This window comes from Microbacterium petrolearium, from assembly GCF_054782875.1.
The window spans coordinates 57,385-114,053 of sequence record NZ_BAAGRQ010000008.1; the positions used below are offsets into that span (position 1 = coordinate 57,385).

Here is a 56,669-nt window from a genome sequence, read left to right on the forward strand (position 1 = left end):
GAAGGGCCTCGACCCGAAGGAGACCCCGGAGGAGTACGAGGCGGAGTGGGACGCCGTCTTCGCCGAGACCAAGGCCGAGGTCGAGGAGGAGGCCGCCAAGGTCCGCGAGGCGGGCGGCCTGTACGTGCTCGGCACCGAGCGCCACGAGTCGCGCCGCATCGACAACCAGCTCCGCGGTCGCTCCGGCCGCCAGGGAGACCCGGGCGAGAGCCGCTTCTACCTGTCGCTGCAGGACGACCTGATGCGCCGCTTCGGGCGCGGCTCCACCGACGCGCTGCTGGCGCGCGGCGTGGACGAGGACGTCGCGATCGACTGGAAGATCGTGGGCCGGCTCATCAAGAGCGCCCAGTCGCAGATCGAGTCGCGCAACGCCGAGTCGCGCAAGAACGTGCTCAAGTACGACGACGTGCTCAACCGCCAGCGCGAGGCGATCTACCGCGACCGCCGGCGGATCCTCGAGGGCGACGACATCAAGGACCGGGTGCAGCACTTCCTCGAGGACGCCATCACGTCGGTGGTGGACGAGCACACGGCGGGCGGGCACAGCGAGAGCTGGGACTTCGACGCCCTGTGGGCCGAGCTGAAGACGATGTACCCCGTGGGTGTCACGATCGAGGAGGTCGTGGCGGAGGCCGCGGGGCGCAAGGGCGGCATCACCGCCGAGGGGCTCAAGCGCGAGCTCATCAGCGACGCGCGGATCGCCTACGCCAAGCGCGAGGAGCAGCTCGGCGAGGCCGCGATGCGCGAGCTCGAGCGCCGCGTCGTGCTGCAGGTGCTCGACCGCCGCTGGCGCGACCACCTCTACGAGATGGACTACCTCAAGGACGGCATCGGCCTGCGGGCCATGGCCCAGCGCGACCCGCTCATCGAGTACCAGCGCGAGGGCTACACGATGTTCCAATCGATGATGGGCCAGATCAAGGAGGAGTCGATCGGCTACCTCTTCAACCTCGAGGTCGAGGTGCGCCGCGCGGGCGACGGCGAGCAGGCCGAGGTCGAGGCGAAGGGCCTGTCGGAGGAGCACGGGCCGCAGCAGCTCGAGTACTCGGCACCCAGCGAGGACGGCGACATCGAGGTGCGCAACGACCGCGGCCAGGTGCAGACCGCGCCCAAGGCCAAGACGCCCCGCACGGCGGCCACCGCGAAGGCCGCCCCGCAGAGCGCGTTCGGCCAGGCGGCCGACCAGGCCGCGCAGCAGCCCGCGGGCAACCGCGCCGCGCGCCGCGCCGGCCGCAAGAAGTAGCCGGGGCGCCGGCTCCCCGAGCGGTCCACGGGGTGCGGATCGGCCCGGTCCCGTCGCGGGGACCGGGCCGACCGCGCGCGTATCCTGATGCGATGAGCCTTCGCCCCCTCGACCAGTCCTCCAAGCTGAAGAACGTCCTGTACGAGATCCGGGGCGCGGCACTGGCGGAGGCGGCGCGGCTCGAGGCCGAGGGCCACACGATCCTCAAGCTGAACACGGGCAACCCGGCGATCTTCGGCTTCGAGGCGCCGCATCAGATCGTGCGCGACATGATCCGCGCCGTCCCGAACGCGCACGGCTACAGCGACAGCCGCGGCATCGTCGAGGCGCGCCGCGCCATCGTGAGCCGCTACGAGAACGTGGCGGGATTCCCCGCGTTCGACGTGGACGACGTGTACCTCGGCAACGGCGTGTCCGAGCTCATCACCATGACCATGCAGGCGCTGCTCGACCAGGGCGACGAGGTGCTGATCCCCGCGCCGGACTACCCGCTGTGGACGGCCATGACGAGCCTGTCGGGCGGCACGCCCGTGCACTACCTGTGCGACGAGGAGAACGGCTGGCAGCCGGACCTCGACGACATCCGCGCCAAGATCACGCCGCAGACGAAGGCCCTCGTCGTCATCAACCCGAACAACCCGACCGGCGCCGTGTACAGTCGCGAGCTGCTGGAGGGGATCGCCCAGATCGCGCGCGAGCACTCGCTGCTGCTGCTGTCGGACGAGATCTACGACCGCATCCTGTTCGACGAGGCCGAGCACATCCCCACCGCCTCGGTGGCGCCCGACCTGCTGTGCCTGACGTTCAACGGCCTGTCGAAGACGTACCGCGTGGCCGGCTACCGCTCCGGCTGGGTCGTGATCACGGGGCCCAAGAAGCACGCGGCCGGGTTCCTCGAGGGCATCCAGCTGCTCGCCTCCACGCGGCTGTGCGCGAACGTGCCCGCCCAGCACGCCGTGCTCGCGGCGCTCACCGGGGTGCAGTCGATCGACGCCCTCATCGCGCCGGACGGGCGCCTGCACGAGCAGCGCGACGTGGCCTGGGAGGGCCTGAACGCCATTCCGGGCGTCTCGTGCGTGAAGCCGCGCGGCGCGCTGTACGCCTTCCCCCGCCTCGACCCCGAGGTGCACGAGATCCACGACGACAAGAAGCTCGTCTACGACCTGCTCGTGCGCGAGCACATCCTGCTCGTCGAGGGCACGGGGTTCAACTGGCACACCACCGACCACCTGCGCGTCGTCACGCTGCCCGAGCCCCGCGTGCTCGCCGAGGCGATCGAGCGCCTGGGCAACTTCCTCGCGAGCTACAGGCAGTGACCGGCGCTCAGTCGGCGAGCCCCAGCACGTCGAGCATCCAGGCGAGCTGGAAGGCGCGCTCGCGCCACGAGTTGTAGCGGCCGCTCACGCCGCCGTGCCCGGCGACCATCTCGCACTTCAGGAGCACGTCGGCGCCCGCCTCGCGCAGGCGCTGCACCCACTTGGCCGGCTCCACGTACAGCACGCGGGTGTCGTTGAGGCTCGTCATCGCGAGGATGCGCGGGTACGTCACACCCTCGCGCACGTTCTCGTAGGGCGTGTACGACTTCATGTACGCGTAGACCTCGGGGTCGTGCAGCGGGTCGCCCCACTCGTCCCACTCGATCACCGTGAGCGGCAGCGAGGGATCGAGGATCGTCGTCAGCGCGTCGACGAACGGCACGTCGGCGAGGATGCCCGCGAACGCGTCGGGGGCGAGGTTCGCCACCGCGCCCATGAGCAGGCCGCCCGCCGATCCGCCCTCCGCCACGATCCGGTCGGGCGACGTGTAGCCGTTGTCGGCGAGGTGGCGGGCCACGTCGACGAAGTCGGTGAAGGTGTTGCGCTTGGCGCGCAGCTTGCCGTCCTCGTACCACTGGCGGCCCAGCTCGCCGCCGCCGCGCACATGGGCGACGGCGAAGAGCACGCCGCGGTCGAGCTCGCTCAGCCGCGCCACTGAGAAGCCGGGGTCGATCGAGTGCTCGTACGAGCCGTAGCCGTACAGGTGCACGGGGCGCGGCGCCGCACCCGGCTCGCCGAAGGAGCGCTTCCACACGAGCGAGACGGGGATGCGCGTGCCGTCGGCCGCGGGCACCCACAGGCGGGCCTGATCGTAGTCGGACGGATCGTAGCCGCCCAGCACCTCGGCCTGCTTGCGCAGGTGCAGCTCGCCCGTGGCGACCTCGTACTCGTACACCGTGCCCGGCGTCGTGAACGATCCGTAGCCCAGGCGGATCACGGGCGGCGCCCACTCGGCGTTGCCCGAGGCGCCCACGGCGTAGAGCGGATCGGCGAACTCCAGCTCGGTGAGCACGCCCGTGGGGTAGTCGAGCAGCGCGACGCGCGGCAGCCCCTCGCGCCGGTACTCCACGACGGCGAAGTCGCGGAAGCAGTCGATGTCGAGCAGGCGACGGCCCGGCTCGTGGGCCAGCACCACCTCGGTGTCGGTGGGGTCGGACAGCGGCGCGCGCACGAGCTCGAAGTCGAGGGCGCCGTCGTTGTGCAGGATGTAGAGCCAGTCCTGGTCGTCGACCACCGCGTGGTCCACGCCGTACTCGACGCCCTCGCGGCGCGGCCACACGACGCGCGCGCCGGCGGTGGGGTCGGCGGCGTCGAGGATCGACACCTCGCTCGTGATGCTCGATCCCGACTCCACGAGCAGGAAGCGCTCGCTGCGCGTCACGCCCGCGCCCACCCAGAACCGCTCGTCGTCGTCGCCGTACAGCTCGATGTCGCCGCTGCCGTCCGGCTCGCCCACGCGGTGCAGCCACACCCGGTTCGGGCGCCACGCGTCGTCGACCGTCGTGTAGATGAGGTGCCGGCCGTCGGGCAGGAAGTGCGCGCCGCCGAAGGCGCCCTCGATGACGTCGGGCAGCGTCTCGCCCGTCACGAGGTCGCGCACGCGGATCGTGTAGCGCTCGTCGCCGGTCACGTCGACGGCCCACAGCATGCGCGTGCCGTCGTTCGTCACGTCGAACGATCCGAGCGAGAAGAAGGAGTGGCCCTCGGCCTCGACGTTCGAGTCGAGCAGCACCTGCTCGCCCGGCACGTCCACGTCGGGGGAGAGGACGGGCGGCGTCCAGTCGTCCGGCGAGGCGATCGGCGCGCGGCACTGGATGCCGTACTGCTTGCCCTCCACGGTGCGGCCGTAGTACCACCACTCGCCCCGGCGGCTCGGCACGCTCAGGTCGGTCTCGCGCACGCGTCCCTTGATCTCCTGGAAGAGCCGCTCGCGCAACGGCTCGAGCCGCGCGAGGGCGGCATCGGCATGGGCGTTCTCGGCCTCGAGCAGCGCGATCACCTCGGCGTCGTCCTTGGCGCGCAGCCACTCCCACGGATCCTCGAACGTGTCGCCGTGGTGCGTGCGGGCGACGGGGCGCTTCGGCGCGATCGGGGCGGACGGGACGGGCACGGGGACGGCTTCGGAGGTCACCCGATCCACGGTAGTTGGTGTTCTTTCCGGCGGTGTCATCCGCCCGGTCTACGATGCCCCCATGCAGTTCGGCCGGCACGCTCCCGCGATGCGCACCATCGTCCACCTCAGCGACACGCATCTGCTCGCCGGGGGAGCGGCGCTCGGCGGCCGCTACGCCGTCGAGGAGCACCTGCGCGAGACCCTGGCCCGCGTCGAGCAGCTCGAGCAGCGGCCCGACGCGCTCGTGTTCACCGGGGATCTCACCGACCTCGGCGAGCCCGACGCGTACGCGCGGCTGCGCGGCATCGTCGAGCCGGTGGCCGAGCGGATGGGCGCGCCCGTCGTGTGGGTCGCGGGCAACCACGACGAGCGGCCCGAGTTGCGCCGCGACCTGCTGGGGCTCGAGCCCACCGAGGAGCCCGTGACCGGCGTGTGGGACCTCGGCGGCCTGCGGCTCATCGCGCTCGACTCCACGGTGCCGGGCTGGCACCACGGCGAGGTCGACGCGGCGCAGCTCGAGTGGCTGCGCGACGAGCTCGCGACGCCGGCGCCGCTCGGGACGATCCTCGCCCTGCACCACCCGCCGCTGCCCAGCCACGTGCCGCTGTTCGACATCCTCGAGCTGCGCGAGCAGGACGCCCTCGCCGACGTCATCCGCGGCACGGATGTGCGGGGCATCCTGGCCGGGCACCTGCACTACTCCATGAGCGGCACGTTCGCCGGTGTTCCCGTGAGCGTCGCGGCGGCCACGTGCTACACGATGGACGTCGCCCGCGCCGGCCGGCGCGTGAACGGCATGGACGCCGGGCAGTCGTTCCACCTCGTGCACGTGTACGACGACGTCGTGACCCACACGGTCGTGCCGGTGGCGGCGGCCGAGTCCGGCGACTACTTCACGCCCGAGTGGTACGAGCGCATGGCCGCGCTCACCCCGCAGGAGCGACTGGAGCGCTTCTCGCGCAAGCCGCCGCGGGGCTGATCGCCCGCCGCGCCGGCGCTCACGGAGTTCCCGGGCTGCGCGGATAGGCTCGCCGTGTGGCAGCACAGACGCGCACCGAAACCGACTCCCTGGGCTCCCTCGAGGTCCCGGCCGACGCCTACTGGGGCATCCACACCGCCCGCGCGATGGACAACTTCGACATCTCGCGCCGCCCCATCTCGGTGTATCCGGAGCTGATCGTCGCCCTGGCGATGGTGAAGCAGGCGGCCGCGCGGGCGAACCGCGACATCGGGGTGCTCGACGCCGAACGCGCCGATCTCATCGACCGCGCCGCGCAGCGCGTGATCGACGGCGAGTTCCACGATCAGTTCCGCGTGGGGGTGATCCAGGGCGGGGCCGGCACCTCGACGAACATGAACGCCAACGAGGTCATCACGAACATCGCCCTGGAGCTGGCGGGGCGCGAGAAGGGCGACTACGCCTGGCTCTCGCCGAACGACCACACCAACCGCAGCCAGTCCACGAACGACGTGTACCCCACGGCCATCAAGCTCGCCGTCTCGTTCGTGCACGTCGCCCTTCTCGAGGAGCTCGACCTGCTGCGCCGGTCGTTCCTGGCCAAGTCGGTGGAGTTCCGCGACGTGCTCAAGGTGGGGCGCACGCAGCTGCAGGACGCCGTGCCGATGACGCTCGGGCAGGAGTTCCACGGCTTCGCGACGACGATGGGCGAGGATCTGCAGCGGCTGCGCGAGAACGCCGCCCTGCTCACCGAGATCAGCATGGGCGCGACGGCCATCGGCACGGGCGTGACGGCACAGGCAGGCTACGCCGAGGCCGTGCGGCGTCACCTCGCCGAGATCAGCGGCCTGCCGCTCACGACGGCGACCGACCTGGTCGAGGCGACGAGCGACATGGGCGCGTTCATGTCGTTCTCGTCCTCGCTCAAGCGCAACGCCATGAAGCTGTCGAAGATCTGCAACGACCTGCGGCTGCTCTCCTCGGGCCCGCAGGCGGGCCTCGGAGAGATCAACCTGCCGGCCAAGCAGGCCGGCTCCAGCATCATGCCGGGCAAGGTCAACCCGGTCATCCCCGAGGTCGTGAACCAGGTGGCGTTCTCGGTCGTCGGCGCCGACATCACCGTGACGATGGCCGCCGAGGCGGGGCAGCTGCAGCTGAACGCCTTCGAGCCCGTCATCGCGCACTCGATCCTGCAGTCGATCACGTGGATGCGCCAGGCCATGCGCATGCTCCGCATCCACTGCGTCGACGGCATCACCGCCAACCGCGGCCGGCTCGGGGCGATGGTCGGATCGTCGGTGGGGGTCATCACGGCGCTCACGCCGTTCATCGGCTACTCCGCCGCCGCGGCCCTCGCCAAGACCGCGCTGCTCACGGGCCGCAACGTGGCCGACCTCGTCGTGGAGGCCGGGCTCATGACCCGCGAGGAGGTCATCAAGCAGCTGCGCCCCGAGCGGCTGTCGGGCATCGAGCCCATCACGAGCGCGATCCCCGTCATCTCCCCGGAGGACCTGCCCTAACCGGTAGATCCCCGCTGCCCGCGAACCCGCCCTCGATCCGCGAACCCGCGCCGGATGGAGCGCGGGTTCGGCGAGCGAGCGCGGGTTCGGCGGGAGGGCGCAGGGTCAGTCGACGATGCGGCAGTGGGTGGTCAGCTCGCCGATGCCGTCGACGCCGACCGTGACCGTCGTGCCGTCCTGCAGCAGCACCTGGGGCGTGCGCGAGAAGCCGGATCCGCCCGGGCTGCCCGTCGAGATGAGCGTGCCGGGCAGCAGCGTGATGCCCTGCGAGAGGTGCGCGATGAGCGTGGCGACCGACCGGACCATCTGCCCCGTCGATCCGTCCTGCAGCAGCTCGTCGCTGATCCGGGTCCAGATGTGCAGGTCCTGCGGATCGGCGATCTCGTCGGCCGTCACCACGTCGGGGCCCACGGGCGTGAAGCCGTCGAGCGACTTGCAGCGGCTCCACTGCGCCTCGGAGTACTGGATGTCGCGCGCCGAGATGTCGTTGACCACCGTGTAGCCGAACACGAAGTCCAGGGCCTCGTCCTCGCTCACATCCCTGGCGGGGCGGCCGATGATGACGCCGAGCTCCGCCTCGTAGTCGACCGCGCCCGTGAGGCCGCGCGACCACGTCGTGGTGCCGTCGTGCCCGGCGAGCGAGTTCGGCCACAGCGTGAACACCGTCGGCGTGGCATCGGTCTTGAGGTTCAGCTCGCCCGAGTGGGCGGCGTAGTTGAGGCCGACCGCCATGATCGCCGGCGGGCGCAGCAGCGCGGGGGCGTATCCGGCGTCGGCGAACGCGACGCGCTGGCCGCGCCCCGCCGCGAGCGCCTCGCGGATGCCCGTCAGCGCGTCGGGGCCGGCCGCGACGAGCTCGTCCAGCGAGCGCGGCGCATCGTCCACGAGCGTGGCGACCGGGACCGCCTCGTCACCCTCCTTGACGACGAGGGTGGGCGCGGAGCCGCCGGGCAGCACGAGGTGGGAAAAGCGCATCGCTCCATTCTAGGAGGGGCGTCCGCCGGGCCATGGCGCGCGAGTGAACGCGCGGTGACGGCGCCCGGCGGGTGGGCAGAAGTGCCCCTGCGGGCGCGCCGGCGTCGCCCATAGAGTGAGACGCATGACATTCGCGGGCGGGGACACCGGGACGCCGCTGCAGGCGCCCATGCACGCATGGCCGTCGCCCCTGGCGCAGCCCCCGCACGCGCTCCCGGCGACGATCCCGCCGGCCGCGCCGCAGGAGGCGCACCTGCAGCTGCCGCCCGTGCCCACCAAGGGCAGGGCGCCGTGGCTGTGGATCTGGATCCTGCTCGCCGTGCTCGCCGTCGCGGTCGCCGGCTACTTCGTCGCCTCCCTGGGCGTGCTCGGCGTGGCGATCACGAGCGTCGTCGCCCTCGTCCCGTTCGCCGGGGTCATCCTCACCGTCACGCTGGTCATCGATCGCTGGGAGCCCGAGCCGCGCTCGCTCATCATCTTCGCGCTCGCGTGGGGCGCGATCGCCGCAATCGCCCTGACGCTGCTCACGATCCCCGTGCTCGACGCGATCGCCGGCGCGTGGGGCATGGATCCGTTCCTCGCGGAGATCCTCTCGATCATCCTGCGCGCGCCCCTGCTCGAGGAGGGCTGGAAGCTGCTCGGCATCCTGCTCGTGCTGTGGATGGCGCGCAACGCCTTCGACGGGCCGGTGGACGGGATCGTCTACGGCATGCTCATCGGCGCCGGGTTCGCCTTCACCGAGAACATCCAGTACTTCGTGATCGCGCTCTACACGGGCGGCTTCGAGGGCCTCGCGCACAACTTCTTCATGCGCGGCGTGCTCTCGCCCTTCGCGCACGCGATGTTCACGGGCGCGATCGGCCTCATGATCGGGCTGGCCCGGCGCGGCGGGCGCAGCGTGCCGCTGTTCGCCCTGCTCGGCTACGGTCTCGGCGTCGCGCTGCACATGCTCTGGAACGCCTCCGCGGTGCTCGACGTCTTCCTTCCGAACTCGTTCTACACGCTCTACGCGCTCGTGGAGGTGCCGATCTTCCTGCTGTTCATCGGGTGCATCGTGCGGCTGCGCAGGGAGGAGATGCGGCTGACGCGCGAGCGGCTGGGCGAGTACGCCGGCGCCGGATGGTTCACCTGGCAGGAGGTCGACATGCTCGCGACGGCGGCGGGCCGGCGCGCCGGCAGGCGCTGGGCGATGACGCGCAGCGCGCGGGCCGTGGCCCTCATGAACTCCTTCATCCGCGACGCCACGGCCCTCGCGATGGCGCGTCAGCGCGCGCTCACCGGCCGCGACCCCGGCGCCATCGAGGACGAGCACATCCTGCTGCACCGCGCCGCCGCCACGCGGCGGGCGATGCTCGCGTCCTGAGCGCGCGGGGTCTTGACACGCCCCGGTGCGCGGGCGCATCCTGGGCGCAGATCACATTCAGCGCCCGGTCGACTCGCAGACATCGTCGCGGCCCGGGCGCTGAATGCTGTCGCGACCACGACGAACCGCCGGTTTCGCTGTCGGGAGAACCGCGTGTGCATCCGGACCCTCCGTGTTTGTATGGACGCATGAGCGCAGACCGCACCAAGCCCGAGTTCGACGCACCCGAGGGCCCCGCGCCCTCCGAGCTCGTCATCCGCGACCTCATCGTGGGCGACGGCGCCGAGGCGAAGCCCGGCGACACCGTCACCGTCCACTACGCGGGCGTCGAGTACGAGACCGGCGAGGAGTTCGACTCCTCGTGGAACCGCGGCGAGAGCATCCAGTTCCCGCTGCGCGGCCTCATCCAGGGCTGGCAGGACGGCATCCCCGGCATGAAGGTCGGCGGACGCCGCGAGCTGGTCGTCCCGCCGCACCTCGCGTACGGCCCCGCCGGCGCCGGCCACTTCCTCAGCGGCAAGACGCTGATCTTCGTCATCGACCTCATCGACGTGGCCTGAGTCGTCGATCCACCCGAGGCGTCCCGCGCGATTCGTCGCACGGGGAGCCTCGCTGTTTCCCAGATATTCATCCGCCGCTCGGAAATATATGCGGGCGCATAGGTATTGTCATGCGTACACCGCCGTCACCGGCACGACTTCTACGAGGAGAGACATGACCATCGAGATCCCCGGCTACCGTCCCGGCACCTACGCGATCGACCCCGCGCACAGCGAGGTGGGCTTCACCGTCCGTCACATGATGATCTCGAAGGTCAAGGGTGCCTTCCACGTGATCGAGGGCACCATCGTCGCCCCCGAGAACCCGCTCGAGGCGAGCGTCACGGCGAAGGCCGACGTCGCCTCGATCAACACGAAGGACGAGGGTCGCGACCAGCACCTCCGCTCGGCCGACTTCTTCGACGCCGAGAACCACCCCACGATCGAGTTCGTCTCGACCGGCGTGCGCCACGAGGGCGGCGACTTCCTCGTCGACGGCGACCTGACGATCAAGGGCGTCACCAAGCCCGTCACGTTCACCGTGGAGTTCGGCGGCTTCGGCGTCGACCCGTGGGGCAACTACAAGGCCGGCGCCACGGGCACGGCCACGATCGACCGCGAGGAGTTCGGCCTCACCTGGAACGCCGCGCTCGAGACCGGCGGCGTGCTGGTCGGCAAGGACGTCACGATCACGCTCGACCTGCAGGGCGCCCTCCAGGCGTAAGCGGCTCGGGGGAGGGGCGGGTGCCGGAAGGTGCCCGCCCCTTCCGCGTCTGCGGATGGCCGCCCACGTCGCGGTGCGCGACGGCCGCCGCGACTGGTAGACTCACTTGGTTGCCGTTTGATCGGCCGCGGAGAAAGAGAGCTCGCGCATCAGGCGTCGGGCGCCGCGCAACGAGGAGAGAGGGGATCGGTTCTATGGCACTGAATGCAGACGTCAAGAAGGCGATCATCGAAGAGTACGCGACGCACCCCGGTGACACCGGTTCCCCCGAGGTGCAGGTCGCGATGCTGTCGCAGCGCATCAAGGACCTCACGGAGCACCTCAAGGAGCACAAGCACGACCACCACTCGCGTCGTGGGCTGTTCCTGCTCGTCGGTCAGCGCCGTCGACTGCTCGGCTACCTCCAGGACATCGACATCGAGCGCTACCGCTCGCTGATCGAGCGTCTCGGACTGCGTCGATAAGGCACGCGCACCAGCGTTCAATCGTCTTCAGGAGAACCCGTCCCAGGTGTGGGGCGGGTTCTCTTTCTTTTTAGAAGCGTCTGCGCCGCTCGGGCACCGCTTCGCGGTGCCGCTCGCGTGCTCGCGCTCTCGCTCCCGCGAGAGCGAGGCGGCGCTGCGCGCCGCGGGGCGGCCGCATTGGCGGCCGCACGCTCGCGCTTCGCGCTCGCACAGTGACCAGTGGGGGCACCATTGGTTACCCGCCGGTTGCACCTCATCGGCTGCACGTCCTCGGTTGCACCCATCGGTTGCTGAACGGAGGCGCGGAGCGCCGGAGATGAAGCGACCACCGCAACCGGTCGGCGCGCGGGGGTTGCTGCAATCGGTTGCGGAAGTCGGTGAGACAGCATCTGTGCGCCGAGACCGTGGCGTATGGACGCTGCCTCGGCGCGTGGTTGCTGTCTCGCGTCAGCCGGGATAGTGGAGGGGGCGGTCGGAGACCGGGTCGAGGCCCGTGAGCGTGACCCAGCCGTCGGCCAGGAGCGCGGCGTCGCTGCCGGGGACCGGGGTGTTCGGCAGGTCCTCGACGGCGAGCCGCAGGTGACCGGCGCCCCGCTCGCTCAGCGTGGTCTGCACGATGCCGAACGGGGCCAACGGCGCCTCTCGGATGCCCCGCGGCCGCGCGGCGTTCGGCACGTTCACGTTGAGCACCGATCCGGACTCCAGCGTCTCGAGGAACGGCAGCAGCGAGAGGGCGGCGTCGGCGGCCGCCTGCCACTCGAACGTCTCGGGATGCATGCCCACGTCGAGCGAGACGGCCATGGCGCGGGCGCCGTTGAGCCCCCCGGTCAGGGCCGCGCCGACCGTGCCGGAGTGCAGGATCGCGCGGCCCACGTTCGCGCCGTGGTTGATGCCGCTGAGCACGAGCTCGGGCGGATCGCCGAACGCGCCGTGCGCGGCGATGAGGGCGATGAGGCCGGGGCCGCCGCGCACCGCGAACGCCGGCGTCTGCCCGAGCCCCTCGAGGGTGCGCCGCGCGACCGCGATGCGGCCGTCCTCCTCGCCCGCCACGATGGAGGCACTGGTTCCGCTCGACTGGCGCTCGGGGGCGGCGACCGTCACGTCGAGACCGCGTTCCGCGGCCGCCCGCGCGAGCACGGCCAGGCCGGGCGCGTCGATCCCGTCGTCGTTCGTGACGAGCGCCCGCGTCATCGAGCGTCCCCCTCGGGGCGGTCGGCCTCGCCCGCGAGCGCGGCGAGGTCGCCCGGGCTGAGCCGCGGCGTGTCGTCGTCGCCCCCGCCGGGCAGCTCCCGCGCGCGCACCTGCTCGCGCAGCCGCTCGATGGTCCCCGTGTCGCCCGTTCCCAGCCCGTGGCGCGTCACGTTCAGCGCGCCGGCGGCCGCCCCGAGCGTGGCGGCGTCACGCAGCGGCTCGTCCAGAGCGAGCCCGGCGCACAGCCCCGCCGTGAGCGAATCGCCGGCGCCGCGCGTGTCGGCCGCCTCCAACCGGGGCGGGGAGATCTCGACCGCACCCTCCGCATCGAGCAGCAGCAGCGGTCGGCTCGCGCGCGTCACGATCACCGCGGCGGCGCCGCGCTCGCGCAGCGCCGACATGGCCGCCAGCACGGCCTCGGCGTCGTCGCCGTCGAGCAGCCCGTCGTCGCGCAGCTCCTCGTCGCTCACCTTCAGCACGTCCACGCCGCCGGCGAGGGCCCCGTGCATCCGCTCGCCCGAGAGATCGACGACCACGCGCGCGCCACCGGCCCGCAGATCCGCGGCGAGGCGCCGGTACGTGTCGGGCGGCAGTACCTCGTCGCCGTCGGGTCCGCTCAGGCTCACGAGCCCGCTGCCCAGGCCCTCCCGCAGCGCGGCCCCGTACAGCTCGTCCAGCTCGTGGCGGCCGATCGCGTCGCCCGGCGTCTCGGCGACGGGGATGCGCTCGCCGGCGCGCCGGTCGTGCACGTACGCCGCGCCGCGGCCCGCGCGTTCGACCGCGACGACGCGGAACCCCTCGTCCTCGAGCAGCCCGCGCACCACCCGCCCCGTCTCGCCCGTGAGGACGCAGCACAGCGTCACCGACGCGCCGAGCCGGCGCATCATCCGCGCCTGCCAGACGCCCTGGCCTCCGGCGTGCACGTGGATGTCCGGACCCGCGTCGTGATCCTCGATCGTGACGGTGAGGGTGGGGGAGGGGGCGAAGATCGTCACATCGCTCACGTGCTGCTCGCTTCCGCTCGGCCGGTGCTCGCCATGTCGCCACGCTACGACGCGCCGGGGTCGCTTTCATCCCCTTGCGTGCCGCCGCGGCCGTGGCTAGCGCGACCGGCCGGTGCGATCAGGACCGCGCGGCGAGCAGGTCGGCGTGCCACCGCTCGGCCACGTCGGGGTGCGCGCGCAGCCGGGACTTCAGCGCGTTCTGCCCGTAGAGCGCGTGGATCGGGTTGTGCGGATCGTCCTCCACGCCCCGCGCCAGCGCGGCCAGCTCGGGCGGCAGCTCGATGATGGGCAGGCGCGCGTCGAGCGCCGGATTGAAGAAGAACGGGATCGAGATGCGGTCCTCGGGCCAGCGCGGCGAGACGACGCGATGGTTCGTCGCGCGCAGATACCCCTGCGTGGCGTACTCGAGCATCTCGCCGATGTTCACGACGAACGCCCCCTCGACGGGCGGGGCGTCGACCCACGTGTCCCCGCGCTCCACCTGCAGGCCGCGCTTGCCCGGCTCCACCCACAGCAGGGTGAGCACGCCCGAGTCCTTGTGGGCGCCCACGCCCTGCTGCGGCTCCGGCTGATCCGTGCCGGGGTAGCGCACGATCTTGATGAGCGTCTGCGGCTGGCCGAAGTGGCGGTCGAAGTAGTCCTCCTCGGCCCCCAGCGCCAGCGCCCATGCGCGCAGCAGGCGCCGGGAGATGCGGGTGAGCTCGTCGTGCCACTCCTCGACGACCGGCCGCAGGCCGGGCAGCGCCTCGGGCCACAGGTTCGGCCCGATGAGCCGCGCGAACTCCGGCGCGTCCGGATCGGCGACCGGCTCGCGCTCGGGGCCGATGTCGATCTGCTCGCGCCAGTCGACGCGGCCGCGGGTGCGCTCGCCGCCGACGCGGGTGTAGCCGCGGAAGTGCGGGCTGCGGATGTTCTCGATCGCCAGCTTGTCGGCCTCGGGGAGCGCGAAGAAGGCGCGGGCCGCCTCGTGCAGCCGCGCCTCGAGGCCGCCCGGCAGCCCGGTGCCGGTGAGGTAGAAGAAGCCGACCTCGCGCGTGGCGTCGCGCAGGGCGCGGCGGAAGCGCTCGGCCGCCTCGGGGCCGGCGTCGAGCTGGGACAGGTCCAGGATCGGGAGCGAGAGCGTCATGCTCCCGACGGTAGGGGCGTCCCGCCGCGCGCGGGGATGTGTTTCCGAGCGTTACGGGCAGCGCCGGTCACGACGCGGGCGGACCGCTCTCCTCTTCGTGCGCGCCGCGGCCGTCGTGGCCGGGGCGCCGGGGCGGATCGGCGGGCCGGCGGGAGCCGGTCGGGTCGTTCCGGCGGGCGCGGGGCGCGACCGAGGGATCGGCGAACAGCCACGTCGCGCGCGGCTCGACGAGCGGCCGGAAGACGAGGCGCACGGGACGCGTGCCGAGCGCGAAGGCGATCGCCACCGACAGCGCGCTCACCGTGGGCAGCCACAGCCACGTCGGCTCGAGGCCGCGCAGCACCCCCGACTCGCGGAACGGGTAGAGCACGAACGAGTGCAGCAGGTAGACGTACATCGTGTACTGCCCGAACCGGGTCAGCACGGTCTCGCGGCGCGGGATGAGGGCGAAGAACGCCGCCGACAGCACGAGGCCGGCCGCGATCGTGCCGAGCCGGGCGAGGCCGCCCCACCAGTGCCCGCCGGAGATGAGCCCGCCGTAGTCGTCGTCGTAGAAGAACCAGTAGCGCAGCTCGACCTCGCGCCAGACGCCGAGGCCGGACCATGCGATCCAGCCCGCCGCGGCGAGCACCGCGACCGCGAGCGCGCGCGTCCACCACGGGCGCCACTCGATGAGCCGCAGCCGCTCCACCACGTCCCGGTCGCGCAGCCACCAGCCCAGCGCGAAGAACGGCAGGAAGCCGAGGGTGCGCGACAGCGAGAACGTGCTGTCGACGTTGGGCAGGTAGCCCACGCCCACCGAGATGGCCAGCGTCCACAGCAGGGGCCAGCGCAGCAGCGCGAGATACGGCAGCACGAGCCGGAAGATGCCCAGGGCCAGCAGGAACCACAGCGTCCACGACGGCTCCGTGAGATTCGGCTCGGCTTCGCCCTCGACGACCAGCTTCGTCGCCCACCACAGCACCTCGAACACGACGTACGGCACGAGGATGTCGGTGATCACGCGCGCCATCTGCCGCGCGCCCGGTGCGTCGGACTTCGAGAAGTAGCCCGAGATGATCGCGAACGCCGGCATGTGGAACGCGTAGATCGTCAGATACAGCGCGTAGGCGATGTCGGAGTCGTAGATGAGCCGCTGGATGGCGTGCCCGAGCACGACGAGCACGATGCACGCGAAGCGGGCGTTGTCCCAGAAGGGGACGCGCCGCTTGGGGCGCCGGATCGGGCCGGACGCGGTCGCAGGTGGGGTGCTCATCACCCCCGACGTTACCGGTTCGTAACCCGATGCCCCCCTGGCGCACCCCGCGGGGCCGGGGAATAGATTCGAGGTGCGGGCGTTGCAAGGGTATATTCAAGCGCATATAAACGGATCGGAGCCTCCGCAATGAGCGACACCACCTGGCAGGGCATGCAGTTCGGCCTCTTCTCGGTCAGCGACATCACGCGCGACCCCGTGACCGGCTACACGCCGAGCGAGGCCGAGCGCATCCGCGACATCGTCACGATCGCCAAGCACGCCGAGGAGGCGGGGCTGGACGTCTTCGCCCTCGGCGAGCACCACAACCCGCCGTTCTTCTCCTCGTCGCCCACGACGACGCTCGCGTACATCGCCGCGCAGACGGAGCGGCTCATCGTCTCGACGGCCACGACGCTCATCACGACGAACGACCCGGTGAAGATCGCCGAGGACTACGCGATGCTGCAGCATCTCTCGGGCGGCCGCGTCGACCTCATCATGGGACGAGGCAACACCGGGCCCGTCTACCCCTGGTTCGGCAAGGACATCCGCCAGGGCCTGCCGCTGGCGATCGAGAACTACCAGCTGCTGCACCGGCTGTGGCGCGAGGATGTCGTGGACTGGGAGGGGAAGTTCCGCACCCCGCTGCACGGCTTCACCGCGACGCCGCGCCCCCTCGACGACGTGCCGCCGTTCGTGTGGCACGGATCCATCCGCACGCCCGAGATCGCCGAGCAGGCCGCGTACTACGGCGACGGGTTCTTCGCGAACAACATCTTCTGGCCCAAGGAGCACTACCAGCGCCTCATCAACCTGTACCGCCAGCGCTACGCCCACTACGGGCACGGCACGCCCGAGCAGGCGATCGTGGGCCTCGGCGGCCAGGCGTTCATGGCGAAGAACTCGCAGGACGCCGTCGACCAGTTCCGGCCCTACTTCGACAGCGCCCCCGTCTACGGCAACGGTCCGACGATGGAGGACTTCACCGAGATGACGCCCCTGACGGTCGGCTCGCCGCAGCAGGTGATCGACCGGTATGCGGCCATGCGCGACACCTTCGGCGACTATCAGCGCCAGCTGTTCCTCATAGATCACGCCGGCCTGCCGCTGAAGGTCGTGCTCGAGCAGATCGACTTCCTCGGGCAGGACGTCGTGCCCGTGCTGCGCAAGGAGCTCCAGGCGAACCGCCCGGCCGAGGTGCCGGACGCGCCGACGCACGCCGCGCGGGTGAAGGCGAAGTACGGCGACGCCGAGCCGCGCCAGCCCCGCCCCAACGCGAACCGCGGCGACAACGTCACGGGCGGCTCGCCCTACCAGGACGCCCCGGATCGCCGGCCCGTCCAGCCGGGCGCGTTCGGCCCGGCGGCGGATCGGAGGGCCTGACGTGACCCGCATCGTCGTGGTGTCGGCCGGGCTGTCGAACCCGTCGTCGACGCGCATGCTCGCCGACCGCCTGCTGGGTGCGACCGTGGAGGCGCTGGGGGAGCGCGGCGTCGAGGCGGAGGGCCGCGTGATCGAGCTGCGCGACCACGCGCACGCGATCACCGACCACCTGCTCACCGGTTTCGCGCCCAAGGCGCTCGCCGAGGACCTCGCCCAGGTCGCGGCCGCCGACGGGATCATCGTCGTCACCCCGATCTTCACCACGAGCTACTCGGGGCTGTTCAAGTCGTTCGTCGACGTGCTCGAGCGCGAGTCGGTCGAGGGCAAGCCCGTGCTCATCGGGGCCACGGCGGGCACCGCGCGCCACTCGCTCGCGATCGACTACGCCATCCGGCCGCTGTTCACCTACCTGCACGCCCGCCCCGTCTCGACGGGCGTGTTCGCCGCCTCGAGCGACTGGGGTGCCGAGGCCGACTCCGTCGCGCCGCTGCGCGCGCGCGTGGAGCGCGGGGCGCGCGAGCTCGCCGACGCGATCGCCGGGGCGTCCGCCGCACCGCGCGCGGCCGATCCCTTCGACCCCGAGTCGTACCTGGGTGCCGGCGGATCGTTCGAGGACCTGCTGAACAACCCGCCGACGCGCGGCTGAGGTCCGCCCGGAACGCGGGCGGGATCAGATCAGGCGGGGGCGGCCGGCAGATCCGAGGAGGACGTGCCGGCGTCCGCCGCCGGACCGGGAGCGTGCTCGGCCGCGTCGGAGGCGACGACGCGGCGGCCCCGGATGGTGACGTACTCGGCGTGCTTGGCCAGCAGCCCGTCGCCGGCCGTGCGGCCGCGCAGGCGGCGCCAGGCCCACGGCAGTGCGTGCCGGGTGATCCATCGCCCCTCGGGCTCCACGTAGTCCTCGTGGAACGCCGCGTCGAGCGCCGCGAGCTGCGGCGCGTCGCGAACCCCGAGCACCTCGGCCGCGCGATAGGCCAGCAGGCGGTGGCCCGACGAGCTCAGGTGCACCTTGTCCTGCGACCAGTTGCTCAGCTCGCCGAGCTCGGGAAGGGCGTCGACGTCGAGCAGATGGCAGCCGTTCTCGGCGGCGATGCGCCGCAACTCGCTCGCGTAGATCGCGAAGCGGCGGGCGAAGACGCGCACGATCGCGCGCCGCGGCAGGAACGGGGTCACGAGCATGACGTCGGTCCCGCTCGCGCGGAGCGTGCGCACCGACTCCTCCACGCGCGCGGCCCGCGCGATCGGGTCGGCGCCGTGGCCGACGAGGTCGTTGTGCCCCATGAGGATCGACACGAGGTCCGGCTTCAGGGCGAGGGCCGCCGGCACCTGCTCGCGCGCGAGATCGCGCACGCGCCGGCTGCGCACGGCGAGGTTGGCGAAGCGGAAGGTGCGGTTGCCGGTGCGCTCGCCGTCCTGCGCCAGCAGCATGGCCAGGCGGTCGGCCCAGCCGCGGTACTGGCCGTCGGGCATGCGCGATCCGTCGCACAGCCCCTCGGTGAGAGAGTCGCCCAGGGCCACGTAGCGCGACCACCGACGGGTGTCGAGGGGAGGCACCGGCTCGCTCACGCGCACGGCGCCGCGGGCCATCGTGGCCTCGTCGTAGCGGCGCAGCCGGATGGCCTCGCGGTACGCGCCGACGAGCTGCTCGGTGAGCGCCGCCCACGTGCGGGCCTTCACGCTCTCGCGCGCGGCCAGGCCGAAGGAGCGCCGCTTGGCGTCGTCGCCGACGAGATCGAGCACGCGCGCGCGCAGGTCGTCGAGGTCGCCGGGGGTGTAGAGCCAGCCGTCCACGCTCGAGCGGACGAGGTCGACGGGCCCGCCGCGGCCGGTGGCGACCACGGGCACGCCCGAGGCCAGGGCCTCCTGCACGGTCTGGCAGAACGTCTCGCTCTCGCCGGGGTGCACGAACACGTCGAAGCTGGCGAGGGCCTGCGCCAGGTCCTCGCCGCCGAGGAAGCCGGTGAAGACGGCATCGGGCAGCTCGCGCTCGAGGCGCGCCCGCTCGGGGCCGTCGCCGACGATGACCAGGCGCGCGCCGGGGATGTCCCGCAGCGCGCGCAGATCCTCGACCTGCTTCTCGGGCGCGAGGCGGCCGACGTAGCCGATGATGAACTCGCCGGGCGCGATCCGCTCGCGCCACGCGTCGCTGCGCTGCTCGGGGCGGAAGCGCTCGGCGTCGACGCCGCGGCCCCAGCGCCGCACGCGGTCGACGCCGAGGGCGAGCAGCTGGTTCTCGGCGTGCGAGGAGGGGGCGAGCGTCAGCGTGGCGCGGCGGTGCAGTCGCGCGATGTGCGCCGACATGAGGGGCGCGGCGCCCGGGACGCCGTAGCGCTCGGCGTACGAGATCACGTCGGTCTGGTACACCGCGACGGTGGGCGTGCGATTGCGCTCGGCGGCGACGAGGCCCTGCCAGCCCAGCACCGTGGGCGAGGCGAGGTGGACCACGTCGGGGCGGAACTCCCGCAGCACGCGGCGCAGCAGCGGCACGGGCGCCACGGCCACGCGGACCTCGGGATACGACGGCAGCGGGATGGAGGTGAGCAGCGTCGTCCCCGCGGTGTCACCGGATCCCGGTGCCCTGGGGGCGACGATGAGCGTCTCGTGGCCCATGGCCTCGAGATGCCGGACGACCTGCAGCACGGAGTTCGTGACCCCGTTCATGTGCGGAAGGAACGACTCCGCGACGACCGCGACTCGCATGTCTCCAGCGTGGCGGTCCCCGGCGCGCCGAGACCGACGTTGCCGCGCCGCTTTCGCGAACGTTCACCGCCCGCCCGCGTCTGTTCACCCGCGGGCCACGCGCCGTTCCCGTACGGGGCCGTCAGCGGTCGATCTCGCCCGCGCCCCTCGCCTCATCGAGCTCGTCGGCGAGCGGCCCCGGCTCGTCCTCGATGCGCTCGTCCGCATCGAGGGTCGGGGGAGGCAGCTCCAGGTCGGCCTCGTCGTCGAGATCGACCTCGCGCTCGTCGTCGGGGTTCCGGTCGTCCTCCGGGCCGCGGTCGCGGAAGACCTCCTGGGCGTCGCTCATCGATGCTCCTTCACGGGCTGTCGTCACGGGAATCGATCGCGTCGCGGGCGGGCCGTCGACGCCTGCCGACCATAACCGGCGCGCGACGCGCGGGTCGAGCGGGCAGACACCGCGCATGCGGCGCTGGTAGGCTGAGCGCGTCCGCGTCTCGCGGGCAGACAATTCCATACCCGAGGAGCAGGCTGGCAGGAAGCTGGTCCCCTGAAGTGATCTCCCGGTTCCTGAGAGACCCGGTGGATTTCTCCTGGTGGCCAGCGCAGGCGAGCTGATCGCTTTCGAGCGAGTGCCATTGCGCGCCCATATCTGACTGTTCCTGCTTCTTTCGTCTCCCGCGCGCTCTGCGCGGGCGAACAGAAGGAGACAGACCTCTTGGAAGGTCCTGAAATCACCGCCGCCGAGGCCGTTCTCGACAACGGCCGCTTCGGCACCCGCACCATCCGCTTCGAGACGGGCCGGCTCGCGCAGCAGGCCCAGGGCGCGGTCGCCGCGTACCTCGACGACGAGACCATGCTGCTCTCGGCGACCAGCGCGTCGAAGAGCCCCCGCGAGGGCTTCGACTTCTTCCCGCTGACCGTCGACGTCGAGGAGCGCTCGTACGCCGCGGGCAAGATCCCCGGCTCGTTCTTCCGCCGCGAGGGACGCCCCTCGACCGAGGCGATCCTCGTGTGCCGCCTCATCGACCGCCCGCTGCGTCCGTCGTTCGTCGACGGCCTGCGCAACGAGGTCCAGATCGTCGTCACCGTGCTGTCGATCGCCCCGGGCGAGTACTACGACGCCCTCGCGATCAACGCCGCCTCGGCGTCGACGCAGATCTCGGGCCTGCCGTTCTCCGGCCCGATCGCCGGCGTGCGCCTCGCGCTCATCCCGGGCGTCGGCGAGCACGAGGACCAGTGGGTCGCGTTCCCGAACCAGGAGCAGGTCGAGCAGGCCGTCTTCGACCTCATGGTCGCCGGTCGCGTGCTCGACAATGGCGACGTCGCGATCATGATGGTCGAGGCCGAGGCCACCGAGAACAGCTGGAACCTCATCCAGGGCGGCGCCGTCAAGCCGAACGAGGAGATCGTCGCCGGCGGTCTCGAGGCCGCCAAGCCGTTCATCAAGCAGCTCGTCGCGGCGCAGGCCGAGATGGCGAAGGGCTCGACACGCGCGCCGCTGGAGTTCCCGGTCTTCCCCGCCTACAGCGACGAGACCTACGCGTTCGTCGAGGGCAAGGCGCTCGAGGAGCTGTCGAAGATCTACCAGATCGCCGACAAGCAGGAGCGCCAGGACGCCGACGACGCGCTGAAGGCCGCGGTCAAGGCCGAGCTCATCGCGAAGGTGGAGGCCGAGGAGCTTCCCGCCGCCGCGCCGCTCGAGTTCTCGGCCGCGTGGAAGTCCGTCACGAAGAAGATCGTGCGCGGCCGCATCCTCACCGAGGGCGCCCGCATCGACGGCCGCGGGCTGGCGGACATCCGCCCGCTCGACGCCGAGGTCCAGGTGATCCCGCGCGTGCACGGCTCGGCGATCTTCCAGCGCGGCGAGACCCAGATCCTGGGCGTCACCACGCTGAACATGCTCAAGATGGAGCAGCAGATCGACTCGCTGTCGCCCACGACGAGCAAGCGCTACATGCACCACTACAACTTCCCGCCGTACTCGACCGGTGAGACCGGCCGCGTGGGCAGCCCCAAGCGTCGCGAGATCGGGCACGGCTTCCTCGCCGAGCGCGCCCTCGTGCCGGTGCTGCCGAGCCGCGAGGAGTTCCCGTACGCGATCCGCCAGGTGTCCGAGGCCCTCGGCTCCAACGGCTCGACGTCGATGGGCTCGGTGTGCGCCTCGACCCTGTCGCTGCTGAACGCGGGTGTGCCGCTGCGCGCCCCCGTCGCCGGCATCGCCATGGGCCTCGTGTCCGAGGAGGTCGACGGCCAGACGCGCTACGCCGCGCTGACCGACATCCTCGGCGCCGAGGACGCCCTGGGCGACATGGACTTCAAGGTCGCGGGCACGGCCGAGTTCGTCACGGCCCTGCAGCTCGACACCAAGCTCGACGGCATCCCCTCCGAGGTGCTCGCCGGCGCGCTGACCCAGGCCAAGGACGCGCGCCTGCGCATCCTCGAGGTGCTGAACGCCGCGATCGACGCGCCCGACGAGATGGCGCCGACCGCGCCGCGCGTCATCAGCGTGCAGATCCCCGTCGACAAGATCGGCGAGCTGATCGGCCCCAAGGGCAAGACGATCAACGCGATCCAGGACGAGACCGGCGCGCAGATCTCGATCGAGGACGACGGCACCGTGTACATCGGCGCGACCGACGGCCCCTCGGCCGAGGCGGCCCGCGCGCAGGTGAACGCGATCGCCAACCCCTCGAACCCCGAGGTCGGCGAGCAGTTCCTCGGCACGGTCGTGAAGATCATCCCCTCGGGTGCCTTCATCTCGCTCATGCCGGGCAAGGACGGTCGCATGCACGTGACCCAGATCCGCAAGCTCAACGGCGGCAAGCGCGTCGAGAACATCGAGGACGTCGTCTCGGTGGGCCAGAAGATCCTGGTCCGCATCGCCGAGGTGGACGACCGCGGCAAGCTCGCGCTCGAGCCCGTCGTCGAGGAGAAGGCCGAGGAGTCGGCGGAGGCTCCCGCCGAGGCCTGATCCCTCGCTCCGACGGCCCGGTCCGCCTCCCACACGGGAGGGGCCGGGCCGTTCGGCGTCCTGGGCACTTCTGCCCGCGCGCTCGGCGGGGCGCGGGCGCCGTCCGGCGGTACAGTGGGAGCCGTCGGGGAGGGCGACATGGCGTGGAACTGGGGCAGGGCGATCCCGTCGCCGGAGCCGGCCGTTCCCGCGCACCCGTCCGCCCCCATTCCCGTGCAGGGGCCGGGCATCGGCAGCGCCCTGCGCGCGCCGCTCGGCGAGACGGGCATCGAGGTCTTCCCGCTCATGCTCGGCGGCGGCGAGTTCGGCTGGACGGTCGACCAGCGCGCGAGCGAGGCGGTGCTGGACCGGTACGCCGAGCACGGCGGGAACGCGCTGCACACGTCCGACCGCTTCGGCGGCGGGCGCAGCGAGCACGTCATCGGCAGCTGGATGCGCAGCCGCGGCGTGCGCGACGACATGGTCCTCGCGGTGCGCGTGGGCGGTCATCCGGATCACCCCGGCCTGGGCTCGGTCGACCTCGTGCGCGCCGTGGAGTCCTCGCTCGAGCGGATCGGCACGGATCGCATCGACGTGCTCTATCTCGACGCGACCGGCTACGACGCGCCGCCCATCGAGGACGCCCTGGCGACCGCGCAGTGGCTCGTGGAGTCCGGCAAGGTGCGCGCGCTCGGGGTGTTCGGCTTCTCGCCCGAGCAGCTCGTGGAGGCGCGCATCCTGGCCTCGGCAGGCTATCCGCGCATCGAGGCGATCGACGTCGCGTTCAACCTGCTGCGGCCCCGTGTGCTCGAGGGCGATCTGCGGCTCGTCGTCTCGGCGCAGGGCATCGCCGTGACGCCCTCGCACCCGCTCGAGCACGGCTTCCTCAGCGGCAAGCACCGCTCGCGGTCGGATGCCGCGAAGTCGGTGCGCGGCGCGCAGCTGGCGGAGCGGATCAACCGGCGGGGCGGGCGCCTGCTGAAGGCGATGGACGAGATCTCCGCCGAGCTCGGCGCGCCGCACGCCGCGATCGCCATCGCGTGGCTGCGGGCCCAGCGCGGCGTCGTCGCCCCGATCGCGAACGCGTTCGACCCCGCCCACGTCGACGAGCTCGTGCAGGGCGTGGGCCTCGCGCTCTCGCGCGCGCACATCGCCGAGCTCGCGCGCGCGGCCGCCTGAGGCGACGCCCCGGGAACCCGCCGGGGGAGGGGTGACATAGGCTGGTCGAGGGTCGCGCCGAGGCGGCGCCGGGGCGGAAAGGGACGCGAGATGACGCACTACATCTACCTCGTCCGGCACGGCGAGCAGCAGGACGCCGAGCACGGGGTGGAGGACGGTCCGCTCTCCCCGCGGGGCCGCAGGCAGGCCGAGGCGCTGGCCGACCGGCTCTCGGGCGTGCCCTTCGACGCCGTGTGGCACTCGCCGCTGCAGCGCACGAGCGAGACGGCACGCTACGTGGCCGAGCGCATGCCCGCGATCGAGCCGCAGCCGCACGCGCTGCTGTTCGACTGCGTGCCCACCGGCATCACCGACGAGACGCCCGCCGCCTACGAGCCGTTCTTCGGGGCGGTGACCGACGCGCAGATCGACGCCGGGCGCGCGCAGATGGCCGACGCGGCGGCCGAGTTCCTCGTGCGCAAGGCCGGCGAGGTGCACGAGCTGCTCATCACCCACAACTTCGTCATCTCGTGGTTCGTGCGCGAGGTGCTCGACGCGCCCGAGTGGCGCTGGATGACCCTGAACCAGACGAACTGCGGCCTCACCGTGATCGCGCAGAAGCCGGGCCGTCCGTGGGCCCTGCTCACCCACAACGACGTCGCGCACCTGCCGGTGGAGCTGCGCACGGGCCTGCCGGAGGAGCTCGAGGTCCTCGTCTGAGGCGGCCGCCCGGCGAACCTAGACTGAACGGGTGAGCACACCCTTCATCCTCGACACCGACACCGCCCAGGACGACTGCGTCGCGATCCTCGTGGGCCTGCTCGACCCGGCCGCCGATCTGCGGGCCATCACGATGGTGGCGGGCAACGTGGGCTTCGAGCAGCAGGTGCGCAACGCGTGGATGACGCTCAACGTGGCCGACCGCCTCGACGCCGTGCCGATCTTCCTCGGCGCCCAGCGCCCGCTCATGCGCGAGTGGGTCTCGGCCGAGAACGTGCACGGCGACGGCTCGGGCGGGCTGAGCATGGACGACTCCGGGCTCGAGCCCCAGGCCGAGAACGCCGTCGACGCGATGCTGCGCATCACGGCCGAGGCGCCGGGCGAGGTCTCGATCGTCGCGATCGGGCCGCTCACGAACGTCGCGCTCGCCGTGATCCGCGATCCGGAGTTCGTCGGCCGCGTGAAGTCGCTCTACGTGATGGGCGGCTCGAACAACGGCCGCGGCAACATCACGGCCGCCGCCGAGTTCAACTTCTACGTCGACCCCGAGGCCGCCCGCACGGTGTTCGAGGCCGGATTCGCCGACCTCGTCGTCGTGCCGTGGGCGCCGCTCACGTTGCGCGACGCGGTCTTCGACAAGGACCGGATCGCGCGCCTCGCGGGCATCGGCACGCCGCTCGCGCGGTTCGTCGAGCGGGTGTGCCGCGGCACGCTCGCGTTCGACGAGTCGGTGGGCATCCCCGGATCCACCCACCCCGATTCACTCACCGCGGCGCTGCTGCTGCACCCCGAGCTGATCACGGCCGAGGCGCCGTACGCCGTGGACATCGAGACGTCGTCGGAGCTCACGCGCGGCTACTCGGCGATGTCGTGGGGCGTGCACGGGCTCGCGCCGAACGCCCGCGTGATCGAGGCCGTCGACGGCGAGGGCTTCTACCGCTACCTCAGCGGCCTCGTGTCCGAGCCGACCACGCCGCCGCGCCCGTTCGCGCCGGAGCTCTGAGCCGCTCGTTTCCCCGCCGTTACCGTCTGGTCGCAGTTCGATAACGCCTTGTTCATCCCGCCGCTTTATGTGAATACTCGCGGGAGCGCCGGTTTATCGTTGTGCGCATCGACCCGATCGCCCGGCTTGCCGCGGCGTGCATCAGGAGGAACATCCGTGAAGATGACCACACTCAAGCGCGGCCTCGCAGGCCTCGGCATCGCGGCGGCCGCGGGCATGGTGCTCGCCGGCTGCGGCGCGGCACCCGAGGAGGGCGGCGACGGCGCCCCCGCCGAGGGCACCGACTTCATGGCCTGCGCGGTCTCGGACGAGGGCAGCTGGAACGACCAGTCGTTCAACGAGGCCGCCTACGCGGGTCTCGAGATGGCCGCGGAGGAGCTCGGCATCGAGATCAACGACGCCGAGTCGAACAGCACCGAGGACTTCGCGCCGAACCTGCAGACGATGGTCGACGGCGGCTGCGACGTCATCTTCGCCGTGGGCTTCGGCTTCGGCGACACCGGCGCCCTCGAGCAGGTCGCCACCGCCTCGCCCGACACGCACTTCGTCTGGATCGACGGCTGGGACCTCGGTCTCGACAACGTCAAGGTCATCGACTACGCGATGGAGCAGTCGAGCTACCTCGCCGGCTACCTCGCGGCGGGCTACAGCGAGTCCAAGGTCGTCGCCACCTACGGCGGCGCCAACATGATGTCGGTCACCAAGTTCATGGACGGCTTCTACTACGGCGCCACGGCCTGGGGCGAGGAGAACGGCACGGACGTGACCGTCCTCGGCTGGGACCCCGAGAACCCGGCCGGCGGCAGCTTCACGGCGAACTTCGGCGACACCGCCGGCGCCACGAGCATCACGGCGAGCCAGCTCTCGCAGGGCGCCGATGTGTTCTACCCGGTCGCGGGCGGCCTGTTCGGCTCGACGATCGAGGTCATCCGCACCGAGGGTGCGCCCGCCGTCGTGCTGGGTGTCGACCGCGACATCGCCACGACGCAGCCGCAGTACGCCGACATCATCCTCACGTCGGTCGAGAAGCGCATGACGCAGGCCGTGTACGACAACATCGAGATGCTCGTGGACGGCGAGGAGTTCTCGACCGAGCCCTACGTCGGCACGCTCGAGAACGACGGCACCGCGCTCAGCGCCTTCGGCGAGTTCGACGGGCAGATCGACGACGCGCTGAAGACGCGCCTCGACGAGCTGACCCAGGAGATCATCGCCGGCGAGATCGAGATCCCGGTCACCGGCGCCGAGTAATCGCCGCACGCCACGCGTGAACGCCGGGGTGGCCCACAGCCGCCCCGGCGTTCCCGTGCCCAGAATCCGACCCATCTGGAAGAATCCGGAACGATGAAACTCGAACTCCGCGGGATCACGAAGCGCTTCGGATCGTTCGTCGCCAACGACGCGATCGATCTCGAGATCGCGCCCGGCGAGATCCACTGCCTCCTCGGCGAGAACGGCGCGGGCAAGTCCACGCTGATGAACGTGCTCTTCGGCCTCTACCAGGCCGAGGAGGGCGAGATCCTCGTCGACGACGAGCCCGTGCACTTCGCCGGCCCCGGCGATGCGATGGCCGCGGGCATCGGCATGGTGCACCAGCACTTCATGCTGATCCCCGTGTTCACGGTCGCCGAGAACGTCATGCTGGGCAACGAGCCCACGCGCGGCGGCGTGCTGTCGATGGACGCCGCGAGGGCGCGGGTGCGCGAGATCTCCGAGCGGTTCGGCTTCGACATCGATCCGGACGCCGTCGTCGAGGAGCTGCCGGTGGGCGCGCAGCAGCGCGTGGAGATCGTCAAGGCGCTCGCGCGCGACGCCCGGCTGCTCGTGCTCGACGAGCCGACCGCCGTGCTCACCCCGCAGGAGACCGACGAGCTGATGGGCATCATGCGGGAGCTCGCGGCCAGCGGCACGTCGATCGTGTTCATCACGCACAAGCTCCGCGAGGTGCGCGAGGTCGCCGACCGCATCACGGTGATCCGCCGCGGCAAGGTCGTGGCCTCGGCCGATCCCACGGCGGAGCCGACGGAGCTGGCCTCGCTCATGGTCGGCCGCGACGTCGACCTCGAGGTCGACAAGCAGCCGCCGGCCTACACCGACTCGCGCTTCGAGGTCTCGGGCCTCACGCTCGTCGGGCGCTCGGGCGAGCACCTGCTCGACGACATCGACTTCACCGTGCGCGGGGGAGAGGTGCTCGCGATCGCGGGCGTGCAGGGCAACGGCCAGACCGAGCTGACCGAGGCGATCCTGGGGCTGCGCCGGCACGCGAGGGGATCGATCCTGCTCGACGGCCGACAGCTGCTGGGCAAGACCGTGCGGCAGGTGCTGGACGCGGGTGTGGGCTTCGTGCCGGAGGACCGCAAGAAGGACGGGCTCGTGGGCGAGTTCTCGATCGCCGAGAACCTCATGCTCGACCGCAGCGACGGCGCGCCGTTCGTGCGTATGGGCACGATCGACCGGCGCGCGATCGCGGAGTTCGCCGAGGGGGCGATCGACGAGTTCGACATCCGCGCGCAGGGCATCGACCAGGCGGCCGGGCGGCTGTCGGGCGGCAACCAGCAGAAGGTGGTGCTGGCGCGCGAGCTGGGCCGCGACCTGCGCCTGTTCATCGCGTCGCAGCCCACGCGCGGGCTCGACGTGGGCTCGATCGAGTTCGTGCACGACCGGATCATCGCCGCGCGCGATGCCGGCATCCCCGTGCTCATCGTCTCGACCGAGCTCGACGAGGTCATCGGCCTCGCGGACCGCATCGCGGTCATGTACCACGGACGGATCGTCGGCATCGTGGACGGCGACACGCCGCGCGCGACGCTCGGCCAGATGATGGCGGGAGTCGCGGCATGAGCGAGACCACACCTTCGCCCACCCGACGCGCGCGGGCGGCCCAGCCGCCGTCGCGGGTCGACTCGGTGCTGCGCGACGCGCTCCGCGAGATCCTCGCCGGCAGCGTGGTGCGCGGCGCGCTCGCGATCCTCATCGCCTTCGTCGTGGGCGCGATCCTCATCGTCACCACGAACGACGACGTCGTCTCGTCGGCCGGCTACTTCTTCGCCCGACCCATGGACACCCTCTCGGCGATGGGGCACGCGATCGGGGAGGCGTACGGCGCCCTCTTCCGCGGCGCGATCTACAACACCCAGGCGACCTCGTTCGAGGCCGGCATCCGCCCGCTCACCGAGACCGCGCGCTTCGCGGGGCCGCTCATCGCGGCCGGCCTCGGCGTGGCGCTCAGCTTCCGCGTGGGCATGTTCAACATCGGCGGCCAGGGCCAGCTCCTCGTCGCCGCCGGCTGCGCCATGTGGGCGGCCACCCAGTGGCAGCTGCCCGGCGGGCTGCACCTCGTCGCCGCGATCGTCTTCGGCCTCATCGGCGGATCCGTGTGGGGCGCGATCGTCGGCTTCCTCAAGGCGCAGACGGGCGCGCACGAGGTGATCGTCACGATCATGCTCAACTACGTGGCCGTCAACGTGCTCACGTGGGTGCTGCGCACCTCGCCCATGCACAACCCCGGCTCGGGCAACGACCCCACCTCGATGGCCCCCGCGGAGACCGCGCAGCTGCCGGCACTCCTCGGGCCGTCGTTCCAGCTGCACCTCGGCTTCGTCCTCGCCATCGCGGCCGCCGTCCTGTACTGGTGGCTCATGGAGCGCTCGTCGCTCGGCTTCAAGTTCCGTGCCGTCGGGCTCAACGCAGACGCCGCGCGCACGGCGGGCATCGACGTCGAGCGGATCTACGTCTACACGATGGCCGCCTCGGGCGCGTTCGTGGCCCTCGCGGGCGTGAACCAGGCGCTCGGACGCACGGCCGGATTCACGCCCTCGATCGACGCGGGCATCGGCTGGGACGCGATCACGGTCGCGCTGCTCGGCGGATCGCGGGCGGGCGGCGTCGTCTTCGCCGGGTTGCTGTTCGGCGCGTTCAAGGCCGCCTCCGCCACCATGCAGTTCGTGGGCGTCGCTCCCGAGGTGATGAGCGTCGTGCAGGGCGTCATCGTGCTGTTCATCGCGGCGCCTCCGCTCGTGCGGGCGATCTTCCGGCTGCCCGCCCCCGGTGCCGGCGTGCGCGCCGTGCTCGCGCGCACCCGCACGACCGAGACCCAGGAGGTGGCCAAGTGACCGGCGCCGTCGTGCTTCCCCAGGCGGACGTGGTCGTGCGTCGCGACGCGCCGCGCGCCTGGAAGGCCCCCATCGTGATGGGTGTGTTCACGCTCGTCGCGCTCGTGTGGTTCGTGCTCGGCACGGGGCCCGGCGAGGTCGCGTTCCGCTGGTCGCAGGCGCGCGACGCCATCCAGGTGCCCGACACCGTGCTGCCGGCGAAGGTCCTCGCGATCGTCGCCACCGTCATCCTCGCCGCCGTCACGGCCGTGGCCGTCGTGCTCGTGCAGCGGCGGATGCGGGTGTCGGTGTGGCTGTACGTGGGCTTCGGCATCGTGTGGCTCGCCGCGCTGCTCGGGCAGATCGGCCAGGGCACCACCCTCTCGATCGTGCTGCTGACAACGGGCGCGCTGAGCCTGGCGACGCCGCTCATCTACGGCGCCCTGGCGGGCGTGATCGGCGAGCGCGTGGGCGTGGCGAACATCGCCATCGAGGGCCAGCTGCTCATGGGCGCGTTCCTGGGCGCGGTCGTCGGCTCGATCACGAACAGCCTGTGGGCCGGCGTGCTGGCCGGCATGATCGGCGGCGCGCTCGTCTCGCTCGTGCTGGCGGCGTTCTCGATCACGTACCTCGTGGACCAGATCATCGTCGGCGTCGTGCTGAACGTGCTCGTGATCGGCATCACGAACTTCTTCTTCTCGGCGGTGCTCTCCTCGAACGCCGAGGAGTTGAACTTCCCCGGCACGTTCCCGAAGATCGCCATCCCGGTCCTCTCGGACATCCCCGTGATCGGGCCGACGCTGTTCGACCAGCGCATCACGACGTACCTCATGTACGTGCTCGTGCCCGTCGTGTGGTTCGTGCTGTTCAAGACCCGCATCGGGCTGCGCATCCGCGCCGTGGGGGAGCACCCGCTGGCCGCCGACACCGTCGGCATCAACGTCAACCGCACGCGGTTCTGGACCGTGACGGTCGCCGGCCTCGTCGCGGGCCTGGGCGGCGCCGTGCTCACGCTCGGCGAGTCGAACGCGTTCGTACGCGAGATGTCGAACGGCCAGGGCTACATCGCGCTCGCGTGCGTGATCCTGGGCCGCTGGCACCCGGTCGTCGCGGCGCTCGCGGCGCTCATGTTCGGATTCGCGCGCAACCTGGCGGTCGTCGCCAACCAGGCCGGCAGCGACATCCCCGCCGACCTCATCGCCACGACGCCCTACGTCGTGACGCTGATCGCGGTGGCGGGCCTCATCGGCCGCGCCGTGGCGCCGGCGGCGACGGGCAAGCCGTACGCCCCCGGGCACTGACGCCGTGCGCTCCGTAGGATGGGGCGTATGCCTGTACTGAGCGAGCGGAGCGAGACGAAGTGAGCACGCGCGTCGCCCTCGTGGGCGGGAACGGCAAGCTGGGGTCGATCATCCGCGGCGTGATCGAGGAGCTCGAGGGCTTCGAGGTCGCGTCGGTCCTGGGATCGGGCAGCGATCTGTCCGAGCTGGGCGGCGCCGACCTCGTGGTCGACGCGTCGACGCCCGCGGTGAGCATCGAGGTGGTGCGCGCCGCGGCGGAGCGGGGCCTCAACGTGCTCGTTGGCACGAGCGGATGGTCGGCGGAGCGCATCGCGCTCGTGCGCCCGCTCGTCGAGGCGGCGGGCACCGGCGCGGTGTTCATCCCGAACTTCTCTCTCGGATCGGTCATCGGCACCGCGATCGCGGCGGCGGCGAGCCGGTTCTTCCCGTTCGCCGAGATCGTCGAGGCGCATCGCGACTCGAAGATCGACTCGCCCTCCGGCACCGCCGTGCGCACCGCCGAGCTCATCACCGCCGCCCGGCAGGCGCCGGTCGAGGCCCCGCACGCGGATCAGCGCGCGCGCGGCCAGCAGGTGGCGAGCGTGCCCGTGCACTCGCTGCGCCGCCCCGGCGTGATCGCCCGCCAGGAGTCGATCCTCTCCGGCCCCGGCGAGACGCTCTCGATCGTGCACGACACGACCGATCCCGCCGAGGCCTACGCGCCCGGCATCCGCGTGGCGCTCGCCGGCGCCCTCGAGGCGCGCGGGGTCGTCGTGGGGCTCGACAGCTTCATCGACATCGGCGTCGGCACGCCCCGCCCGCGCGAGGGCCGCCCCGTCGCGGAGGACGCCGCCGCCGGGCAGGTCGCCGCGACCACGAGCACGATAGCGACCGCGTGACGACGCGCATCGGCGTCGCTGTCATCGCGGCGGCGCTCCTGCTCTACATCTGGCTCGTGGGCGTGCGCGCCGTCGCGCTGCTCGGCACGGGGGAGCCCGTGGCCGTCGTGATGGGCGTGGCCATGCTCGTGCTGCCCGCCATCGCCGTGTGGGCGCTGGCGCGCGAGCTGCTGTTCGGCGCCGGGGCCGAGCGCCTCGGCGCGCGGCTCGAGGCCGAGGGCGCGCTGCCCGACGACCCGGTCACGGTGCGCCCGAGCGGGCGCGTGGAGCGCGCGGACGGCGACGCCGTGTTCCCGAAGTACCGCGCCGAGGTGGAGGCGCGGCCCGACGACTGGCGCGCCTGGTACCGGCTCGGCCTGGCCTACGACGCCGCCGGCGACCGCCGCCGCGCGCGCGAGGCGATCCGCGAGGCGATGCGCCGCGAGCGCGCGGAGCGCTGACGCGGACGGCACTGAGCAGGCCGCGGCCCGGTCGGTTGCTGAACGGAGCGGCCGCAGGCTCGCGCGGATCGGTTGCTGAACGGAGCGGCCGCAGGCCGCGCAGATGAAGCGACCAGCGAAACCGCCCCGCTCAGCGGGGGCCCTGCGGCTCAGGCCAGCGTGGCCTCGAGGGTGATCTCGATGCCCGACAGCGCCTGCGACACGGGGCAGCCTGCCTTCGCGCCCTCGGCGATCTCGGCGAACTTCTCGGCGTCCAGGCCGGGCACGGTCGCGCTCACGTTGAGGTGGCTGCCGGTGATGCCGGTGCCGGGCACGAACGTCACGGAGGCGGTGGCCTCGATGCTCTCGGGCGGGGTGCCGTTCTGCGCCAGCGCGTTCGACAGTGCCATGCTGAAGCACGACGAGTGCGCGGCCGCGATCAGCTCCTCGGGCGTCGTCGTGCTCTCGGAGCCCTCGCTGCGGGCCTTCCAGTTGACCGGGAACGTGCCGATGCCCGAGCCCGGCGCGACGGTGCCGGACCCCTCGAAGAGCGAACCGCTCCAGGTGGTGGTGGCCTTGCTCGTGACGCTCATATGTCCTCCTCGATTGCGGGTTCGTCGCCAGCCTACTGACGAGCGCACCGGTGCAGCAGGGGTTGTCGTCGTCATATTTCTTCGCAACGGGGCCGGCGGTCGCGCAACCGTGCCAGCATCGGAGCATGTCGCCCCTCGCCGCCGCGCTGATCCTGGCCGGCATCGTGCTCGTCGCGGTGCTGCTCGGCCTCGCGCTGCGCCGCGGACAGGGGCGGGCGCGCCGGGTGGGGCAGGGGACGATCTCCACCGTCGATGTGGGGGTCGACGCCGGCGCGTTCGGCGAGCGGGCGACGCTCCTGCAGTTCAGCACCGAGGTGTGCGCCAAGTGCCCGTCGACGCGTCGCCTGCTCTCCGACGTCGCGTCGTCGCACGCCGGCGTGCGGCACGTGGACGTCGACCTCACCCACCGACCGGATCTCGCGCGCCGATTCCAGGTGCTGCAGACGCCGACCGTGCTGGTGCTGGACGGCTCCGGCGCGCCGCACGCGCGCATCGGGGGAGCGCCGCAACGGTCGACGGTCGTCGCCGAGCTCGAACGGATCGGAGGGGTGCATGCCTGACCAGGGGATCGACCCGCGGGGACCGCGGTTCGCGGCCGGGATCACGTCGGCGCTGCTGCTGGTGGCGACGTTCGCCGCGTTCGTCGGGAACTCCGCCGCGCGGACGCGGGTGGCCTACGTTCACACCTTGCCCGAGGTCGACGAGTGGTGGCTCCCCGGTGCCACGGTCGCCGAGCGCGCGGCCGACGTCGGCTTCGTCCTCGTGGCGATCGCCGCCGCGCTCTTCCTCTGGGGCGCCGCCTCGCCGCGCACGGCCCCGTGGGGCGTCGTGTTCCGACGGTTCGTGCGTCCCCGGCTCGGACCGCCGGCCGACCTCGAGGACCCGCGCCCGCCGCGGTTCGCGCAGGGGGTCGGGCTGTTCGTGACGGGCGCCGGGCTGGTGCTGCACCTGCTGGGCGTGCCGCTGGCCCTGCCGATCGCGGCCGCGGCGGCCTTCGTCGCGGCCTTCCTCAACGCGGCGTTCGGGTTCTGCCTGGGCTGCCAGATGTATCTGGGCCTGCAGCGGCTCGGCGTCGTCGGCCGCGCCGCCTGAGCGGCGGGGCGACGCACGATGAGGGGCAGCGCGTCGCGGTCCGAGTGTCGGTGCCCGGACGTACCCTTGAAGCCATGACCGCCGCCATCCCCACGCCCTACGAGGACCTGCTGCGCGACGTCCTCGCCAACGGCACGCACAAGGACGACCGCACCGGCACGGGGACGACGAGCGTGTTCGGGCGCCAGCTGCGCTACGACCTGTCGCAGGGCTTCCCGCTCATCACGACCAAGCGCGTGCACTTCAAGTCGGTCGCCCTCGAGCTGCTCTGGTTCCTGCGCGGCGACTCCAATGTGCGCTGGCTGCAGGAGCGCGGCGTGCGGATCTGGGACGAGTGGGCCGACGAGAACGGCGACCTCGGCCCCGTGTACGGCGTGCAGTGGCGCTCGTGGCCGGCCCCCGACGGGCAGCAGATCGACCAGATCGCGAACGTCGTCGAGCAGATCCGGCGCAACCCCGACTCGCGGCGCCACCTCGTGACGGCGTGGAACCCGTCGGAGATCGAGGGCATGGCGCTGCCGCCGTGCCACGCCATGTTCCAGTTCTACGTGGCCGACGGCCGGCTCTCGTGCCAGCTGTACCAGCGCAGCGCCGACATGTTCCTCGGCGTGCCGTTCAACATCGCCTCCTACGCCCTGCTGACCGCGATGGTCGCGCAGCAGACGGGCCTCGAGCTCGGCGAGTTCGTGTGGACCGGCGGCGACGTGCACATCTACGACAACCACCGCGAGCAGGTGGCCGAGCAGCTCTCGCGCGAGCCCTACCCGTACCCCACGCTGCACTTCGCACGCCGCCCGGAGTCGATCTTCGACTACGAGCTCGAGGACTTCGAGATCCGCGACTACCAGCACCACCCCACCATCAAGGCACCGGTCGCCGTCTGATGACGCTGCGGGCCATCTGGGCACAGGCCCGCTCGCGCGACGGGCGCGGGGTGATCGGGGCCGCGGGCGACATGCCGTGGCACCTGCCGGAGGACCTGGCGTACTTCAAGCGCTCCACGTCCGGCCACCCTGTGGTCATGGGGCGCCGCACGTGGGAGTCGTTCCCGCCGCGTTGGCGGCCGCTGCCCGGCCGGACGAACATCGTCGTCACGCGCGACGCCGCGTACGACGCGCCGGGGGCGACCGTCGTGCCCTCGCTCGACGAGGGCGTGGCCGCCGCGGCCGCCGCGTCGGAGGACGCGTGGATCATCGGGGGTGGGCAGATCTACGCGCAGGCGATGCCGCGCCTCGACGAGCTGTGGGTGACCGAGATCGATCTCGAGGTCGACGGCGACGCCTTCGCGCCGCCGATCGGCCCCGAGTGGCGGACGATCCGCGCCGATCCGGCGGACGGCTGGCACACGAGCGAGAGCGGCCTCCGCTACCGCTTCCTCGTCTACGCCAGGGCGTGAGCGCAGGCGGGGGACGATAGCCTGGAGGCATGACGCACTCGGGCAATCCCTTCGGGCAGGTGCTCGTCGCGCTCGTCACTCCGATGACGGCCGACGGCGAGGTCGATTGGCCCAGCGTCGAGAAGCACATCGACGACGTCGTCTCGGCGGGCGCCGACGGCGTCGTCGTCACGGGCACCACGGGCGAGACCTCCACCCTCACCGACGCCGAGAAGATCCGGCTCGTCGAGGTCGGCAAGGACGTCGCCGCGGGGCGCGCCCGGATCATCACGGGCGGCGGATCGAACGAGACCGCGCACGCGATCGAGCTCTACCGGAAGAGCGAGAAGGCCGGCGCCGACGGCATCATGATCGTCACGCCGTACTACAACAAGCCGACGCAGGCGGGCATCCTCACGCACTTCCGCCTCGTCGCGAACGCGACGGATCTGCCGGTCATCCTGTACGACATCCCCGGCCGCACCGGCGTGCCGATCCGGTACGAGACGATCCTGCGCCTCGCGAAGCACCCCAACATCCTCGCGATCAAGGACGCCAAGGGCGACTTCAGCGAGGTCAGCCGCGTGCTGAACCAGACCGATCTGATGTACTTCTCGGGCGACGACGCCAACGTGCTGCCGCACATGTCGATCGGCGCCGTGGGCGCCATCAGCGTGACGGCCAACATCGCGCCGGCGCCGTACCGCACGATCGTCGACGCCGTGAACCGCGGCGACCTCGCGGCCGCAACCGATGCGCACATGCGCCTCGAGCCGCTCGTCCGCGCCGTCATGACGCACGTGCCGGGCACGGTCTCGGCCAAGTACATCCTGCACGGCCTCGGCCGCATCTCGAGCCCGCGCGTGCGCCTGCCCCTCGTCGGCCCCGAGGAGTGGGAGGCCGCCGTCATCGAGGACGAGCTGGCCCTCGTGAAGGGCGTCGAGGGCGTCGACTTCTCCGACTTCCGCCCCGACCGCAATGCGGCCGCCGGCGGTGCGCTGCCGAAGATCCCCGGCACCACGCGCTGAAGACCTCCGCGGGCGTGAAGCGCCCGCACGACAACAGAAGAATCGACGACCGGACGCCCCGCGTCCCGGGAAGGCGGACCATGTCCACACCTGTCTACGACCCGCGCCCCCTCGAGAGCGGCGTGCTGCGCGTGACCCCGCTCGGCGGCCTCGGCGAGGTCGGCCGCAACATGACCACGTACGAGTTCGACGGCAAGATCCTCATCGTCGACTGCGGCGTGCTCTTCCCCGAGGAGCACCAGCCCGGCGTCGACCTCATCCTGCCCGACATCGAGCCCGTGCGCGGCCGCCTCGACGACATCGTCGGCGTCGTGCTCACGCACGGCCACGAAGACCACATCGGCGCCGTGCCGTACCTGCTGCGCCTGCGCGAGGACATCCCCATCATCGGATCGGGCCTCACGCTCGCGCTCACGCAGGCGAAGCTCAAGGAGCACCGGATCCGGCCGGTCTCGCAGAAGGTCGTCGAGGGCGAGCGCCTGAGCGTCGGACCCTTCGACCTCGAGTTCGTGGCCGTGAACCACTCGATCCCCGACGCGCTCGCCATCGCGATCCGCACGCCGGCCGGCCTCGTGCTGCACACGGGCGACTTCAAGATGGACCAGCTGCCGCTCGACGGCCGCATCACCGACCTGCGCGCCTTCGCGCGCCTGGGGGAGGAGGGCGTCGACCTCTTCCTGCCCGACTCCACGAACGCCGACGTGCCGGGCTTCACCCCGACGGAGCGGGCCATCGGTCCCGTGCTCGACCAGGTGATCTCGAAGACCACGGGACGCGTCATCGTGGCGAGCTTCTCGAGCCACGTGCACCGCGTGCAGCAGGTGCTCGACGCCGCCGCCGCGAACGGCCGCCGCGTCGCGCTGCTCGGCCGCAGCATGCTGCGGAACATGACGATCGCCGCCGACCTCGGCTACCTGCAGGTCCCGCAGGGCGTGCTCATCGACTACAAGAAGGCCCGCGACATCCCCGACAGCGAGATCGTCTACATGTCGACCGGATCGCAGGGCGAGCCGATGGCCGTCCTCAGCCGGATGGCGAACCTCGACCACGAGATCGAGCCCGGTCCCGGCGACACCGTGATCCTCGCCTCCTCGCTCATCCCCGGCAACGAGAACGCGGTCTACCGTGTCATCGACGGGCTCACGAAGCTCGGCGCCAACGTCGTGCACAAGGCCAACGCGCGCGTGCACGTCTCGGGCCACGCGGCGGCAGGCGAGCTGCTGTACTGCTACAACATCCTCCAGCCGCGCAACGTGCTGCCCGTGCACGGCGAGTACCGCCACCTCATGGCCAACGCCAAGCTGGCGCAGGACACGGGCATCCCCGAGACGCGCACGATCCTCGGCCAGAACGGCACCGTGGTCGACCTGCGAGACGGCGTCGCCGAGGTCGTGGGCCAGCTCGACCTGGGCTTCGTGTACGTGGACGGGTCGAGCGTGGGCGCCATCACCGACGCCGACCTCAAGGATCGCCGCGTGCTGGGCGAGGAGGGCTTCGTCTCGGTCATCGTCGTCGTCGACGCCCAGACCGGACGCATCATCTCGGGTCCCGAGATCCAGGCGCGCGGCGTGGCCGAGGACGACGCGGTGTTCGACAAGGTCAAGCCGAAGATCGCCGCCGCCCTCGAGGAGGCCGCGCAGAACGGCGTGCGCGACAACCACGCGCTGACGCAGACCGTGCGCCGCACGATCGGCCGCTGGGTGGGCAACTCGCTGCGCCGCCGCCCGATGATCGTCCCGGTCGTCATCGAGGCCTGACGCGGGGCCGGAGCGGCGCGGGATCCGCGGAAACCCGGGTCGCTCCCGCCGGATGTCGGCGCCCGCGCGTAGCGTGGAGCGCATGGCACGCACGTCGACCGACCCCAAGAGCGCCCGCTCGAAGGCGTCGTCGCGCGCCCGCAAGCCGGCGCCGGCGCCGAAGAAGTACGTCGGCGAGGCCGACAAGCCGCCCGTCGCCGTGCGCGCCTGGAACGGCCTCGCCCACGGCGTGGGCGGGCTGTTCCGCGTGTTCGGGCCCGAGAGCCTCGAGAAGGACGACCGCCGCGACGGCTTCCCGTTCCTGCTCGTGCTGCTGGCCGCGGCCGGCGCCGTCACCGAGTGGGTGTTCATCGGCAACGAGGCGGCGTCGCTCGTGAGCGCGTACACCTTCGGGCTCTTCATCGGGCGCACGGCGTTCGTCTACCCGGTGCTGCTGCTCCTGCTGGCGGGCTGGCTCTTCCGCCACCCTTCGTCCGTGCACGACAACGGCCGCATCGGCATCGGCTTCGGCCTGCTCTCCGTCACCGTCGCGGGCTTCTGCCACGTGGCAGGCGGCCGCCCCCAGCCCCCGGCCGGCATGCCGGCGCTGAGCGAGGCCGGCGGGCTGTTCGGATGGATGATCGGCGAGCCCCTCGCGATGCTCCTCACCGATGTCGGCGCGTACATCCTGCTCGGCCTGCTGGGCGCGCTGAGCGTGCTGATCCTCACCAAGACGCCGCCGAACCGGATCGTGAGCCGGCTCGGCGACCTGTACGCCTGGATGTTCGGCACCGAGCGCGTCGTCGAGGACGCCGGCGAGACCGCCCCGACGAAGGTGCTCGGCAAGGGCAAGGGCAAGGCCGACGACGAGGCGTCCGACGACGACGCCGACGACCGCCCCTGGTGGCGCCGCAACAAGAGCGGTCGCGAGGAGGAGTCGGATGTCGTCACCGATCCTCAGGACCTCACCGAGCTGCTCGGCACCCAGACCGACGGCGGCTACCACAACGCGGTCGTCGTCGCCGACCCCGAGCCCGCCGACGACGCCACCGAGATCCTCTCCGACCTGAGCGGCGTGACGGCCGGACTGCGCGAGTCCGGATCGACGGGGCTCGTGGGCGACGGCGACGACACCGGCGACCTCGCCGAGGCGCTGCCCGGCCTCAGCGGGTTCGGCACCGACGGTCCCGGATCGCGCGGACCCCAGCCGCCGTCCACGCCCTATGTGCTGCCCTCGCCCGCCGCGCTCTCGGCCGGGCCGCCCTCGATCGCCAAGTCCGAGGCGAACGAGCGCATGGTGCAGCAGATCGAGGGCGTCTTCGAGCAGTTCAAGGTCGACGCGAAGGTCACCGGCTTCTCCCGTGGCCCGACGGTCACGCAGTACGAGGTCGAGCTCGGCCCCGGCGTGAAGGTCGAGAAGATCACGCAGCTGTCGAACAACATCTCGTACGCGGTCGCGTCGAACGACGTCCGCATCCTCGCGCCGATCCCCGGCAAGAGCGCGATCGGCATCGAGATCCCGAACGTCGACCGCGAGACGGTCGCGCTCGGCGACGTGCTGCGGTCGCCTGCGGCGCAGAAGTCGACGCACCCCATGACCATCGGCGTGGGCAAGGACGTCTCGGGCGGCTATGTCGTCGCCAACCTCGCGAAGATGCCGCACCTGCTCGTCGCCGGATCCACGGGATCCGGAAAGTCGAGCTTCGTGAACTCGATGATCACGAGCATCCTGATGCGCGCCAAGCCGAGCGAGGTGCGCATGGTGCTCGTCGACCCCAAGCGCGTGGAGCTGACGAACTACGCCGGCGTGCCGCACCTGATCACGCCCATCATCACGAACCCGAAGAAGGCCGCCGAGGCGCTGCAGTGGGTCGTGAAGGAGATGGACATGCGGTATGACGACCTCGCGTCGTTCGGCTACCGCCACGTCGACGACTTCAACGCCGCCCTCGCGCGCGGCGAGGTCGAGCTGCCGCCGGGCAGCGAGCGGGTGCTGAAGCCGTACCCGTACCTGCTCGTGGTCGTCGACGAGCTCGCCGACCTCATGATGGTCGCCCCGCGCGACGTCGAGGACTCCATCGTCCGCATCACGCAGCTGGCCCGCGCCGCCGGCATCCACCTCGTGCTCGCGACGCAGCGCCCGTCGGTCAACGTGGTCACGGGCCTCATCAAGGCCAACGTGCCCTCCCGCCTCGCCTTCGCGGTGACGAGCGTCACCGACAGCCGCGTCATCCTCGACGAGGGCGGCGCCGACAAGCTCATCGGCCAGGGCGACGCCCTGTTCTCGCCGATGGGGTCGTCCAAGCCGTTCCGCGTGCAGGGCGCGTGGGTGACCGAGGACGAGATCGACCGCGTGGTCAAGCACGTCACCGGGCAGGCCCGCCCCGAGTACCGCTCCGACGTGGCCGAGGCGATCGACGCGAAGAAGAAGGAGATCGACGAGGACATCGGCGACGACCTCGAGATGCTGCTGGCGGCGGCCGAGCTCGTCGTGTCGAGCCAGTTCGGCTCGACCTCGATGCTGCAGCGCAAGCTGCGGGTGGGCTTCGCCAAGGCCGGTCGCCTCATGGACCTGCTGGAGTCGCGCGAGATCGTCGGCCCGTCCGAGGGCTCGAAGGCCCGCGACGTGCTCGTCACCCCCGAGCAGCTGCCCGAGGTGCTCGCGCGCATCAAGGGCGAGGACGTGCCGCCGCCGGCCCCCGCGGCCGCCGAGGAGCCCGAGGACGACCGCTACGCCGACGACCCGATCGAGGCCCAGTTCGCCGGCCGCCCCGTCGAGGACGAGGACGGCGACGAGGACGCCTGGCAGCTGACCGGGCGGGACTGAGACACTTCACGCATGGCCATTCCCCGGCAGCTGCCGAACGCGATCACCGTCGCCCGCATCCCGCTCGCGATCCTCTTCCTCATCCTCCTGCTGCTCGCGGGGCGGCATGGTGAGGCCGATCTCGCGCTGCGCTGGGTCGCCGGCGTGCTGTTCGTCGTGGCGATCTCCACCGACTGGGTCGACGGCTACCTCGCGCGTCGCTACGACATCGTCAGCGACTTCGGCAAGCTGTGGGATCCCATCGCCGACAAGCTCCTCACGGGTCTCGCGTTCGTCGGCCTCGCGATCCTGGGCGAGATGGCCTGGTGGATGGTCGTCGTCATCCTCGTGCGCGAGTGGGGCATCACGGTGCACCGGCTCGTCGTGGCACGCGAGCACGTGGTCGCGGCGGCGTGGATGGGCAAGCTCAAGACCACGGTGCAGGCCGTCGCGCTCTCGTGGGCGCTGCTGCCCCTGCACCTGCTCATCGGCGTCGGCCCGTGGGCGGTGATCACGGCGGTGCTGATGTGGGTGGTCGTCGTGCTCACGCTCGCGAGCGGCGTCGACTACGTCGTCGCGCAGGTGCGGGGCGCGCGGGCGGTGCGATGAGCGGGCCGTCGGTGCCCGGCACGTTCGGCGTGGCGTCGGATCTTCTTGCGCAGCTGCGCGCCCGTGGCTGGACCATCGCCGTCGCCGAGTCGCTGACCGGCGGTCTGCTCGCCTCGGCGCTCGTGGAGATCCCCGGCGCCTCCGCGAGCCTGCGCGGGGGAGTGGTCGCGTACGACACGGCCATCAAGCGCAGCCTGCTCGGGGTCGACGCCCGCACGCTCGCCGACGGCGGGGCGGTGCAGCCGCGGGTGGCGGCGCAGATGGCGGAGGGCGTGCGGCGCGCGATGGCCGTCGACGGCGCGGCGTCCGAGGTCGGCGTCGCGACGACCGGGATCGCCGGCCCGGTCTCGCCGGACGGGCAGCCGGTCGGAACCGTCGACATCGGCGTGAGCCTGCCCGGCGGCACGCACACGGAGCGGGCCGTGCTGTCCGGCGACCGCGACGAGATCCGCGCGCAGGCGGTGGGCCTGGCGCTGCGCCTGACGCTCGACTTCGTGCGCGCCGAATCCCCCACGCGGGTAGCCGGCGAGGGAAATCTGTGTGATTCCGAGGAATCCGACAGATCCCGGGATTAGATTGGGTCACACGGTGTTGTACTGTTGTGCACCCGAACGAACCGGTCGGCTGCAGTGAGGAGGGGGCCCGACATGATCCTGGTACGTCAAGAGATCGGCGACGTCCTGCGGGATTTCCGTCAGCAGCAGGGGCAGACCCTCCGCCAGGTCGCGAGCAAGGCGAGCGTCGCGCTGGGCTACCTCAGCGAGGTGGAGCGCGGGCAGAAGGAGGCCTCGAGCGAGATCCTCGCGTCGGTGGCCGAGGCGCTCGACATCCCCATCTCCACGATCATGCGCACGGTCGGCGACCGCATCGCGGTGGTCGAGGGCGTGGATCACTTCCCGGACGTCGTCCCCGACGACCTCGTGGCGCAGGTCGGCCCCGAGCTGTCGCTGCGCTGACGCTCTTGCGGCGAAGCGAGTTCCTGCGCGCGGTCGACGACGAGTTCGGCGCCCATGCGGTGTCGCTGCTGAACGATCTCGTGCTGCCCGGCTTCGGGCGGACGGCGACGGAGGCGCTCGACGCCGGCGTGCCGCCGCGCGAGATCTGGCTCGCGCTGTGCGAGGAGACGGACGTCCCCGCCGAGCGCCGCTACGGCGCGGGCCGGATCGAGCCCCGGCGCTGACGCGGGGCCGCGTCTCGCGCGTGCCCGCCGGTGGAGTCGAACATCCGTACGGCGTGTTGTCGAACATCCGTTCTTTTCGCGCGTAGCCTCGTGCACAGGTGGACCCGGGTGCCGGGCCTTCCACAGTCCGCGGATCTCCCACATGCGATGTCGGAGGCCCCTCGTACCGTGGCAGACAGGCACCCAGCCACACGCCTTGTCGGAGAACCCGCTCGACCGAGCGGGTCGCGACAGCCTAGAGGCGGCGGAATCACGAGCAGAAGGAGCACGTCATGCCCTCAGCAGCAGATCGCGAGAAGGCCCTCGAGTCGGCCCTCGCCCAGATCGACCGGCAGTTCGGGAAGGGCTCGATCATGCGACTGGGCAGCGATGAGCGCGCCCCGGTCGAGGTCATCCCCACGGGCTCCATCGCCCTCGACGTCGCGCTCGGCGTCGGCGGACTGCCCCGCGGCCGCATCATCGAGATCTACGGGCCGGAGTCGTCGGGTAAGACGACGCTGACCCTCCACGCGATCGCCAACGTCCAGCGCGCCGGCGGAATCGCGGCGTTCGTCGACGCGGAGCACGCGCTCGACCCCGAGTATGCGAAGAAGCTCGGCGTCGACATCGACCAGCTCCTCGTCTCGCAGCCCGACACGGGTGAGCAGGCGCTCGAGATCGCGGACATGCTGATCCGCTCCGGCGCGATCGACGTCGTCGTCATCGACTCCGTCGCGGCGCTCGTGCCCCGCGCCGAGATCGAGGGCGAGATGGGCGACTCGCACGTGGGCCTGCAGGCGCGCCTCATGTCGCAGGCGCTCCGCAAGCTCACCGGTGGGCTGAACCAGACGAAGACGACGGCGATCTTCATCAACCAGCTGCGCGAGAAGATCGGCGTGTTCTTCGGATCGCCCGAGACCACCGCGGGTGGAAAGGCGCTGAAGTTCTACGCGTCGGTCCGCCTCGACATCCGCCGCATCGAGACGCTCAAGGACGGCAGCGAGGCGGTCGGAAACCGCACGCGCGTCAAGGTCGTCAAGAACAAGATGGCGCCGCCCTTCAAGCAGGCGGAGTTCGACATCCTCTACGGCACCGGCATCTCGCGCGAGGGCAGCCTGATCGACTTCGGTGTCGAGCACGGCATCGTCAAGAAGTCGGGATCGTGGTTCACCTACGACGGCGATCAGCTCGGCCAGGGCAAGGAGAACGCGCGCAACTTCCTGCTCAAGAACCCCGACATCGCGAACGAGATCGAGACGCGCATCAAGGAGAAGCTCGGCGTCGGCCAGAGCGGTGCCGCGGCCGTCGAGGCTCCGGCCGACGAGGTGACCGCGCGTCGCACGGCGTGAGGCCATGCGAGGCGACGACACGCAGGGAGCCGACGTGACGACGCAGCATGACGGGGGCGAGGACCTCGCCCCCGTCATCCCCCTCTTCGGCGCGGGCCGCGGGCGGTCCGGGAGTCGGACTGCGGGCGGCCGGCCGGGGGAGGAGCGGGCGCCGCACGCGGCCGGCCCGACCCACCCCACGCGCCGCATCCCGTCCGCGGCGTCCCCCTCCGGCGCCGGTCCGGAGGCAGACGCCGCCGACGGCGACGCGGACGCGGCCTGGCACACCACGTGGCGAGGCCTCGGAGCGGGGCGCCCGCGCCCGGTGCCGACCCTCGAGATCGAGAAGCGCGACGGGATGCGGCAGGTGCGCTTCGCGGACGCCGGGGCCGGGGACGAGGCCGGCGGCGCGGCCGCGGCGCCGCGTCGGCGCGATGCCTCCGAGCGCGATGCCTCAGAGCCCGATGCCTCGGAGCTCGCGGAGCGGGCCGAGCGCCGTCTCGTCCGCTCGCTGGGCACGCGGGGCCTGTCCGTGGTCGAGGCGCGCTCCCGCCTCGTGCAGGAGCTCCCGCGCGAGACGGCGGACGAGATCCTCGAGCGCCTGCAGCGGATCGGCGCGCTCGACGACGCGCGGCTTGCCGAGCAGCTGATCCACACGTCCCTTGCACGCAAGAAGCAGGGGCGGCGCGCCATCGCCCAGTCGCTGTCGACGCGGGGCATCCCGCGCGAGGTCATCGACGCGGCGCTGGCGGAGCTGCCCGACGACGACGCCGAGCGGGCACTCGAGTTCGCGCGCGGCAAGGCGCGGCAGCTGGCGCGCTACGACGATGACACCGCGCTGCGGCGCCTCGTCGGTCAGCTCGCGCGGCGGGGGTTCGGCGGATCCGTCGGGATGTCGGCGGCGCGGCGCGCGCTCCTCGAGGTCAGGGCCCCGTCCGGTGGGGCGCCGTCCGGTGGGGTCCGGTTCGAGTAGAGGCCGATGCCCGAGCACGGCCGAGACGTAGCTCGCAGCGGGCACAGCCAGGGAACGTAGAATGAGGCCGTCATGAGCACACCCTCCAGCGCCCCCACCCTCATCGAGCCGTCGACGGCCGCCGTCGGTGCCGACGGCCGGCCCCGTTCGTACGAAGTGCGCACCTTCGGCTGCCAGATGAACGTGCACGACTCCGAGCGGCTCTCGGGCTCTCTCGAGAGCGCGGGCTACGTGCGCGCCGCGGAGGGCGAGGACGCCGACGTCGTCATCATCAACACGTGCGCCGTGCGCGAGAACGCGGCCGGCAAGCTCTACGGCACGCTCGGCCACCTGAAGTCGCGCAAGGACAAGCACGCCGGCATGCAGATCGCCGTCGGCGGCTGCCTGGCGCAGATGGACAAGGAGACCGTGCAGCGCAAGGCGCCGTGGGTCGACGTCGTCTTCGGCACGCACAACATGGGGTCGCTGCCGCGCCTGCTCGAGCGCTCGCGTCACAACGAGGAGGCGGAGCTCGAGATCCTCGAGTCCCTCGAGACGTTCCCCTCCACGCTGCCGACCAAGCGCGACTCCGTCTACAGCGGCTGGGTGTCGATCTCGGTCGGGTGCAACAACACCTGCACGTTCTGCATCGTGCCCAGCCTGCGCGGCAAGGAGAAGGATCGTCGCCCCGGCGACATCCTGAACGAGATCCGCCCGCTCGTGGAGGACGGCGCGATCGAGGTCACGCTGCTCGGTCAGAACGTCAACTCCTACGGCGTCGAGTTCGGCGACCGCCACGCGTTCGGCAAGCTGCTGCGCGCCGCGGGAGAGATCCCGGGCCTCGAGCGCATCCGCTTCACGAGCCCGCACCCCGCCGCCTTCACCGACGACGTGATCGACGCGATGGCCGAGACGCCGCAGGTGATGCCGCAGCTGCACATGCCGCTGCAGTCGGGCAGCGACCGCATCCTGCGCGCCATGCGCCGCTCCTACCGCAGCGCGAAGTTCCTCGGCATCCTCGACCGGGTGCGCGAGCGCATCCCGCACGCCGCCATCTCCACCGACATCATCGTGGGCTTCCCCGGCGAGACCGAGGAGGACTTCCAGGAGACGCTGCGCGTCGTGGAGCAGGCCCGCTTCGCGAGCGCCTTCACCTTCCAGTACTCGATCCGCGAGGGCACGCCCGCCGCGACGATGCCCGACCAGGTGCCCAAGGAGGTCGTGCAGGATCGCTACGACCGCCTCATCGCCCTGCAGCAGCGCATCACGCTCGAGGAGAACGAGAAGCAGCTCGGCCGCGAGGTCGAGGTGCTCGTGTCCACGGGCGAGGGCAAGAAGGACGCCGCGACCCACCGCCTCACCGGTCGCGCCGAGGACAACCGCCTCGTCCACTTCGAGGTGCCCGCCGGATCCGACCTGCCCCGCCCCGGAGACGTCGTCACCGTGACGATCACCCACGCGGCGCCGTCCCACCTTCTCGCCGATGCGCCGGACGGCGCGCCGCTGCGCATCCGCCGCACCCGCGCCGGCGACGCGTGGGACCGCACTCAGTCGGAGTCGTGCGCCGTGCCGTCCGCCGACGGCCACGGCGGCGCCGCGTCCGGACCGGTGAAGCTCGGCCTGCCCACCCTGCGCGTCGGCGTCTGACGGCCCCGGTCGTCGGACCGAGTCCAGCAAGCGGAGACGCGGTGAGCGAGCCGAGGCCGTCGGGGCGCGACCCCGATGACGGGCCGCGCCTGTGGGCGGTCGTCGGCGCGACCGGGACGGGCAAGAGCGACCTCTCGCTCGACCTCGCCGAGGCCCTCGCGGCACGCGGACGCGGGGCCGAGATCGTCAACGCCGACGCCATGCAGCTGTACCGCGGCATGGACGTCGGCACCGCCAAGCTCTCCGTTGCCGAGCGGCGGGGCATCCCGCACCAGCTGTTCGACGTGCTCGAGGTGACCGAGGACGCCGCCGTCGCGCGCTACCAGGACGACGCGCGCGCCGCGATCGACGACATCCTGGCCCGTGGGCGTCATGCGATCCTCGTCGGCGGATCCGGGCTATACGTCTCGAGCGTGCTGTTCGACTTCCGCTTCCCGCCCCGCGACGAGCGGCTGCGCGCCGAGCTCGAGGCCGAGCTCGACCGCTCCGGCCCCGGCGCCCTCTACGACCGGCTCCGCGCCGCCGACCCGGCCACGGCCGAGCGGGTCGACCCGCGCAACGGCCGGCGAATCGTGCGTGCCCTGGAGATCCTCGCCCAGGGCGAGCGCACGCACGGCGCCGCGCTGCCCGAGCGGCCGGTGCCCTGGCGGCCGGCGGAGCTGATCGGCCTCACGATGGACCGCCCGGCGCTCATCGAACGCCTCGACCGGCGCGTGGAGCGGATGTGGGCGAGCGGCATGCTCGACGAGACCGCCCGGCTGCGCGAGCGCGGGCTCGAGCGGGGCACCACGGCGCGCCGCGCGATCGGCTACGCGCAGGCGCTCGCGCAGCTGCGGGGCGAGCTTGGCGAGGCCGACGCCATCGCCGAGACGCAGGCGCTCACGCGCCGCTACGCGCGCCGCCAGGTGAGCTGGTTCCGCCGCTACGCGGACGTGCGCTGGCACGAGGCCGGCCGCGCGGACCCCGCGGCCATCGCCGGCTGACCCGCGCCCTCCTCGCCCCCGTCCATGCGCGGATCCGTAGACTGGCGGGATGACGGAGATCGCGTTCACCAAGGGTCACGGCACGGGCAACGACTTCGTGATCGTCGCCGACCCGGACGGCGAGCTCGAGCTCAGCGACGACCAGGTCGCCATCCTGTGCGACCGCCGCTTCGGCATCGGGGCCGACGGCCTGCTGCGCGTCGTCCGCTCCGACCGCATCCCGGAGGGGGCCGCGGCCCTCGCCGAGGACGAGCATGCCGAATGGTTCATGGACTACCGCAACGCCGACGGCTCGAAGGCCGAGATGTGCGGCAACGGGGTGCGCGTGTTCGCCAAGTACCTCCTCGACGCGGGCCTGGCGACCCTCGACGCCGGCTCGACGCTGCCCATCGGCACGCGCGCGGGCGTGCGCGACGTCACGCGCAGCGAGACGGGCTTCCAGGTGGACCTGGGCCGCTGGCGCGCCGAGCCGGGGGAGCCGACGGTGCGCGCCCGCGGGATCGACGTGGCCAGGCCCGGGCTGGGCATCGACCTCGGCAACCCGCACGTCGTCGTCGCCCTCGCCTCCGAGGACGAGCTCGAGGCGCTGGATCTCACGGCGCGCCCCGTCGTCGAGCCGGTGCCCGAGCGCGGCGCCAACATCGAGTTCGTCGTGCCGCAGGAGCCGCTCGTGAAGGACGGCATCGGGCGCGTGCGCATGCGCGTGTTCGAGCGCGGCGTGGGCGAGACCCTCAGCTGCGGCACGGGCGTCGCGGCGACGGCCCTCGCCGTGCGCGAGTGGGCGGGGCCCACGGCGCCGAGCCATTGGCGCGTGGACGTGCCGGGCGGCACGCTCGCCGTGCGCATGTTCCCCGCCGAGGACGGCGAGCACGTCGCGCTGTCGGGCCCCGCCACGCTCGTCTACACGGGCACGGTCGCGCTCGCCTGACGGGCGGAACGCCCCGCGTCAGACCCCGAGCGTGTCGATCGGCGCCGTCGGGGGATTGCCGTGCCGGCGCACCTTGATCACGCGATAGCCCTTGCCCGTCGCGGTGCGGTGCACGGTGAAGCCGTCGTCGAACGTGGCGGCCAGCCAGCGCTGCAGGGAGTCCGAGCCGAGATCGCGCTTGACCACGAGGTAGGCGTCGCTGCGCTCCGCCAGCCGCGGGATCCACGTCTCCATCAGCTCGTGGAGCATCGACTTGCCGACCCGGATCGGCGGATTCGAGCGGATCGTGCGGAAGGTCACGTCGGAGGGAACATCCGCGGGCGTGACGGCGTTGATGTTCTCGAGGCCGAGCTCCTCGGCGTTGCGCCGCACGAGGTCGAGGGCGCGCTCGTTCACATCCACCGCCCACACGCGGGCGCGGGGCGACAGCGTCGCGAGCGTCAGCGAGATGGGCCCCCATCCGCATCCGAGGTCCAGGAAGTCGCCGCCCGCGGGCGGCTCCGGGGCGCTGTCGAGGAGGACCTTGGTGCCGGTGTCGAGACGTTCGGGACTGAAGACGCCGGCCGCGGTCGTCACCTCGACCTCACGGCCGGCGAGGGGGATGCGGATGCGCCGAAGCTTCTCGGCGCTGGCGGGAGCCTCGCTGAAGTAGTGATCTCCCATAGGCGGCCAGCGTACCGGAGTCGACGGTCCGCCGTAACGCGCAGTTCCTGCGCAGGACACCATCTGCCGCGATCGCGGCGGATCACCTAAGCTGAAGGGCTTGCACGTGCACGAAGACAGGGAGCACATGACGGAATCCACCTCGTCCGAGCCGGACACCACCTCGCGCCGCGACGACGCGACCGAGGACTCGATCGATCCGGTCGAGCGCGTGCTGGCGAGCGTCGATGCGCGCTCGGGGCTGCGCACCTTCGGCGGCGCCCAGGCGCTGCAGGACGACGCGACGGCCTACGGCACATCGGACGGCGAGCAGTGGGATCGCGAGGAGCGCGCCGCGCTGCGCCGCGTCCCGGGGCTGTCGACCGAGCTCGAGGACGTCACCGAGGTCGAGTACCGGCAGCTGCGGCTGGAGAACGTCGTGCTCGTGGGCGTCTACTCCCAGGGCTCGCTCGTCGACGCCGAGAACTCGCTGCGCGAGCTGGCGGCGCTCGCCGAGACCGCCGGCGCCGTCGTGCTCGACGGCGTGCTGCAGCGCCGCCCGCACCCCGACCCCGCGACGTACCTCGGCCGCGGCAAGGCCGAGGAGCTGAGGGACCTCGTGGCGTCCGTCGGCGCCGACACGGTCATCGCCGACACCGAGCTGGCCTCCTCGCAGCGCCGCGCGCTCGAGGACGTCGTCAAGGTGAAGGTGATCGACCGCACCGCCGTGATCCTCGACATCTTCGCGCAGCACGCGAAGACGCGCGAGGGCAAGGCGCAGGTCGAGCTCGCCCAGCTCGAGTACCTGCTGCCGCGCCTGCGCGGCTGGGGTGAGTCGATGAGCCGCCAGGCCGGTGGCCAGGTCGGCGCGGGCGGAGCGGGCATGGGCTCGCGCGGACCGGGTGAGACGAAGATCGAGCTGGATCGGCGTCGCATCCGCACGCGCATGGCGCAGCTGCGCCGCCAGATCCGCGACTTCGCGCCTGCGCGCGATGCCAAGCGCTCCGAGCGCAAGCGCAATACGATCCCGTCGGTGGCGATCGCGGGGTACACGAACGCCGGCAAGTCGAGCCTGCTGAACCGCCTCACGAGCGCCGGCGTGCTCGTCGAGAACGCGCTGTTCGCCACGCTCGATGCGACCGTGCGCCGCACGGAGACGAGCGACGGGCGCGTGTACACGCTCGCCGACACCGTGGGCTTCGTCCGCAACCTGCCGCACCAGCTCGTCGAGGCGTTCCGCTCGACCCTCGAGGAGGTCGCCGACGCCGACGTGCTGCTGCACGTCGTCGACGCGCACCACCCCGATCCCGCCGGGCAGATCGCCACGGTGCGCGACGTGATGGGCGAGGTGGGGGCGCGCGAGGTGCCCGAGATCGTCGTCTTCAACAAGGCCGACCTCGTCGACGACGACACCCGCCTCGTGCTGCACGGTCTCGAGCCGCGCGCGGTGTTCGTCTCGTCCCGCACGGGCGAGGGCATCGACGAGCTGCGCCGCGTCGTCGAGGACGCGCTGCCGCTGCCCGAGGTCGAGCTGCGCGCCGTCGTGCCGTACAGCCGCGGCGAGCTCGTCTCGGCCATCCACGAGACCGGCCAGCTCCTCGAGCGCCGCCACGAGACCGAGGGCACGTTCGTCCACGCGCGCGTCAACGCCCGCCTCGCGGCGGAGCTGGAGCCCTACACGCTCTGACCCCACACCCCCGCCGAACCCGCGCTCGTCCACCGAGCCCGCGCTCGATGCGGCGCGGGCTCGCCGATCGAGGGCGGGTTCGGCGGGGTGTCGTCAGTCCAGCTCGAGCGGCGGGGTGTCCGGGGTGGTGAAGCCGAGCACCTCGCCGAGGAACGCCAGCTCCGCCTCGAACGCGCGCTGCAGCGTGTCGGCGCGGCGGAAGCCGTGCGACTCGCCTTCGAACAGCAGGTACGCGTGCGGCACGCCGTTGGCCGCGAGCGCGTCGCGCAGCGCCTCCGACTGGCTCGGCGGCACGACGGGATCGTCCGCGCCCTGCAGGATCAGCAGGGGCGTGCGCAGCGTCTCGGGGCGCGACAGCGGCGACCGCGAGACGTACACCTCCTCGGCCTCGGGCAGGGGGCCGACGAGCCCGTCGAGGTAGCGCGCCTCGAAGTCGTGCGTGTCGGCCACGAGGCGGCGCAGATCCGCCACGCCGTAGCGGCTGATGCCCGCGGCGAAGGCGTCGGTGTCGGCGACCGCGCACAGCACCGTCCAGCCGCCCGCCGATCCGCCCTTGATCGCGATCCGGTCCGCGTCCGCGAGCCCCGCCTCCGCGAGCCCGCGCGCCGCGGCCGCCGTGTCCTGTACGTCGACGACGCCCCAGCCGCCGCGCAGCCGCTCGCGATAGCCCCTGCCGTAGCCCGTGGACCCGCCGTAGTTCACGTCGAGCACGCCGATGCCGCGGCTCGTGAAGTACGCCATGACGATCGAGAGCGTGCCCGAGACGTGGGTGGTGGGACCGCCGTGCACCAGCACGAGGTAGGGCGGCAGCTCGCCCTCGGGTGCGTCGAACTCGGGGCTCGTCGGCGGGTAGTCGAACGCGTGCACGGGACCGTTCGGACCGGGGCAGGTGATGGCGCGCGAGACCGGCAGCCAGGCGGGGTCGAGGTCGCCGACGGGCACGCCGCCCCGCACCGGCTCGATCGTGTGCGCGTCGACGTCGAGCAGCCACAGGCCGCCCGGCACGCGCGCGCCGGCGCCGGTCAGCAGCACGCGCTGGCCCCGCACGTCGCGCACGAGCACGCCGCCCGTGAGGGGCGTGTCGAGGGCGTCCTCGGCGCCGCACGTGGGATCGATCACGACGAGCTGATCCGATCCGTTCGTCTGCACCGCGAGGATCCGGCCGTCGGCCATGGTCGCGTACCAGCGCGCGCCGAGGTTCCACAGCGGCCCGCCCGTGTCGGCGTCGACCGTCATGATCGGCTCGGGCCCGACCGCCGACAGGCCGTCGAAGCGCGCCCAGTGCAGGTTCCAGCGCGCATCCTGCCCCGGGTGCGGGATGTCGGCGAGGAACATCAGCTCGTCGTCGCCCGTCCACTCGGGCTGCAGCGCCGAGACGGTGCCCGCCGCGGTGCGCCCGCCGGCGATCACCACGTGCTCGGTCACGCGGCCGCGCTCGTCGAGGCGGCCGACGCGCAGCTCGGCGGCGTCCCACGGCATGTCGGGATGGTCCCACGCGATCCACGCGATCCGATCGCCGCGCGGGGCCGGATAGGCGAGGAAGTCGCTGCCCGCCACGACGCTCGCGACGGCGGCCGCGTCGTGCGCGGCCGACCCGTCGAGGGGGATGCGCACGATGTCGCGCGCGGGCACCGGGGCGCCGGTGTGCGTCTCGCGCACGGCCCACAGCGCGCCCTCGGCGAGGGTGAGGTCGCCGAAGCACATGCCGCCGTCCGCCGGGGTGAGCGGCTCGGGATCCGTGCCCGGCGCGAACCTGTAGACGCGCTGGTCGGCGTGCTCGACGAAGTAGGCGACGCCGTCGTCGCCGGCGGTCCACGCACCGCCGCCGTACTCGTGCACGCGGGAGCGCACGCTCCAGGGGGCGGGCAGCAGCACCTCGGGCTCGCGGCCGGCCTCGCCGCGCATCAGGGCCGTGCGGCCGCGCTCGGCCGGCAGGCCCTCGCTCCACCAGACCTCGTCGCCCACGAAGCGCGCGCCGTCCAGGCGCAGCGATCCGCCGGCCACGTCGGCCGCGGTGATCGGCGATCGCCACGTGCCGTAGGGCGCGATCGTGCGGGCGGGGGCGGTCGCTTCGGAGGCCATGCCACCCACCGTAGGCGAGACGGCGGCGGGCCGCAGGGCGCCCGCCGGTGCGGATCAGACGGCGCGCAGCACGGCGACGACCTTGCCCAGCACGGTCGCCTCGTCGCCGAGGATCGGCTCGAACGCCGAGTTGCGCGGCAGCAGCCACGTGTGGCCGTCGCGCTGGCGGAAGGCCTTCACGGTGGCTTCGCCGTCGAGCATCGCCGCGACGATGTCGCCGTTCTCGGCGTTGTTCTGCGCGCGCACGACCACCCAGTCGCCGTGGCAGATCGCGGCGTCGATCATCGAGTCGCCGTTGACCTTGAGCATGAACAGCTCGCCCTTGCCCACGAGCTGGCGGGGCAGGGGGAAGATCTCCTCGACCTGCTGCTCCGCCGTGATCGGCACGCCCGCGGCGATGTTCCCGACGAGCGGCACCATCGCCGCGTCGCCGACGGCGGGCGCCGTGTCGGCCGGGTTCTCGCCCGACAGACCGGGCAGGTCGATGAGCACCTCCATGGCGCGCGTCTTGCCGGGGTCGCGGCGCAGGTAGCCGCTGAGCTCGAGCTGGCCGAGCTGGTGCGTCACGCTCGAGAGCGACTTCAGCCCGACGGCGTCGCCGATCTCGCGCATGCTCGGCGGGTAGCCGTGGCGCTGGATCGAGCGCTGGATGACCTCGAGGATGGCCATCTGCTTCTCGCTGAGGTTCCGGCGACGCCGCGTGCGGGGCTTGTCGTCGGTGCCGGCGATGTCGGCCGCGGCGTCGCTCATCTGTGCTCCTCGTTCGGATGTCGGAGGTCCGTGATTACGTGACCCTCGACCTCGAAGGTAGCCGATTCGTCGGGGTCTTCGGGAGATTTGTTCGAGCGTGTCCCGGCGGATCCGATGTCGGATGTCGGAGATAGCGTTGACATGTTCGAACCGTCGAACGTATATTCGGTACAGAGCTTCGCATCCGGCCTCCCGGCCGAGCGTCGGATGCGAAGCCGCCCAGACAGAAGGAGCACGACATGAGCACCGCCATCCTCACGGCAGCGGCAGCCCCCTCCGCGCCCCGCACCCGGCTGCGCCTCACGGTGCGCGGCCGCCGCGTGCTGGCGGCGCTGGCGGCCGCCCCGGTCGTCGCGGGTCTCGCGGCGGCCGTGCTCGGCGGCGGCGCGGCCCTGGCATCGGGCGAGGCGGGCGCCGACGCCTCGGCGTTCCACCTCGTCACGGTCACCGCGGGCGATTCGCTGTGGAGCATCGCGCAGGACGTGGCGCCCGGTCACGACCCGCGCGACGTGGTGTACGAGCTGAAGCGGCTCAACAACCTCGCCGGCGGGCTCGTGAGCCCCGGCCAGCAGATCGCGGTTCCCGCGGGCTACGCCGACTGAGCGGGGGCCGGGGCGGCATCGTCGTCCTCGCGATGACGGGCACGGCGATCGTCCGGCATCGAGGGGCCGCTCGGATCTAACATGGAGGGCGTGACCTCCGACCCGGCGAATACCTCGATCGCTCCCGCGATCACCCTCGACGACCTGCCGCTCCGCGCCGACCTGCGCGGGCAGACGCCCTACGGGGCGCCGCAGATGGCGGTTCCGGTCGCGCTGAACGTCAACGAGAACACGCATCCGGTGCCCGACGATGTCGCCGACGACATCGCCGACGCCGTCTCGCGCGCCCTGCGCGACGTGAACCGCTACCCCGACCGCGAGTTCACCCAGCTGCGCGAGGGATTCGCCGACTACCTCGGCCACGGACTCGTGCCCGAGCAGCTCTGGGCGGCCAACGGCTCGAACGAGGTGCTCCAGCAGGCGCTGCAGGCCTTCGGCGGGCCGGGGCGCTCGGCCTTCGGCTTCGCACCCACCTACTCGATGTATGGGCTGCTGGCCCGCGGCGTCGGCTCCGACTGGGTGACGGGCGAGCGCGGCCCGCGCTTCGAGATCGATCCCGAGGACGCGGCCCGTCAGGTCGCCGACGCGCGGCCCGACGTCGTCTTCCTCTGCGCGCCCAACAACCCCACGGGCACGCCGCTGTCGCTCGACGTCGTCGAGGCGGTCTACGACGCCACCGACGGGATCGTCATCGTCGACGAGGCGTACCGCGAGTTCGCGCCGCGCGAGGAGCCGTCGGCCCTGAGCCTGCTGGAGGGGCGCCCGCGCCTGGCCGTCTCGCGCACCATGAGCAAGGCGTTCGCCTTCGCCGGCGCGCGCGTCGGCTACCTCGCCGCCGATCCCGCCTTCATCGACGCGCTGCGTCTCGTCCGGCTGCCCTACCACCTGTCCGCCCTCACGCAGGCGGCGGCCTCCGCGGCCCTGCGCCACGCCGACACGATGCTGCGCACGGTCGACGAGATCGTCGAGCAGCGCGACCGCATGTCGGCCACGCTCGAGGCGCTCGGCTACACCGTCTACCCGTCGTGGGCGAACTTCGTCCTGTTCGGCGGGGTGACCGATCCCTCGCGCACCTGGTCGGCGCTGCGCGACCGCGGCATCCTCGTGCGCGACATCGGCATCCCCGGCCACCTGCGCGTCACGGCGGGCACGGAGGACGAGACGACGGCGTTCCTCGAGGCGCTCGCGGAGATCGGCAACTGAGCCGGGATCCCGCCCCGCGCAATAGACTCGAGGGTATGACCGCAGCCCGCACCGCCCGCCGCAGCCGCTCGACGAGCGAGTCGTCCGTCGAGCTCGAACTGGACCTCGACGGCACCGGCGCGAGCAGCATCGACACGAGCGTGCCGTTCTTCGACCACATGCTCACGGCGTTCGCGAAGCACTCGCTGACCGACCTCACGGTGAAGGCGAGCGGCGACACGCACATCGACGCGCACCACACCGCCGAGGACGTCGCGATCGTGCTGGGGCAGGCGATCCGCGAGGCGCTCGGCGACAAGTCGGGCATCTCGCGCTACGGCGACGCGCTCGTGCCGCTCGACGAGGCGCTCGCGCAGGCCGTCGTCGACATCTCCGGGCGGCCCTACCTCGTCCACACCGGCGAGCCGGCCGGATTCGAGCAGCACCTCATCGGCGGGCACTTCACGGGATCGCTCGTGCGCCACACCTTCGAGGCGATCGCGTTCAACGCCGGCCTCACCGTGCACGTGCGCGTGCTGGGCGGCCGCGACCCGCATCACATCGCCGAGGCGGAGTTCAAGGCGCTCGCGCGCGCGTTCCGCCAGGCCAAGGCCCTCGACCCGCTCGTGACGGGCGTGCCGTCCACGAAGGGCGCGCTGTGACCGACGCGGCTTCCGCCGGCCAGGAGCGGCCGCTCGTCGCGGTCCTGGACTACGGATCGGGCAACGTCCACTCCGCCGTCAAGGCCCTGCAGGCGGCCGGCGCCGACGCGCGCCTGACGAACGACCGCGGGCTCGTGCGCGATGCCGACGGCCTGCTCGTGCCCGGCGTGGGCGCGTTCCGCGCCGTCATGGAGCAGTTGAACGCCATCCGCGGCGGCGAGCTGATCGAGCGCCGGCTGGCGGGCGGCCGGCCCGTCATGGGCATCTGCGTGGGCATGCAGATCCTCTTCGAGCGCGGGATCGAGCGCGGCGCCGACACCGAGGGCCTCGGGGAGTGGCCCGGCGTCGTCCGCGAGCTCGATGCGCCCGTCGTTCCCCACATGGGCTGGAACACCGTCGAGGCGCCCGAGAGCTCCGTGCTGTTCCGCGGCATCGGCGAGGAGCGGTTCTACTTCGTGCACTCGTACG

53 protein-coding genes (2 of these 53 only partly in view) are annotated in these 56,669 nt (G+C 72.1%); 41 read left to right on the forward strand and 12 right to left on the reverse strand.

The genetic code is table 11. The features are described 5' to 3' along the window. Together secA and ACYVJ0_RS08250 are read left to right on the forward strand one after the other, a co-directional pair. A protein-coding gene (secA, locus tag ACYVJ0_RS08245; protein ID WP_460817192.1) for a preprotein translocase subunit SecA crosses the window boundary here: on the forward strand, positions 1-1,243 show its final stretch. 1,532 nt of this gene lie to the left of the window's left edge; the window shows 1,243 of its 2,775 coding nt (coding positions 1,533-2,775); the start codon falls outside the window, past its left edge; it ends in the stop codon at positions 1,241-1,243. A 92-nt stretch (positions 1,244-1,335) separates the two neighbouring features. Further along, positions 1,336-2,559: a pyridoxal phosphate-dependent aminotransferase gene (locus tag ACYVJ0_RS08250; protein ID WP_460817193.1), complete on the forward strand. Its 1,224-nt coding sequence runs from the start codon at positions 1,336-1,338 to the stop codon at positions 2,557-2,559. Positions 2,560-2,566: 7 nt separating this feature from the next. Here the strand turns inward: ACYVJ0_RS08250 and ACYVJ0_RS08255 are convergent, their stop codons facing one another. Then, positions 2,567-4,690, reverse strand: a complete 2,124-nt coding sequence (locus ACYVJ0_RS08255; protein WP_460817195.1) for a S9 family peptidase — start codon at positions 4,688-4,690, stop codon at positions 2,567-2,569. Positions 4,691-4,751: 61 nt separating this feature from the next. Here ACYVJ0_RS08255 and ACYVJ0_RS08260 point away from each other — a divergent pair, with 61 nt between their 5' ends. Next, positions 4,752-5,651 (forward strand): metallophosphoesterase, encoded by a 900-nt coding sequence (locus tag ACYVJ0_RS08260; RefSeq protein WP_460817197.1) that lies wholly within the window; start codon positions 4,752-4,754, stop codon positions 5,649-5,651. Between the two features lie 56 nt (positions 5,652-5,707). After that, positions 5,708-7,150: an aspartate ammonia-lyase gene (locus ACYVJ0_RS08265; protein ID WP_460817199.1), complete on the forward strand. Its 1,443-nt coding sequence runs from the start codon at positions 5,708-5,710 to the stop codon at positions 7,148-7,150. 105 nt (positions 7,151-7,255) lie between these two features. Here the strand turns inward: ACYVJ0_RS08265 and ACYVJ0_RS08270 are convergent, their stop codons facing one another. Beyond that, a complete protein-coding gene (locus tag ACYVJ0_RS08270) occupies positions 7,256-8,125 on the reverse strand; it encodes a fumarylacetoacetate hydrolase family protein (RefSeq protein WP_460817201.1) in 870 nt (289 codons plus the stop codon). 124 nt (positions 8,126-8,249) lie between these two features. Between ACYVJ0_RS08270 and ACYVJ0_RS08275 the strand changes: the two genes are divergently transcribed. The 4 genes from ACYVJ0_RS08275 (at position 8,250) to rpsO (ending at position 11,215) form a co-directional block, all read left to right on the forward strand. After that, complete coding sequence (locus tag ACYVJ0_RS08275) at positions 8,250-9,488, forward strand: PrsW family intramembrane metalloprotease (protein ID WP_460817202.1); 1,239 nt, start codon at positions 8,250-8,252, stop codon at positions 9,486-9,488. A 188-nt stretch (positions 9,489-9,676) separates the two neighbouring features. After that, a complete protein-coding gene (locus tag ACYVJ0_RS08280) occupies positions 9,677-10,048 on the forward strand; it encodes an FKBP-type peptidyl-prolyl cis-trans isomerase (protein WP_460817204.1) in 372 nt (123 codons plus the stop codon). Positions 10,049-10,202: 154 nt separating this feature from the next. Then, the gene (locus tag ACYVJ0_RS08285) at positions 10,203-10,751 is read left to right on the forward strand and encodes a YceI family protein (RefSeq protein ID WP_449855183.1); all 549 of its coding nucleotides are present in this window, start codon (positions 10,203-10,205) and stop codon (positions 10,749-10,751) included. Positions 10,752-10,945: 194 nt separating this feature from the next. Further along, the gene (rpsO, locus tag ACYVJ0_RS08290) at positions 10,946-11,215 is read left to right on the forward strand and encodes a 30S ribosomal protein S15 (RefSeq protein WP_449855182.1); all 270 of its coding nucleotides are present in this window, start codon (positions 10,946-10,948) and stop codon (positions 11,213-11,215) included. 447 nt (positions 11,216-11,662) lie between these two features. Here the strand turns inward: rpsO and surE are convergent, their stop codons facing one another. From surE to ACYVJ0_RS08310, 4 genes are all read right to left on the reverse strand, one after another. Further along, positions 11,663-12,406: a 5'/3'-nucleotidase SurE gene (gene surE, locus ACYVJ0_RS08295; RefSeq protein ID WP_460817207.1), complete on the reverse strand. Its 744-nt coding sequence runs from the start codon at positions 12,404-12,406 to the stop codon at positions 11,663-11,665. Then, positions 12,403-13,410, reverse strand: a complete 1,008-nt coding sequence (locus tag ACYVJ0_RS08300) for a 1-phosphofructokinase family hexose kinase (protein ID WP_460817209.1) — start codon at positions 13,408-13,410, stop codon at positions 12,403-12,405. Before ACYVJ0_RS08300 ends, surE begins: the two co-directional genes overlap by 4 nt. Before the next feature lie 118 nt (positions 13,411-13,528). Beyond that, positions 13,529-14,536 (reverse strand): isopenicillin N synthase family dioxygenase, encoded by a 1,008-nt coding sequence (locus ACYVJ0_RS08305; RefSeq protein WP_460817211.1) that lies wholly within the window; start codon positions 14,534-14,536, stop codon positions 13,529-13,531. A 67-nt stretch (positions 14,537-14,603) separates the two neighbouring features. Beyond that, a complete protein-coding gene (locus ACYVJ0_RS08310) occupies positions 14,604-15,791 on the reverse strand; it encodes an acyltransferase family protein (RefSeq protein WP_460817213.1) in 1,188 nt (395 codons plus the stop codon). A gap of 153 nt (positions 15,792-15,944) precedes the next feature. Here ACYVJ0_RS08310 and ACYVJ0_RS08315 point away from each other — a divergent pair, with 153 nt between their 5' ends. Together ACYVJ0_RS08315 and ACYVJ0_RS08320 are read left to right on the forward strand one after the other, a co-directional pair. After that, positions 15,945-17,156, forward strand: a complete 1,212-nt coding sequence (locus ACYVJ0_RS08315) for an LLM class flavin-dependent oxidoreductase (protein WP_460817276.1) — start codon at positions 15,945-15,947, stop codon at positions 17,154-17,156. Positions 17,157-17,211: 55 nt separating this feature from the next. Beyond that, positions 17,212-17,802 carry a CE1759 family FMN reductase gene (locus ACYVJ0_RS08320; protein WP_460817277.1) on the forward strand — a complete coding sequence of 197 codons (591 nt, stop codon included), beginning with the start codon at positions 17,212-17,214 and terminating at the stop codon, positions 17,800-17,802. Positions 17,803-17,831: 29 nt separating this feature from the next. On the opposite strand, the gene ACYVJ0_RS08325 is transcribed toward ACYVJ0_RS08320, so the two are convergent. Both ACYVJ0_RS08325 and ACYVJ0_RS08330 read right to left on the reverse strand, forming a co-directional pair. Continuing rightward, complete coding sequence (locus tag ACYVJ0_RS08325) at positions 17,832-19,856, reverse strand: GDSL-type esterase/lipase family protein (protein WP_460817215.1); 2,025 nt, start codon at positions 19,854-19,856, stop codon at positions 17,832-17,834. A 121-nt stretch (positions 19,857-19,977) separates the two neighbouring features. Next, a complete protein-coding gene (locus tag ACYVJ0_RS08330; protein ID WP_449854667.1) occupies positions 19,978-20,184 on the reverse strand; it encodes a hypothetical protein in 207 nt (68 codons plus the stop codon). A 369-nt stretch (positions 20,185-20,553) separates the two neighbouring features. Here ACYVJ0_RS08330 and ACYVJ0_RS08335 point away from each other — a divergent pair, with 369 nt between their 5' ends. The 10 genes from ACYVJ0_RS08335 (at position 20,554) to ACYVJ0_RS08380 (ending at position 32,379) form a co-directional block, all read left to right on the forward strand. Beyond that, on the forward strand, positions 20,554-22,809 hold the full coding sequence (locus ACYVJ0_RS08335; RefSeq protein WP_449854668.1) for a polyribonucleotide nucleotidyltransferase: 2,256 nt from the start codon (positions 20,554-20,556) through the stop codon (positions 22,807-22,809). A gap of 138 nt (positions 22,810-22,947) precedes the next feature. After that, a complete protein-coding gene (locus tag ACYVJ0_RS08340; RefSeq protein WP_460817217.1) occupies positions 22,948-23,967 on the forward strand; it encodes an aldo/keto reductase in 1,020 nt (339 codons plus the stop codon). A 90-nt stretch (positions 23,968-24,057) separates the two neighbouring features. After that, complete coding sequence (locus ACYVJ0_RS08345; RefSeq protein ID WP_449854670.1) at positions 24,058-24,666, forward strand: histidine phosphatase family protein; 609 nt, start codon at positions 24,058-24,060, stop codon at positions 24,664-24,666. A gap of 31 nt (positions 24,667-24,697) precedes the next feature. After that, positions 24,698-25,669: a nucleoside hydrolase gene (locus tag ACYVJ0_RS08350; RefSeq protein ID WP_449854671.1), complete on the forward strand. Its 972-nt coding sequence runs from the start codon at positions 24,698-24,700 to the stop codon at positions 25,667-25,669. A gap of 162 nt (positions 25,670-25,831) precedes the next feature. Next, positions 25,832-26,920 (forward strand): BMP family lipoprotein, encoded by a 1,089-nt coding sequence (locus ACYVJ0_RS08355; protein WP_460817279.1) that lies wholly within the window; start codon positions 25,832-25,834, stop codon positions 26,918-26,920. Positions 26,921-27,013: 93 nt separating this feature from the next. After that, positions 27,014-28,510, forward strand: a complete 1,497-nt coding sequence (locus ACYVJ0_RS08360) for an ABC transporter ATP-binding protein (RefSeq protein WP_449854672.1) — start codon at positions 27,014-27,016, stop codon at positions 28,508-28,510. Continuing rightward, positions 28,507-29,781: an ABC transporter permease gene (locus tag ACYVJ0_RS08365; protein WP_460817219.1), complete on the forward strand. Its 1,275-nt coding sequence runs from the start codon at positions 28,507-28,509 to the stop codon at positions 29,779-29,781. The genes ACYVJ0_RS08360 and ACYVJ0_RS08365 overlap by 4 nt, the downstream gene beginning before the upstream one ends. Then, entirely contained in the window at positions 29,778-31,061 is a 1,284-nt protein-coding gene (locus ACYVJ0_RS08370) for an ABC transporter permease (protein ID WP_460817221.1), read from the forward strand. The genes ACYVJ0_RS08365 and ACYVJ0_RS08370 overlap by 4 nt, the downstream gene beginning before the upstream one ends. A 59-nt stretch (positions 31,062-31,120) precedes the next feature. Next, positions 31,121-31,939: a 4-hydroxy-tetrahydrodipicolinate reductase gene (locus ACYVJ0_RS08375; protein WP_460817223.1), complete on the forward strand. Its 819-nt coding sequence runs from the start codon at positions 31,121-31,123 to the stop codon at positions 31,937-31,939. Continuing rightward, positions 31,936-32,379, forward strand: a complete 444-nt coding sequence (locus tag ACYVJ0_RS08380) for a hypothetical protein (RefSeq protein WP_460817224.1) — start codon at positions 31,936-31,938, stop codon at positions 32,377-32,379. Before ACYVJ0_RS08375 ends, ACYVJ0_RS08380 begins: the two co-directional genes overlap by 4 nt. 149 nt (positions 32,380-32,528) lie before the next feature. Here the strand turns inward: ACYVJ0_RS08380 and ACYVJ0_RS08385 are convergent, their stop codons facing one another. Further along, positions 32,529-32,951: an OsmC family peroxiredoxin gene (locus ACYVJ0_RS08385; protein ID WP_460817226.1), complete on the reverse strand. Its 423-nt coding sequence runs from the start codon at positions 32,949-32,951 to the stop codon at positions 32,529-32,531. Between the two features lie 125 nt (positions 32,952-33,076). Here ACYVJ0_RS08385 and ACYVJ0_RS08390 point away from each other — a divergent pair, with 125 nt between their 5' ends. The 16 genes from ACYVJ0_RS08390 (at position 33,077) to dapF (ending at position 48,594) form a co-directional block, all read left to right on the forward strand. After that, positions 33,077-33,511 (forward strand): thioredoxin family protein, encoded by a 435-nt coding sequence (locus tag ACYVJ0_RS08390; RefSeq protein ID WP_460817228.1) that lies wholly within the window; start codon positions 33,077-33,079, stop codon positions 33,509-33,511. Next, positions 33,504-34,043 carry a DUF4395 domain-containing protein gene (locus ACYVJ0_RS08395; protein ID WP_449854679.1) on the forward strand — a complete coding sequence of 180 codons (540 nt, stop codon included), beginning with the start codon at positions 33,504-33,506 and terminating at the stop codon, positions 34,041-34,043. The genes ACYVJ0_RS08390 and ACYVJ0_RS08395 overlap by 8 nt, the downstream gene beginning before the upstream one ends. A gap of 74 nt (positions 34,044-34,117) precedes the next feature. Continuing rightward, positions 34,118-34,927: a thymidylate synthase gene (locus ACYVJ0_RS08400; protein ID WP_460817231.1), complete on the forward strand. Its 810-nt coding sequence runs from the start codon at positions 34,118-34,120 to the stop codon at positions 34,925-34,927. Continuing rightward, positions 34,927-35,439, forward strand: a complete 513-nt coding sequence (locus ACYVJ0_RS08405; protein ID WP_460817233.1) for a dihydrofolate reductase — start codon at positions 34,927-34,929, stop codon at positions 35,437-35,439. The genes ACYVJ0_RS08400 and ACYVJ0_RS08405 overlap by 1 nt, the downstream gene beginning before the upstream one ends. A gap of 29 nt (positions 35,440-35,468) precedes the next feature. Continuing rightward, complete coding sequence (gene dapA, locus ACYVJ0_RS08410; protein WP_449854682.1) at positions 35,469-36,446, forward strand: 4-hydroxy-tetrahydrodipicolinate synthase; 978 nt, start codon at positions 35,469-35,471, stop codon at positions 36,444-36,446. Between the two features lie 80 nt (positions 36,447-36,526). Continuing rightward, a complete protein-coding gene (locus ACYVJ0_RS08415) occupies positions 36,527-38,203 on the forward strand; it encodes a ribonuclease J (RefSeq protein WP_449854683.1) in 1,677 nt (558 codons plus the stop codon). An 82-nt stretch (positions 38,204-38,285) separates the two neighbouring features. Further along, the gene (locus ACYVJ0_RS08420; protein WP_460817235.1) at positions 38,286-41,009 is read left to right on the forward strand and encodes an FtsK/SpoIIIE family DNA translocase; all 2,724 of its coding nucleotides are present in this window, start codon (positions 38,286-38,288) and stop codon (positions 41,007-41,009) included. Positions 41,010-41,021: 12 nt separating this feature from the next. Continuing rightward, entirely contained in the window at positions 41,022-41,597 is a 576-nt protein-coding gene (gene pgsA, locus ACYVJ0_RS08425; RefSeq protein WP_449854685.1) for a CDP-diacylglycerol--glycerol-3-phosphate 3-phosphatidyltransferase, read from the forward strand. After that, entirely contained in the window at positions 41,594-42,172 is a 579-nt protein-coding gene (locus tag ACYVJ0_RS08430) for a CinA family protein (RefSeq protein WP_460817237.1), read from the forward strand. Before pgsA ends, ACYVJ0_RS08430 begins: the two co-directional genes overlap by 4 nt. 72 nt (positions 42,173-42,244) lie before the next feature. Continuing rightward, positions 42,245-42,553, forward strand: a complete 309-nt coding sequence (locus tag ACYVJ0_RS08435; protein WP_449854687.1) for a helix-turn-helix domain-containing protein — start codon at positions 42,245-42,247, stop codon at positions 42,551-42,553. A 5-nt stretch (positions 42,554-42,558) separates the two neighbouring features. Then, positions 42,559-42,777 (forward strand): DUF3046 domain-containing protein, encoded by a 219-nt coding sequence (locus ACYVJ0_RS08440; protein WP_449854688.1) that lies wholly within the window; start codon positions 42,559-42,561, stop codon positions 42,775-42,777. 272 nt (positions 42,778-43,049) lie between these two features. Beyond that, positions 43,050-44,105 (forward strand): recombinase RecA, encoded by a 1,056-nt coding sequence (gene recA / locus ACYVJ0_RS08445; protein ID WP_449854689.1) that lies wholly within the window; start codon positions 43,050-43,052, stop codon positions 44,103-44,105. Between the two features lie 34 nt (positions 44,106-44,139). Further along, complete coding sequence (locus tag ACYVJ0_RS08450; protein ID WP_460817239.1) at positions 44,140-45,057, forward strand: regulatory protein RecX; 918 nt, start codon at positions 44,140-44,142, stop codon at positions 45,055-45,057. A 72-nt stretch (positions 45,058-45,129) separates the two neighbouring features. Beyond that, the gene (gene miaB / locus ACYVJ0_RS08455) at positions 45,130-46,683 is read left to right on the forward strand and encodes a tRNA (N6-isopentenyl adenosine(37)-C2)-methylthiotransferase MiaB (protein WP_460817241.1); all 1,554 of its coding nucleotides are present in this window, start codon (positions 45,130-45,132) and stop codon (positions 46,681-46,683) included. A 41-nt stretch (positions 46,684-46,724) separates the two neighbouring features. Then, positions 46,725-47,666, forward strand: coding sequence for a tRNA (adenosine(37)-N6)-dimethylallyltransferase MiaA (miaA, locus tag ACYVJ0_RS08460; protein ID WP_460817243.1), 942 nt, complete (start codon positions 46,725-46,727; stop codon positions 47,664-47,666). A 49-nt stretch (positions 47,667-47,715) separates the two neighbouring features. Further along, the gene (gene dapF, locus ACYVJ0_RS08465; RefSeq protein WP_460817245.1) at positions 47,716-48,594 is read left to right on the forward strand and encodes a diaminopimelate epimerase; all 879 of its coding nucleotides are present in this window, start codon (positions 47,716-47,718) and stop codon (positions 48,592-48,594) included. An 18-nt stretch (positions 48,595-48,612) separates the two neighbouring features. Here the strand turns inward: dapF and ACYVJ0_RS08470 are convergent, their stop codons facing one another. After that, positions 48,613-49,257, reverse strand: coding sequence for a class I SAM-dependent methyltransferase (locus tag ACYVJ0_RS08470; RefSeq protein WP_460817247.1), 645 nt, complete (start codon positions 49,255-49,257; stop codon positions 48,613-48,615). A gap of 127 nt (positions 49,258-49,384) precedes the next feature. On the opposite strand from ACYVJ0_RS08470, the gene hflX reads away from it, so the two are divergent. Then, a complete protein-coding gene (gene hflX, locus ACYVJ0_RS08475; RefSeq protein WP_449854695.1) occupies positions 49,385-50,923 on the forward strand; it encodes a GTPase HflX in 1,539 nt (512 codons plus the stop codon). Positions 50,924-51,016: 93 nt separating this feature from the next. Here the strand turns inward: hflX and ACYVJ0_RS08480 are convergent, their stop codons facing one another. Together ACYVJ0_RS08480 and lexA are read right to left on the reverse strand one after the other, a co-directional pair. Next, positions 51,017-53,005, reverse strand: coding sequence for an alpha/beta hydrolase family protein (locus tag ACYVJ0_RS08480; protein WP_460817248.1), 1,989 nt, complete (start codon positions 53,003-53,005; stop codon positions 51,017-51,019). 54 nt (positions 53,006-53,059) lie between these two features. After that, positions 53,060-53,755: a transcriptional repressor LexA gene (gene lexA, locus ACYVJ0_RS08485; RefSeq protein WP_449854697.1), complete on the reverse strand. Its 696-nt coding sequence runs from the start codon at positions 53,753-53,755 to the stop codon at positions 53,060-53,062. Positions 53,756-53,994: 239 nt separating this feature from the next. Here lexA and ACYVJ0_RS08490 point away from each other — a divergent pair, with 239 nt between their 5' ends. From ACYVJ0_RS08490 to hisH, 4 genes are all read left to right on the forward strand, one after another. After that, positions 53,995-54,357 carry a LysM peptidoglycan-binding domain-containing protein gene (locus ACYVJ0_RS08490; RefSeq protein WP_449854698.1) on the forward strand — a complete coding sequence of 121 codons (363 nt, stop codon included), beginning with the start codon at positions 53,995-53,997 and terminating at the stop codon, positions 54,355-54,357. 90 nt (positions 54,358-54,447) lie between these two features. Next, a complete protein-coding gene (locus tag ACYVJ0_RS08495; RefSeq protein WP_449854699.1) occupies positions 54,448-55,560 on the forward strand; it encodes a histidinol-phosphate transaminase in 1,113 nt (370 codons plus the stop codon). Positions 55,561-55,595: 35 nt separating this feature from the next. Further along, on the forward strand, positions 55,596-56,201 hold the full coding sequence (gene hisB / locus ACYVJ0_RS08500; protein ID WP_449854700.1) for an imidazoleglycerol-phosphate dehydratase HisB: 606 nt from the start codon (positions 55,596-55,598) through the stop codon (positions 56,199-56,201). Continuing rightward, on the forward strand, positions 56,198-56,669 hold the 5' portion of the coding sequence (gene hisH / locus ACYVJ0_RS08505; protein ID WP_449854701.1) for an imidazole glycerol phosphate synthase subunit HisH. 191 nt of this gene lie beyond the right edge of the window; only the first 472 of its 663 coding nucleotides appear in the window; it begins with the start codon at positions 56,198-56,200; its stop codon lies off the right edge, out of view. Before hisB ends, hisH begins: the two co-directional genes overlap by 4 nt.

Bases quoted from the DNA above. Each gene is read 5' to 3' on its own strand.
- ACYVJ0_RS08275 (WP_460817202.1), top strand. From the start codon at position 8,250: ATGACATTCGCGGGCGGGGACACCGGGACGCCGCTGCAGGCGCCCATG.
- pgsA (WP_449854685.1), top strand. From the start codon at position 41,022: ATGGCCATTCCCCGGCAGCTGCCGAACGCGATCACCGTCGCCCGCATC.
- hflX (WP_449854695.1), top strand. From the start codon at position 49,385: ATGACGGAATCCACCTCGTCCGAGCCGGACACCACCTCGCGCCGCGAC.
- ACYVJ0_RS08305 (WP_460817211.1), bottom strand. From the start codon at position 14,536: ATGACGCTCTCGCTCCCGATCCTGGACCTGTCCCAGCTCGACGCCGGC.
- ACYVJ0_RS08490 (WP_449854698.1), top strand. From the start codon at position 53,995: ATGAGCACCGCCATCCTCACGGCAGCGGCAGCCCCCTCCGCGCCCCGC.
- ACYVJ0_RS08280 (WP_460817204.1), top strand. From the start codon at position 9,677: ATGAGCGCAGACCGCACCAAGCCCGAGTTCGACGCACCCGAGGGCCCC.
- ACYVJ0_RS08430 (WP_460817237.1), top strand. From the start codon at position 41,594: ATGAGCGGGCCGTCGGTGCCCGGCACGTTCGGCGTGGCGTCGGATCTT.
- ACYVJ0_RS08435 (WP_449854687.1), top strand. From the start codon at position 42,245: ATGATCCTGGTACGTCAAGAGATCGGCGACGTCCTGCGGGATTTCCGT.
- ACYVJ0_RS08405 (WP_460817233.1), top strand. From the start codon at position 34,927: ATGACGCTGCGGGCCATCTGGGCACAGGCCCGCTCGCGCGACGGGCGC.
- ACYVJ0_RS08390 (WP_460817228.1), top strand. From the start codon at position 33,077: ATGTCGCCCCTCGCCGCCGCGCTGATCCTGGCCGGCATCGTGCTCGTC.
- ACYVJ0_RS08260 (WP_460817197.1), top strand. From the start codon at position 4,752: ATGCAGTTCGGCCGGCACGCTCCCGCGATGCGCACCATCGTCCACCTC.
- ACYVJ0_RS08325 (WP_460817215.1), bottom strand. From the start codon at position 19,856: ATGCGAGTCGCGGTCGTCGCGGAGTCGTTCCTTCCGCACATGAACGGG.
- ACYVJ0_RS08285 (WP_449855183.1), top strand. From the start codon at position 10,203: ATGACCATCGAGATCCCCGGCTACCGTCCCGGCACCTACGCGATCGAC.
- ACYVJ0_RS08470 (WP_460817247.1), bottom strand. From the start codon at position 49,257: ATGGGAGATCACTACTTCAGCGAGGCTCCCGCCAGCGCCGAGAAGCTT.
- rpsO (WP_449855182.1), top strand. From the start codon at position 10,946: ATGGCACTGAATGCAGACGTCAAGAAGGCGATCATCGAAGAGTACGCG.
- dapA (WP_449854682.1), top strand. From the start codon at position 35,469: ATGACGCACTCGGGCAATCCCTTCGGGCAGGTGCTCGTCGCGCTCGTC.
- ACYVJ0_RS08315 (WP_460817276.1), top strand. From the start codon at position 15,945: ATGCAGTTCGGCCTCTTCTCGGTCAGCGACATCACGCGCGACCCCGTG.
- ACYVJ0_RS08250 (WP_460817193.1), top strand. From the start codon at position 1,336: ATGAGCCTTCGCCCCCTCGACCAGTCCTCCAAGCTGAAGAACGTCCTG.
- ACYVJ0_RS08420 (WP_460817235.1), top strand. From the start codon at position 38,286: ATGGCACGCACGTCGACCGACCCCAAGAGCGCCCGCTCGAAGGCGTCG.
- dapF (WP_460817245.1), top strand. From the start codon at position 47,716: ATGACGGAGATCGCGTTCACCAAGGGTCACGGCACGGGCAACGACTTC.
- ACYVJ0_RS08480 (WP_460817248.1), bottom strand. From the start codon at position 53,005: ATGGCCTCCGAAGCGACCGCCCCCGCCCGCACGATCGCGCCCTACGGC.
- ACYVJ0_RS08270 (WP_460817201.1), bottom strand. From the start codon at position 8,125: ATGCGCTTTTCCCACCTCGTGCTGCCCGGCGGCTCCGCGCCCACCCTC.
- ACYVJ0_RS08415 (WP_449854683.1), top strand. From the start codon at position 36,527: ATGTCCACACCTGTCTACGACCCGCGCCCCCTCGAGAGCGGCGTGCTG.
- ACYVJ0_RS08400 (WP_460817231.1), top strand. From the start codon at position 34,118: ATGACCGCCGCCATCCCCACGCCCTACGAGGACCTGCTGCGCGACGTC.
- ACYVJ0_RS08310 (WP_460817213.1), bottom strand. From the start codon at position 15,791: ATGAGCACCCCACCTGCGACCGCGTCCGGCCCGATCCGGCGCCCCAAG.
- lexA (WP_449854697.1), bottom strand. From the start codon at position 53,755: ATGAGCGACGCCGCGGCCGACATCGCCGGCACCGACGACAAGCCCCGC.
- surE (WP_460817207.1), bottom strand. From the start codon at position 12,406: ATGACGCGGGCGCTCGTCACGAACGACGACGGGATCGACGCGCCCGGC.
- ACYVJ0_RS08345 (WP_449854670.1), top strand. From the start codon at position 24,058: ATGACGCACTACATCTACCTCGTCCGGCACGGCGAGCAGCAGGACGCC.
- ACYVJ0_RS08360 (WP_449854672.1), top strand. From the start codon at position 27,014: ATGAAACTCGAACTCCGCGGGATCACGAAGCGCTTCGGATCGTTCGTC.
- recA (WP_449854689.1), top strand. From the start codon at position 43,050: ATGCCCTCAGCAGCAGATCGCGAGAAGGCCCTCGAGTCGGCCCTCGCC.
- ACYVJ0_RS08395 (WP_449854679.1), top strand. From the start codon at position 33,504: ATGCCTGACCAGGGGATCGACCCGCGGGGACCGCGGTTCGCGGCCGGG.
- ACYVJ0_RS08385 (WP_460817226.1), bottom strand. From the start codon at position 32,951: ATGAGCGTCACGAGCAAGGCCACCACCACCTGGAGCGGTTCGCTCTTC.
- ACYVJ0_RS08355 (WP_460817279.1), top strand. From the start codon at position 25,832: ATGACCACACTCAAGCGCGGCCTCGCAGGCCTCGGCATCGCGGCGGCC.
- ACYVJ0_RS08320 (WP_460817277.1), top strand. From the start codon at position 17,212: ATGCTCGCCGACCGCCTGCTGGGTGCGACCGTGGAGGCGCTGGGGGAG.
- ACYVJ0_RS08330 (WP_449854667.1), bottom strand. From the start codon at position 20,184: ATGAGCGACGCCCAGGAGGTCTTCCGCGACCGCGGCCCGGAGGACGAC.
- hisB (WP_449854700.1), top strand. From the start codon at position 55,596: ATGACCGCAGCCCGCACCGCCCGCCGCAGCCGCTCGACGAGCGAGTCG.
- ACYVJ0_RS08340 (WP_460817217.1), top strand. From the start codon at position 22,948: ATGGCGTGGAACTGGGGCAGGGCGATCCCGTCGCCGGAGCCGGCCGTT.
- miaB (WP_460817241.1), top strand. From the start codon at position 45,130: ATGAGCACACCCTCCAGCGCCCCCACCCTCATCGAGCCGTCGACGGCC.
- ACYVJ0_RS08365 (WP_460817219.1), top strand. From the start codon at position 28,507: ATGAGCGAGACCACACCTTCGCCCACCCGACGCGCGCGGGCGGCCCAG.